The 52,641-nt window shown below is 53.4% G+C and carries 50 protein-coding genes, 5 tRNA genes, 1 pseudogene and 1 other annotated feature; of the genes and pseudogenes, 41 read left to right on the top strand and 15 right to left on the bottom strand.

Going from position 1 to position 52,641, the window contains the following annotated elements; genetic code table 11:
• Window positions 1-138, bottom strand: a 138-nt coding sequence (locus tag AYW79_RS07285) for an aspartate 1-decarboxylase (protein WP_197467711.1), incomplete at its 3' end; no start/stop codon positions are given.
• Between the two features lie 61 nt (window positions 139-199).
• Between AYW79_RS07285 and AYW79_RS07280 the strand changes: the two genes are divergently transcribed.
• Window positions 200-1,441, top strand: coding sequence for a threonine synthase (locus AYW79_RS07280; protein ID WP_067563874.1), 1,242 nt, complete (start codon window positions 200-202; stop codon window positions 1,439-1,441).
• On the opposite strand, the gene rnz is transcribed toward AYW79_RS07280, so the two are convergent.
• The 3 genes from rnz to lgt all read right to left on the bottom strand — a co-directional run bounded on the left by rnz (window position 1,427) and on the right by lgt (window position 4,538).
• Window positions 1,427-2,401: a ribonuclease Z gene (rnz, locus tag AYW79_RS07275; protein WP_067563887.1), complete on the bottom strand. Its 975-nt coding sequence runs from the start codon at window positions 2,399-2,401 to the stop codon at window positions 1,427-1,429. The two genes, AYW79_RS07280 and rnz, sit on opposite strands and share 15 nt — an antisense overlap.
• Window positions 2,402-2,446: 45 nt before the next feature.
• Window positions 2,447-3,562: a C40 family peptidase gene (locus AYW79_RS15210; RefSeq protein ID WP_082864652.1), complete on the bottom strand. Its 1,116-nt coding sequence runs from the start codon at window positions 3,560-3,562 to the stop codon at window positions 2,447-2,449.
• Window positions 3,563-3,734: 172 nt separating this feature from the next.
• Window positions 3,735-4,538 (bottom strand): prolipoprotein diacylglyceryl transferase, encoded by an 804-nt coding sequence (lgt, locus tag AYW79_RS07265; RefSeq protein ID WP_067563871.1) that lies wholly within the window; start codon window positions 4,536-4,538, stop codon window positions 3,735-3,737.
• 156 nt (window positions 4,539-4,694) lie between these two features.
• On the opposite strand from lgt, the gene AYW79_RS07260 reads away from it, so the two are divergent.
• Both AYW79_RS07260 and AYW79_RS07255 read left to right on the top strand, forming a co-directional pair.
• Window positions 4,695-5,825, top strand: coding sequence for a citrate/2-methylcitrate synthase (locus AYW79_RS07260; protein WP_067563868.1), 1,131 nt, complete (start codon window positions 4,695-4,697; stop codon window positions 5,823-5,825).
• A gap of 117 nt (window positions 5,826-5,942) precedes the next feature.
• Entirely contained in the window at window positions 5,943-6,155 is a 213-nt protein-coding gene (locus tag AYW79_RS07255) for an alpha/beta-type small acid-soluble spore protein (protein ID WP_067563865.1), read from the top strand.
• Window positions 6,156-6,336: 181 nt separating this feature from the next.
• On the opposite strand, the gene AYW79_RS07250 is transcribed toward AYW79_RS07255, so the two are convergent.
• Window positions 6,337-6,762, bottom strand: a complete 426-nt coding sequence (locus AYW79_RS07250) for a CBS domain-containing protein (RefSeq protein WP_079289886.1) — start codon at window positions 6,760-6,762, stop codon at window positions 6,337-6,339.
• A gap of 62 nt (window positions 6,763-6,824) precedes the next feature.
• On the bottom strand, window positions 6,825-7,256 hold the full coding sequence (locus AYW79_RS07245; RefSeq protein WP_067563859.1) for a hypothetical protein: 432 nt from the start codon (window positions 7,254-7,256) through the stop codon (window positions 6,825-6,827).
• Window positions 7,257-7,361: 105 nt separating this feature from the next.
• On the opposite strand from AYW79_RS07245, the gene AYW79_RS07240 reads away from it, so the two are divergent.
• Together AYW79_RS07240 and pstB are read left to right on the top strand one after the other, a co-directional pair.
• The gene (locus tag AYW79_RS07240; protein ID WP_067563856.1) at window positions 7,362-7,577 is read left to right on the top strand and encodes a hypothetical protein; all 216 of its coding nucleotides are present in this window, start codon (window positions 7,362-7,364) and stop codon (window positions 7,575-7,577) included.
• Window positions 7,578-7,735: 158 nt separating this feature from the next.
• Window positions 7,736-8,488 carry a phosphate ABC transporter ATP-binding protein PstB gene (gene pstB / locus AYW79_RS07235; RefSeq protein ID WP_067563854.1) on the top strand — a complete coding sequence of 251 codons (753 nt, stop codon included), beginning with the start codon at window positions 7,736-7,738 and terminating at the stop codon, window positions 8,486-8,488.
• 54 nt (window positions 8,489-8,542) lie between these two features.
• Here pstB and AYW79_RS07230 read toward each other — a convergent pair whose 3' ends face one another.
• A complete protein-coding gene (locus AYW79_RS07230) occupies window positions 8,543-9,790 on the bottom strand; it encodes a M23 family metallopeptidase (RefSeq protein ID WP_231877759.1) in 1,248 nt (415 codons plus the stop codon).
• 146 nt (window positions 9,791-9,936) lie between these two features.
• Here AYW79_RS07230 and AYW79_RS07225 point away from each other — a divergent pair, with 146 nt between their 5' ends.
• The gene (locus tag AYW79_RS07225) at window positions 9,937-10,605 is read left to right on the top strand and encodes a hypothetical protein (RefSeq protein WP_067563848.1); all 669 of its coding nucleotides are present in this window, start codon (window positions 9,937-9,939) and stop codon (window positions 10,603-10,605) included.
• A 48-nt stretch (window positions 10,606-10,653) separates the two neighbouring features.
• Here AYW79_RS07225 and AYW79_RS07220 read toward each other — a convergent pair whose 3' ends face one another.
• Window positions 10,654-11,517, bottom strand: coding sequence for a zinc metalloprotease HtpX (locus tag AYW79_RS07220; protein ID WP_067563845.1), 864 nt, complete (start codon window positions 11,515-11,517; stop codon window positions 10,654-10,656).
• A 137-nt stretch (window positions 11,518-11,654) separates the two neighbouring features.
• On the opposite strand from AYW79_RS07220, the gene AYW79_RS07215 reads away from it, so the two are divergent.
• Both AYW79_RS07215 and speD read left to right on the top strand, forming a co-directional pair.
• Window positions 11,655-12,374 (top strand): FAD-dependent thymidylate synthase, encoded by a 720-nt coding sequence (locus AYW79_RS07215; protein ID WP_067563843.1) that lies wholly within the window; start codon window positions 11,655-11,657, stop codon window positions 12,372-12,374.
• 336 nt (window positions 12,375-12,710) lie between these two features.
• Entirely contained in the window at window positions 12,711-13,100 is a 390-nt protein-coding gene (gene speD, locus AYW79_RS07210) for an adenosylmethionine decarboxylase (protein ID WP_067563840.1), read from the top strand.
• Between the two features lie 99 nt (window positions 13,101-13,199).
• Here the strand turns inward: speD and AYW79_RS07205 are convergent, their stop codons facing one another.
• Entirely contained in the window at window positions 13,200-13,652 is a 453-nt protein-coding gene (locus AYW79_RS07205; RefSeq protein WP_197460920.1) for a PepSY domain-containing protein, read from the bottom strand.
• A 271-nt stretch (window positions 13,653-13,923) separates the two neighbouring features.
• Here AYW79_RS07205 and AYW79_RS07200 point away from each other — a divergent pair.
• The 7 genes from AYW79_RS07200 (at window position 13,924) to AYW79_RS07175 (ending at window position 15,615) form a co-directional block, all read left to right on the top strand.
• Window positions 13,924-13,998: transfer RNA gene (locus tag AYW79_RS07200), tRNA-Ala, on the top strand.
• An 8-nt stretch (window positions 13,999-14,006) separates the two neighbouring features.
• Window positions 14,007-14,083, top strand: a tRNA-Asp gene (locus tag AYW79_RS07195).
• Window positions 14,084-14,120: 37 nt separating this feature from the next.
• Window positions 14,121-14,975 carry an MBL fold metallo-hydrolase gene (locus AYW79_RS07190; protein WP_067563836.1) on the top strand — a complete coding sequence of 285 codons (855 nt, stop codon included), beginning with the start codon at window positions 14,121-14,123 and terminating at the stop codon, window positions 14,973-14,975.
• 28 nt (window positions 14,976-15,003) lie between these two features.
• Window positions 15,004-15,079 (top strand) — tRNA-Phe (locus AYW79_RS07185).
• A 9-nt stretch (window positions 15,080-15,088) separates the two neighbouring features.
• A tRNA-Gly gene (locus tag AYW79_RS07180) sits at window positions 15,089-15,163 on the top strand.
• A 130-nt stretch (window positions 15,164-15,293) separates the two neighbouring features.
• Window positions 15,294-15,455: a hypothetical protein gene (locus AYW79_RS15510; RefSeq protein ID WP_156481779.1), complete on the top strand. Its 162-nt coding sequence runs from the start codon at window positions 15,294-15,296 to the stop codon at window positions 15,453-15,455.
• 77 nt (window positions 15,456-15,532) lie between these two features.
• Window positions 15,533-15,615: transfer RNA gene (locus AYW79_RS07175), tRNA-Leu, on the top strand.
• A gap of 129 nt (window positions 15,616-15,744) precedes the next feature.
• On the opposite strand, the gene AYW79_RS07170 is transcribed toward AYW79_RS07175, so the two are convergent.
• Window positions 15,745-16,758: an HD-GYP domain-containing protein gene (locus AYW79_RS07170; RefSeq protein WP_067563834.1), complete on the bottom strand. Its 1,014-nt coding sequence runs from the start codon at window positions 16,756-16,758 to the stop codon at window positions 15,745-15,747.
• 179 nt (window positions 16,759-16,937) lie between these two features.
• Window positions 16,938-17,837, bottom strand: a complete 900-nt coding sequence (locus AYW79_RS07165) for a DUF1028 domain-containing protein (RefSeq protein ID WP_067563885.1) — start codon at window positions 17,835-17,837, stop codon at window positions 16,938-16,940.
• Between the two features lie 110 nt (window positions 17,838-17,947).
• On the opposite strand from AYW79_RS07165, the gene AYW79_RS07160 reads away from it, so the two are divergent.
• Window positions 17,948-18,952: an NADP-dependent oxidoreductase gene (locus AYW79_RS07160; protein ID WP_067563831.1), complete on the top strand. Its 1,005-nt coding sequence runs from the start codon at window positions 17,948-17,950 to the stop codon at window positions 18,950-18,952.
• 63 nt (window positions 18,953-19,015) lie between these two features.
• Here AYW79_RS07160 and AYW79_RS07155 read toward each other — a convergent pair whose 3' ends face one another.
• Window positions 19,016-19,738 carry an alpha/beta hydrolase gene (locus AYW79_RS07155; RefSeq protein ID WP_067563827.1) on the bottom strand — a complete coding sequence of 241 codons (723 nt, stop codon included), beginning with the start codon at window positions 19,736-19,738 and terminating at the stop codon, window positions 19,016-19,018.
• Window positions 19,739-19,878: 140 nt separating this feature from the next.
• On the opposite strand from AYW79_RS07155, the gene pdhA reads away from it, so the two are divergent.
• The 13 genes from pdhA to AYW79_RS15505 all read left to right on the top strand — a co-directional run bounded on the left by pdhA (window position 19,879) and on the right by AYW79_RS15505 (window position 33,682).
• Window positions 19,879-20,910, top strand: coding sequence for a pyruvate dehydrogenase (acetyl-transferring) E1 component subunit alpha (gene pdhA / locus AYW79_RS07150; RefSeq protein ID WP_067563882.1), 1,032 nt, complete (start codon window positions 19,879-19,881; stop codon window positions 20,908-20,910).
• A 13-nt stretch (window positions 20,911-20,923) separates the two neighbouring features.
• The gene (locus AYW79_RS07145; protein WP_067563826.1) at window positions 20,924-21,904 is read left to right on the top strand and encodes an alpha-ketoacid dehydrogenase subunit beta; all 981 of its coding nucleotides are present in this window, start codon (window positions 20,924-20,926) and stop codon (window positions 21,902-21,904) included.
• 15 nt (window positions 21,905-21,919) lie between these two features.
• Window positions 21,920-23,260, top strand: a complete 1,341-nt coding sequence (locus AYW79_RS07140) for a dihydrolipoamide acetyltransferase family protein (RefSeq protein WP_067563823.1) — start codon at window positions 21,920-21,922, stop codon at window positions 23,258-23,260.
• 3 nt (window positions 23,261-23,263) lie between these two features.
• On the top strand, window positions 23,264-24,673 hold the full coding sequence (gene lpdA, locus AYW79_RS07135) for a dihydrolipoyl dehydrogenase (protein ID WP_067563821.1): 1,410 nt from the start codon (window positions 23,264-23,266) through the stop codon (window positions 24,671-24,673).
• 122 nt (window positions 24,674-24,795) lie between these two features.
• The gene (locus AYW79_RS07130) at window positions 24,796-26,232 is read left to right on the top strand and encodes an NAD-dependent malic enzyme (protein WP_067563818.1); all 1,437 of its coding nucleotides are present in this window, start codon (window positions 24,796-24,798) and stop codon (window positions 26,230-26,232) included.
• 17 nt (window positions 26,233-26,249) lie between these two features.
• Window positions 26,250-27,068 carry a dienelactone hydrolase family protein gene (locus AYW79_RS07125; protein ID WP_067563813.1) on the top strand — a complete coding sequence of 273 codons (819 nt, stop codon included), beginning with the start codon at window positions 26,250-26,252 and terminating at the stop codon, window positions 27,066-27,068.
• A 192-nt stretch (window positions 27,069-27,260) separates the two neighbouring features.
• Entirely contained in the window at window positions 27,261-28,136 is an 876-nt protein-coding gene (locus AYW79_RS07120; RefSeq protein ID WP_067563810.1) for a hypothetical protein, read from the top strand.
• A gap of 162 nt (window positions 28,137-28,298) precedes the next feature.
• Window positions 28,299-29,183, top strand: coding sequence for a putative sporulation protein YtxC (gene ytxC, locus AYW79_RS07115; protein WP_231877760.1), 885 nt, complete (start codon window positions 28,299-28,301; stop codon window positions 29,181-29,183).
• Window positions 29,184-29,507: 324 nt separating this feature from the next.
• Window positions 29,508-31,442, top strand: a complete 1,935-nt coding sequence (gene thrS, locus AYW79_RS07105; RefSeq protein ID WP_067563802.1) for a threonine--tRNA ligase — start codon at window positions 29,508-29,510, stop codon at window positions 31,440-31,442.
• A 282-nt stretch (window positions 31,443-31,724) separates the two neighbouring features.
• Window positions 31,725-32,201, top strand: a complete 477-nt coding sequence (gene infC, locus AYW79_RS07100; RefSeq protein WP_231877758.1) for a translation initiation factor IF-3 — start codon at window positions 31,725-31,727, stop codon at window positions 32,199-32,201.
• A 26-nt stretch (window positions 32,202-32,227) separates the two neighbouring features.
• On the top strand, window positions 32,228-32,425 hold the full coding sequence (rpmI, locus tag AYW79_RS07095; protein WP_067563799.1) for a 50S ribosomal protein L35: 198 nt from the start codon (window positions 32,228-32,230) through the stop codon (window positions 32,423-32,425).
• Between the two features lie 62 nt (window positions 32,426-32,487).
• Window positions 32,488-32,847: a 50S ribosomal protein L20 gene (gene rplT / locus AYW79_RS07090; RefSeq protein ID WP_067563797.1), complete on the top strand. Its 360-nt coding sequence runs from the start codon at window positions 32,488-32,490 to the stop codon at window positions 32,845-32,847.
• 187 nt (window positions 32,848-33,034) lie between these two features.
• Entirely contained in the window at window positions 33,035-33,682 is a 648-nt protein-coding gene (locus AYW79_RS15505) for a hypothetical protein (RefSeq protein ID WP_143216172.1), read from the top strand.
• 92 nt (window positions 33,683-33,774) lie between these two features.
• Here the strand turns inward: AYW79_RS15505 and AYW79_RS07080 are convergent, their stop codons facing one another.
• Window positions 33,775-34,914, bottom strand: coding sequence for a hypothetical protein (locus tag AYW79_RS07080; protein ID WP_067563791.1), 1,140 nt, complete (start codon window positions 34,912-34,914; stop codon window positions 33,775-33,777).
• 270 nt (window positions 34,915-35,184) lie between these two features.
• Here AYW79_RS07080 and AYW79_RS07075 point away from each other — a divergent pair, with 270 nt between their 5' ends.
• The 9 genes and pseudogenes from AYW79_RS07075 to AYW79_RS07035 all read left to right on the top strand — a co-directional run bounded on the left by AYW79_RS07075 (window position 35,185) and on the right by AYW79_RS07035 (window position 45,396).
• Window positions 35,185-36,390, top strand: a complete 1,206-nt coding sequence (locus AYW79_RS07075) for a helix-turn-helix domain-containing protein (RefSeq protein WP_079290967.1) — start codon at window positions 35,185-35,187, stop codon at window positions 36,388-36,390.
• Between the two features lie 222 nt (window positions 36,391-36,612).
• Window positions 36,613-37,383 (top strand): alpha/beta hydrolase, encoded by a 771-nt coding sequence (locus AYW79_RS07070; protein WP_067563786.1) that lies wholly within the window; start codon window positions 36,613-36,615, stop codon window positions 37,381-37,383.
• 93 nt (window positions 37,384-37,476) lie between these two features.
• Window positions 37,477-38,382 (top strand): annotated as a pseudogene (locus tag AYW79_RS15830) (aldo/keto reductase); the annotation flags it as partial.
• Window positions 38,362-39,720, top strand: a complete 1,359-nt coding sequence (kynU, locus tag AYW79_RS07060; protein ID WP_079291002.1) for a kynureninase — start codon at window positions 38,362-38,364, stop codon at window positions 39,718-39,720. The pseudogene AYW79_RS15830 and the gene kynU, both read left to right, overlap by 21 nt.
• Window positions 39,721-39,731: 11 nt before the next feature.
• On the top strand, window positions 39,732-40,562 hold the full coding sequence (locus tag AYW79_RS07055; RefSeq protein ID WP_067563783.1) for a TrmH family RNA methyltransferase: 831 nt from the start codon (window positions 39,732-39,734) through the stop codon (window positions 40,560-40,562).
• An 81-nt stretch (window positions 40,563-40,643) separates the two neighbouring features.
• Window positions 40,644-40,892: a binding site (T-box leader), on the top strand.
• A gap of 103 nt (window positions 40,893-40,995) precedes the next feature.
• The gene (gene pheS / locus AYW79_RS07050; protein ID WP_067563781.1) at window positions 40,996-42,036 is read left to right on the top strand and encodes a phenylalanine--tRNA ligase subunit alpha; all 1,041 of its coding nucleotides are present in this window, start codon (window positions 40,996-40,998) and stop codon (window positions 42,034-42,036) included.
• 16 nt (window positions 42,037-42,052) lie between these two features.
• Window positions 42,053-44,479 (top strand): phenylalanine--tRNA ligase subunit beta, encoded by a 2,427-nt coding sequence (gene pheT / locus AYW79_RS07045; protein WP_067563778.1) that lies wholly within the window; start codon window positions 42,053-42,055, stop codon window positions 44,477-44,479.
• Window positions 44,480-44,533: 54 nt separating this feature from the next.
• Window positions 44,534-44,824: a cell division protein ZapA gene (locus AYW79_RS07040; RefSeq protein ID WP_067563775.1), complete on the top strand. Its 291-nt coding sequence runs from the start codon at window positions 44,534-44,536 to the stop codon at window positions 44,822-44,824.
• Between the two features lie 5 nt (window positions 44,825-44,829).
• Complete coding sequence (locus tag AYW79_RS07035) at window positions 44,830-45,396, top strand: CvpA family protein (RefSeq protein WP_067563773.1); 567 nt, start codon at window positions 44,830-44,832, stop codon at window positions 45,394-45,396.
• A 72-nt stretch (window positions 45,397-45,468) separates the two neighbouring features.
• On the opposite strand, the gene AYW79_RS07030 is transcribed toward AYW79_RS07035, so the two are convergent.
• A complete protein-coding gene (locus AYW79_RS07030; protein WP_067563770.1) occupies window positions 45,469-45,810 on the bottom strand; it encodes a phage holin family protein in 342 nt (113 codons plus the stop codon).
• Window positions 45,811-45,902: 92 nt separating this feature from the next.
• Between AYW79_RS07030 and AYW79_RS07025 the strand changes: the two genes are divergently transcribed.
• The gene (locus tag AYW79_RS07025; RefSeq protein ID WP_067563767.1) at window positions 45,903-48,245 is read left to right on the top strand and encodes an endonuclease MutS2; all 2,343 of its coding nucleotides are present in this window, start codon (window positions 45,903-45,905) and stop codon (window positions 48,243-48,245) included.
• On the opposite strand, the gene AYW79_RS07020 is transcribed toward AYW79_RS07025, so the two are convergent.
• A complete protein-coding gene (locus AYW79_RS07020; protein WP_067563764.1) occupies window positions 48,185-50,614 on the bottom strand; it encodes a transglycosylase domain-containing protein in 2,430 nt (809 codons plus the stop codon). The two genes, AYW79_RS07025 and AYW79_RS07020, sit on opposite strands and share 61 nt — an antisense overlap.
• 90 nt (window positions 50,615-50,704) lie before the next feature.
• On the opposite strand from AYW79_RS07020, the gene tyrS reads away from it, so the two are divergent.
• Both tyrS and yunB read left to right on the top strand, forming a co-directional pair.
• Window positions 50,705-51,949: a tyrosine--tRNA ligase gene (tyrS, locus tag AYW79_RS07015; protein ID WP_067563761.1), complete on the top strand. Its 1,245-nt coding sequence runs from the start codon at window positions 50,705-50,707 to the stop codon at window positions 51,947-51,949.
• A 152-nt stretch (window positions 51,950-52,101) separates the two neighbouring features.
• Window positions 52,102-52,641: sporulation protein YunB (yunB, locus tag AYW79_RS07010; protein WP_067563758.1), on the top strand; the 540-nt coding region annotated here is incomplete at its 3' end.

Raw genomic sequence — 52,641 nt, 5'->3', positions numbered from 1 at the left:
GATCTGAACCATCTCATAGGGCAGGATGTCCGCCTCTTTCATGAGGAGTCGGTCGAGAGTAATGCTTCCCACGTAGTCGAGCTGCGCCTCCGTGACGACGGCGCGGTGAATCTTTCCTTTACAAATCGTTCGCAGCATGCCCATACCCTCCTCGCTTCCTCGACATACAGTGTGAAGGACTGTATGTGGAGGTGTGCGCATGTCCTACAGCGCTCTTTTAAATCTGGTGTGCTCGCGTTGCCAAAAAAAGGCGGCGTCGGGCGTGATTCAGCAAACGTGCCCCGACTGTGACGCGCCGTATCTCTGTGAATACGATCTTGAGCGCGTGCGCGCGTCCTGGGAGAAACATCCGCTCGTCGAACGCGAAAAAACACTCTGGCGCTATCACGAATTGCTCCCGCTTCAAAGCGAGGAAAACCGCGTATCGCTCTATGAGCCGATGACCGGGGTGTGGCCACTTCTTGGTTACGCAAAAAAAATAGGCTTGAGACATCTTTATGTTAAGGATGAGGGAATTCTTCCTACAGGTTCATTCAAGGCGCGCGGAGCATCTGTCGGTTTGTCGCGCGCAAGGGAACTCGGCGTACGCGCATTTGCCATGCCGACGAACGGCAACGCCGGATCCGCTTGGGCGGCATACGCTGCACGCGCGCAGATCCCGGCTCTTATTGTCCTACCGAGTGACGCCCCGCGAACGCCGCGCAAAGAGATGATCGCGTATGGCGCAGATGTGTATGTGGTTGATGGCACGATCGGCGACGCCGGAAGATTGACACAGGCGCTATGCAAAGCGACCGGAGTGTACGATGTCTCAACGTTGCGTGAGCCGTATCGATTGGAGGGAAAAAAGACGATGGGACTGGAGATTGCGGAGCAGTTTGCAGGTGGATTGCCTGATGTGATCGTGTATCCGACAGGTGGTGGAGCAGGGGTCATCGGGATTCATCGCGCACTTGCGCAACTTCAGGCGATGGGGAGAATTCAGGGGCCGCTTCCTAAAATGGTGATCGTTCAAGCGGAAGGCTGCGCGCCGCTCGTGCGCGCGTTTGAGCAGGGAGAAGATGTGTCTGTACCGGTCAATCATCCGTTTACGAGTGCGTTTGGCATGCGCGTTCCAAAAGCGCTTGGCGATTTTATGATCCTAAAAACATTGCGTGAGACAGGTGGGACGGCGATTCGCGTGAGTGAGCGACAAATCGCAGATACGCGCCGTCAACTCGCGCAGGATGACGGTTTTTTTGTCTGCCCGGAAGGGGCGGCTGCGTTCGCGGGCGTGGATGTATTGCGCGCGTCAGGCTGGCTTAAAGAAAAGGACCGCGTACTGGTCGTGAACACGGGATCTGGACTAAAGTACACAGATGACGCGCCGTTTGATGTTCCCCAGGCATCAGACGTTGGTGACTTTTCGCGCTTTATTGAGCGCGTTTCAATGAGAGACTGAGGGAACAATTCTTGGAATGACTGCGTGAAAGTGGTCATAGGCGAGATCCGTGTTCGCAAAGATTGACCTTGCCTCCTGTAACAATTGGATCGGCAGATCGGCTGGATCGTTTGCCCGCTCGTGATAGCGTGGGCTGATGTGCGTTAGGATTAATCGCTTCGCGTTTGCAGCAAGCGCCGTTTGCGCGGCGTCGCGCGCGGTAGAGTGATGGTGTTGATGAGCGTGAGCGGCGTCTCTTGCAGAAAAAGTGCTCTCGTGCACGAGAACGTCTGCATCGCGTGCGAGAGCCACCGCCTCTTTACACGGTGCGGTGTCGCCGAGAATGGCCACCCGTCGCCCAGGTGTGTTTGGCTTGCGGAAATCGTCTGGTTTTAGCGTTCGACCGTCCTCCAGTGTGACGTCAATCCCGCGTTTCAGTTCTCCGTACTGGGGTCCCGGTGCGACGCCGAGTGCGCGCAGTTTTTCTGCGTCAAGCGCACCGGGATGCTCTTTTTCACGAATGAGAAAGCCGACCGTCGGTATGCCGTGCCGAAGCGGTGCGAATGTGATCGCGATGTGATCATCTTCATACAAGTGCGTCGTGTGAAGCGTAGTCGGGTCAAACTCGACGATGTCAAAGCCGTAGCGAACATGCGTCGAGGTATGGCGAAGCGCATGTCGCAGAAATTCCTCAATTCCGGTTGGCCCGTAGACGGTGACGCGGTGATTTGCGTCACCTTGTAAAGAGCGACTGGATAAAAACCCTGGGAGTCCAAAAACGTGATCACCGTGCAGGTGGGTGATGAAGACCCGACGAATTTTCATTGGACTCAGCGGACTCTTTAACAGCTGGTGCTGCGTTGCTTCGCCACAGTCAAACAACCACGTCTCGTGAGGTTTGTCCAAACGCAGCGCCAGCGCACTGACATTTCGCTCGGTGGATGGAACGCCCGCACCGGTCCCCAAAAAATACAATTCCATCACTTGTGCAATCCCTTCGCTCATCCCTTAAGGTACTCGTCACCGTTAAAACATTCGTTTTACGGCGGTAAGGTGATTATACCAATAAGATCCCGGGCTAACGCGCAAGTAGCCGACTTTGCCGAGGCCGCCGCCTTCTTGAATCATCTGTCCATTCCCGATATAAATTCCGACATGTCCGCCGTTGTTAAAAATTAATAAATCACCTGGCTGCATATCGCCGATCGGAACAGGATCGCCTACGGATGTGGCTTGAACACGGCTCGCTGTCGACATGAGATACCCGAGCGCGTGGTGATAGACATATTCCGTGAAATTCGAACAGTCAAATCCGTACTGCCCGCGATCTTCGTTGTGCCCCCAAATGTACGGTGTGCCAAGCTTGTCCTGTGCGATGGTCAGGACGGCCTGAAACTTCTGCTCATACGTCGCGTGAAGCGGTGCGAGTGGCGTGATGTTTGGGTCGAGATGAACACCGAGTGGGAGTGTCGGCAGGGTGCTTGGCGTCGTGATTTGCGTGGGCGCTGAATAACTCGAAGGATTTGCAGTTGGGCTCCCTGTGGCACCGGTTATCGCGGAACCTGTTGCGGCCGTTCCCGTCACCGCAGTGCCTGGTACTGCACCGCGACTAGCCGCTGTCGTCGTCACGTGCGTGGGACCGTAGTGCGCCTCGACGTAGTAGGGGTGTGAAACGACATAGCCTGTCTGACCATCCGGTGTGCGAACATGGAACCATGACGCGTTCGGTCGATTGATCACCGTAAGGGTTGTGCCTGGACTGAGCAGATGCATGCGATCCTGGCCGTAAAGGCGCGGCTCTGCCCGTAAATAGACGGCGTGGGAAACCGTCAGGGTTCCTGCGCTAAAGACGGCAGCCGCCGCATTCGGAGCGAAGGCGGCGCCTTGGGCAAAGAGTGGTATAGAGAGAAGGAGTGCGGATCCTACGACGAGTTGAATCTTGCGCAGGTTGACATGGTGCGCGTGCTTCGCTGTCACATAGTTTAGAATGCCATCTGGTTCATCGCTGTCGCCGATGTCTTCCGACGTTTCGCCGAGTTCCTCTGCAAACTCTTCGGTGATGGAGCGACGAATGGGAAGCGCCGAGATGGTTAGAACACCTGTGGCAGGGTCATAGTCCTCCCGAAGAAATCGAATGTACATAAGCCCACCCCTTTTCGCGCATTCACGATGATCGCGTATCTCTAGTGTCGACAGGCGATCGCGGGAATATGAGAAAAAGGGGTGATTATTTGCAGGATATTTTTGTTACTCGCATTCGAACGAAGCGCGACGATGCACGGCAGCAAGGGGAAAACCCTTGCTGCCGTGAGGCTTAGGCAAGAGGTTCCAGTTCTAGCGCGTCTCGCTTTTTTTGCTGCTTATAGAGATACGGCATAAGGATGATGCAGATCAAGATGACAGGCGCACTGGTCCATTGTGCTGCGTCCCAGTGAAATAGAAACCGTGGACTGTCTCCGCGTAGAATCTCCAGCAAAAAGCGTTCGAGACTGTAGAGCAAGTTTTCAGTGAGGAAAATGACACCGCGCGGCCATCTGCGCTGCTTCATGATCAACAGGAGTGCAAAGATGATGACGTCACCCTGTCCCTCCCACACTTCGGCGGGCCACAGCGGTCGATTTCCATAGGTGGCTCGCGCGAGCGTACCTACAGGATAGAGCAAACCAAAGTTTCCACCTGTTGGAGAGCCGAATGCATCGCCATTCATCAGGTTGGCGTCACGGCCAATGCTTTGTCCCAAGATGATTCCTGGCGCAAACAAATCGGCGAGTTCCCAAAATGAAAGCTTGTGTCGCCGTAAATACCAAAGCGCCACTAATAAACTTCCGACGATCCCACCCTGAATCGAGAGCCCACCGTGCCAGATCGCGATGATTTGTCCAGGATGAACGCTGTAATACGCCCAGTCGAAGAAAAAAACCTGCCAGATTCGCGAGCCGATCAGTCCACCGATAAAAAGCAGGGGAGCCAGGTTCATGATGTGATCGACGAGATGCTTTTTTCCTTCGACGCGTGCGATGTATACTGTCACGCCGAGGCCGAGTAGAAACGCGAGCAAAAAGAGGGTGCTGTATGCGCGAACGGGGTAGGAACCGATAAAAAACCAATATTGGTGCATGGAGAACCTCCTTGATTGACTGTCCACATTGTACCAAATCTTTTCGGACAAGGCTTCTTCGTGGAAGAATCGCTTGATTACCATGTTGTGGATTGCTGATGCAGGAGTATAATGTAGGCGATGGGTTGCCTAACCTGAAGCGGCGGAGGGAATCGTATGTCTGAATCTCAGTTTTCAGAAGGACTCGAAGATGTCGTAGCTGCATCCAGTGAAATTTGCTTTATCGATGGGGATGAAGGCCGTCTCGTCTATCGTGGCTACGATATTCACGATTTGGTCGGTGGCGGCAGTACGTTTGAAGAAGTTATTTATTTGTTGTGGCACGGCGAACTTCCTTCAACGGAACAACTGCAATCTTTTCGTTTATCTCTTTCTACCGAACGAGCGCTCAGTCAAGGTGCGGTGGAGGTGTTGAAAACGCTCCCCAAAACGGGGAATGCGATGGAAATGTTAAGGACGCTCGTTTCTGCCTCAGGCCTTTTTGACCCGGATGACGGAGATACCTCCTATGACGCGAGTGTCCGCATGGCGGTTCGTCTCGTCTCGCAATTGCCCACCATGGTGACTGCGATTGAGCGTTACAAGACTGGGCAAGCGCAGATTGAACCGCGCAAGGATTTGAGTCTGGCGGGCAATTTTCTGTATATGCTAAATGGTGTAGAGCCAGATGAACGGGACGCGCGTGCGCTTGACATTGCGCTCATCCTTCACGCTGATCACGAATTAAATGCCAGTACGTTTTCTGCGCGCGTAACTGCGGCAACACTGTCTGACCTGTACTCTGCAGTCACGTCAGCCGTCGGTACATTAAAAGGCCCTTTACACGGTGGCGCCAATGAGCAGGTCATGCTGATGTTAAAAGAGATCGGCCATTTGGAGGACGCTGAAGCGTGGATCACAAAGGCGCTCGAAGAGAAGCGGCGGATCATGGGATTTGGCCATCGCGTATATCACACGGAGGATCCGCGCGCGACGCATCTTCGCCGCATGAGCCAGGAGATGGGTGAACGCAAAGGCAATACGACGTATTACGAGATCTCAAAAGTCGTAGAATCGGTTGTTCGTGAGAAGAAAAAACTCAACCCAAATGTCGATTTTTACTCTGCCTCCATGTATTACATGATGGGCATTCCGATTCATCTCTTCACACCTGTGTTTGCAGTCAGTCGCATTTCTGGTTGGACGGCGCACGTCTTGGAACAATACCGCCACAATCGCCTCATTCGTCCGCGTGCTGATTTTATCGGGATCAAGCGCCGCGCTTTTGTGAAGCTAGAGGATCGTTAAAAGAATGGATTGAATTGAAAAGATGCGTGGCTGTTGCGCGAAGGACAATCCACCAAAAAGTGACAGTGTAGTGAACTCGATCGCGGGTACACTATCATCACGAAGGAGGTGGTCAGCGTGGCACAAGGACAAAAGTCCAACACGCTCTTAGTGAAAGGCGCTTCTCGCGCCCTCGATCAGTTGAAGTATGAGGTTGCAGGTGAGTTGGGGATTCAAACCCCGCAAGACGGGTACTGGGGGACAATGACGACCCGCGACACAGGCGCGATTGGTGGTCATATCACCCGTAAACTCGTGGCGCTTGCAGAACAACAACTCGCTGGTCGGTAATTTTGGTCTCTTTCCGGTGACAATTGAATACGTTTGTCGAGGCCCTCACTGCGGTGAGGGCCTTTTAAAGATGGCACGGCGGGAACGATGCACCCTTCATCGATGCGGATGAATCAATAAAAACGGTACGCCCACCCAAGCGGGGGGACGTACCGCCACAATAGAATGTCGCTTCAACTACTTAGTGGATCTGTGTCTGTTCAGAGATGCCACTAAGCGCCTCGCCCGCTTCGTTGACATGAATGTCAACCACAGCCAAATCGCCTAATGCACAGACGCCACAGAGTGTGCCGTTTTCGATGACTGGCAATCGCCGGATTTGCTCTCGCGCCATCATGCGAGCGGCTTCATGCGCATCGGTTTCAGGCGTGCAGGTGACCGGATTTTTCGTCATGATGGTCGCAACCTGCGTCTCACTGCAGGACTTTCCTTGTGCGACACACTCTACAACAATGTCGCGATCTGTAATGATTCCGACAAGTTTGCTTCCCTCGACCACAGGGATGGAACCGACTTTTTCTGTGCGCATTTTTTTCGCCGCATCTTCACATGTCGCGTTTGTCGCGCATGTCACAACATGGGACGTCATTAAATCCCGTACCTTCATTCTCATTCCTCCTGCCTCGTTTTGTATTGAAACAGAAGTAGTGTACGCGTTCTGGTCACGCTCTACTCTTGGGAGTTTGTCTTTGCGTCATGTGACCGCTTGAGTACTCGTTTCCACGGAAAATGAAGCAGCGGTCCGTAGAATGCCCAGATTCCTAACACCGTGTGAAGCGCGTGATCAAGTGGGAGTGAAGCGATGGGCAGCCCAAATGGATTCCCTTTACCTGTGACGCCGATTACGATGAGCCAAGCGCCGGCGCCGACTCCATAGATTGTTTGTGTGCGTTTTACAGAATGCGCCGCGATGAGTCCGCCGAGTCCAAGAATGAGATGAATGATCGCCATCTCGCCTGTCAATGTGAGATAGGTTTTTAATCCGAGTGGCAGAAAACTCGCAAGAAAAAGGAGAAGAAAAATCCAGCCTGTCGTGCGACTGTAGATTTGTTCCGGGCCGCGCTGTAACGGCTCGTCCGTTTGAGCAGAAGGATGGTTCACGCGATCACACCTTTTTGTCCAGATGTTGATCTATATCGGTCAAGCCCTCTACATATGCATTCTGGATGGTGGGAAAACTAACAATAAATCATGGGGGTGGTTATGATGTCAAAGGGGCCTGAAGCGCCGTTTCGGAAGACTCCACTCGAAACATTTGATGAACACACTGATCCGAGTATTCTCTCGGGCGATCAGTACGCGAGTGAACACGATCCTGGCGCGACGCGCGCGATTTACGAAAAAGACGTCAAAGATTTACAGACGCAATCTATGCTGGGGCGATTTATGCACCCGGAACACGACACGTCTATGAGAGATTGATGCGAGTGAAGCAAAACGGCGCGCTGCTCCATTGCGCATAGGGCTATCCCTCTCGTAAAATGAGTGGGACAGCCTTGTCGCGTATCCATCGCTACGTTTACGATGGAGCCCCCCTTCGTCTTTTGCTCATGGGGGGTTTTCTGAATGGAGAAACATACATGGGGAAAACAGTAACTGCAGAAAATGTATCGGCGTACTTTGGATCTCATCGCGTTTTAAATGAAGTTTCGCTTACGATGCAGGCCAATCAGGCGACTGCGATTATTGGGCCTTCGGGGTGTGGCAAGTCAACCTTTGTTCGCTGCATTAATCGCATGCATGAGACGGTTCCCGGTGCAAAAATGACGGGACAACTTCGACTTGATGGGCAAGATGTTTACAAAATGGATCCGGTGACAGTTCGCCGAAATATTGGGATGGTCTTTCAAAGGCCGAATCCTTTCCCGACACTGTCTATTTTCGATAACGTGGCAGTGGGATTGCGGCTAAATGGATATGCAAAACGCTCTGTGATCACTGATCAGGTTGAAAAATCGTTGCGCATGGCGGCGCTCTGGGATGAAGTAAAGGATCGCTTGCAAAAGTCGAGCACAGGACTATCAGGCGGGCAGCAGCAGCGACTGTGTATTGCGCGAGCGCTCGCGATTGAGCCGGATGTACTACTGATGGATGAACCTGCTTCTGCGCTTGACCCGATATCTACGCTTAGAATTGAAGAATTGATTGAAGAGATTAAACAAACATATACGATCGTGATCGTGACTCACAATATGCAGCAGGCTGCGCGAGTGGCGGATACGACCGCTTTTTTCCTCTCGGGTGAGATGGTTGAGCATGGGCCTACAACGCAGATTTTTACAACACCGCGCGATCAGCGGACAGAAGATTATGTGACGGGTCGATTCGGGTAAAAGAGGTGAATGCGACATGTCCGAATAGGGATTTAAACCCTACTCGGACATGCGTCAGTGTTTGATTTTATTTTTCTTGGATTCGGGATAGATCACCACTTGCGGTTTTCGCTCCCACTGTTTGAGTAGCGGGTATGGATCAAACGCCCACTCGCGCGTTCCTGTGTCTCGATACGCCCCAAAATGGAGATGGGGTGGGAACTTCCCTGACGTGCCAGGTCTCCCATATCCGCTGCTGCCGACGTATCCGATCACTTGGCCGGGCCGAACGATCGCGCCTTGCTTGATTTGTTTTGCGTAAGAAGAAAGATGAGCGAAATAAAAGTATTGATTGTCGGCCGATCGCAAACCGATTCGCCATCCTCCCAATCGATTCCAACCGATCAGTTCGACATAGCCATAGCATGTGCTAAGGACGGGTGTCCCGTAATCTGCAAACAGGTCGGTACCCTCATGAATTCGCCTTCCTCCAAAACTTCTGCCTTCGCCCCACGTATCGCGAAATGAATAATTGTAGCGCTTGTGGAGAGGAAAACATCTGGCGGTTAGTTGTGTCGTCTGGAATTTTCTGTAGACATTGGACAGAGCGAGAATGCGTTCGACACCCGCAGGATTGTTGAGTGTATTCCACAAAACGTTCATTTGATCCTGTTCAGTTTGCCCTCCGCTGCGAAGCCAAGCGGCAATCGCTTCGACACGATCGTACGGATCGTCTTGTAGCGCCTTGTGATCATTGTCGCCATCGCGTCCGCGTCCTTCAAAGAGGGCAATTCGTTTTGGATTGTCATCATTCTGTACAGGATTAAACAGTCCTTGCCAAAATGTTGTCGGGAAGCGATAGCCAGTGACAGTGATCGGTTTGCCCTTTGGTCGCACCACATCCGGAGGAACTTTTGTCGTCGTTGCGCCATACACATCAAGCCCTGCGAGAAGATACCAAGGGATGCCGTTGCGAGCGGATGCTCTGCGATACCAGTCGGGAATGGCTTGTGTCGCCTGATCGGACATCCCATTGACTGGGATCGATGGGTGTTTTGGCACATGTGACAGCTCTGCGGTGGCGTGTGCTGACAGGGTGCTGCATACAAGTGGAAACGCAACGAGGCAACTAACGAGTCCTGGAAAGGCAGCGCGAATAAGAGGTGACGGCTGCACTTTTCTTCGTTTTATGATGCGTAGCATGATGACCACCCCGCTCTTCGAACTCATCCGTGAGGATGTTCCCGTAAAGGTTGTGCAGAGAATCGAGACGGATTCTTCCGCGATGTCCTCTAGTGTGCTCGCAAGGTGTGGAATGAACACTGCCAAATATTACGTGCCCGCCGAATGCGCGATATCGCATACCTAAAAAGGCTGTGGGAACACTACGATCGTACTTTTTAAGAACCCACGCAAATCTTCATGAGCGTCGTGGACGTACAACAACACACCCACAGGAGGCGTCGCCCTTGAATTCCATTCAACAGCAGTTGCAACACAGCCAACAACTCTGCAGTAATGCCATGAATCTTTGTCAACAGGCGTCACAGCAGCTTCAACAAATCGCGCAATCGGTTTCGTATCAGACGTCACAGACGACACAGTCGACGTTTGGGCAACCTGCGTATCAAAACTTCCAGTCCTCTGGCTCTATGGGACAAGGTTCAATGGGTCAAGTGATGCAGGCGGATCGGAGTTATGAGATGCAAGAAGGGACGCCGAGCTACAACAATTACAATACGATGTCTCGCAGCCAAGGCTATGGGTCATCGTATGGGCAAAACGCTTCTTACGGGTCGACAGGAAACGTTCAGTCGGTGATGCAGGCGGATCGCAATTATGAGACACGCGAAGGGACTCCGAGCTATAGCAATTACAACACGATGTCCCGCAGTCCCTACAATGCTTCTTCCCAAAGCGGCTACTCGTCATCGATGGGTGGCGGATCACAATCCAACGCTTCTGCTGTGCAATCTGTTTTGTCGGCGGATCAAAACATTTCGGAGCAGGGAGCGACGAACGCCATGGGGGCATCATCCTCTGGATATGGTCAGTCTTCTTACTTTGGACAGGGGCAAAATGCAGGGGGAGTATCCTCTGTGATGCAGGCGGATCGCGGTCAAAACGTTGCATTCTAAAGAAACGTAATAAAAAAGAACTGCCGAGAGTCATTTCGGCAGTTCTTTTTATGCAATTCTCATCAGACGTAGACGGCGAATGCGTTCTTCTGTGGGGGGGTGAGTGCTAAAGAGTCCGGCCAGCGTCTGACCCCGCAGCGGATTGACAATGTAAAGATGGGCAAACGCGGCTGCCGCTGTGGACGGCGCATCATAGCGTGAAGTGTTTGACGTGCCAAAGCGTGAGGTGTGCCCAAGCTTTGCCAGCGCATCAGCCAACGCGTCTGGGTCGCGTGTCAAGTGCGCTGCGCCGGCATCAGCCTTGTATTCGCGCGAACGTGAAATCGCCATTTGAATCATGGCGGCGGCAATCGGCGCGAGAATGATAACGACGAGATCGGCAATGACATTCTGATTGCGTCGATCATTCCCCATGCCAAAGTAAAGACCCCACTGCAGCATGTGCGCGAGCCACGTAACCGCGCCGGCAAGGGTTGCGGCAACGGTCGCCACAAGAATGTCGCGATGGCGAACGTGAGACATCTCGTGCGCGAGGACGCCGGTCAGTTCGCGCTCTGTCAATATGTCGAGCAACCCCTGGTTCACGACGATGGCGGCATTTTTCGGATTTCTGCCTGTCGCAAAGGCGTTTGGTTGCTGCGACGGCGCGATGAATACGCGTGGCATAGGCAGGCCTGCGCGCGTCGACAAATGACGAATCGCCGCATAGAGCGTAGGCGCCTCGCGCTCCGTGACCGGTTTTGCTCCACTCATCGCTAAGGCCACTTGATCACTGAAAAAATAGCTGAAACCATTCATGGCAACTGCGACGATGAGCGCGAGCGTTGCGCCGTTGCGCCCAAAGAGCGTGCCGATCAAAACAATAAATACAGTGAGGATGGTCATGAGCATCCACGTTTTGAGTGTGTTCATGCGAATCCCTTCCTTGTCTTATCTCTTTGTTCAGTATACCATCATCCGCGCGTGAAAATCGCCGTGGTTCTTGAGCAGGATGTGATATAGTTTGATGGAGGTTTTCACGACGTATCTTTTCGATTGAGGTGAGGATTGTGGATCATTTTTCAGTTTCGCTGGTTCGCTATACAGACCCAGACCGCCGCTCTCTCGCGCACGCGGCGGCAGTCTATTTGGGAAAACCTGATACAGATAATCGCAAGCGACCGATCAATATCATTAAAAAGGGGGATACCCTTGCGATTTTTCGGGGGGAGTCGGCCCGGTTTGAGTTTCGCACATCGAAAGTGGTCTATGACCATCTGGTGACGTATACAACACTCAACATGCGCGCGTGTGGCGGCCTCAGAGCGAACGAGGCGACCGTGTTTATCCCTCCGGCTGAGGATGACGATCCTGTTTATCGGGAACTTGGAGAGGCGCATCTGAAAGCGTACAGAAACCTCGTTCACGGCATCGACCCGCAAACCGAAGACCCGATGCAAAAGAAGCGATTGCAGGCGGCGCGCACGATCGCTCCGATGTCAGTCCAGCTTCACTATCTGCTGGATTTTAATCTGACGAGCTTGATTGAAGCGGTCTTTCCTCAACGGATTTGGTCTCCGGGCGCACAAATGGATACTCGGCAGGTCGTCGAAGCGATGTTCAAGCTCGTTCGTGAACAGGACGAAGAGCTGTGGGATACAATCTATGACTATTATGGGCCAGAGGCGCACGCGTGGAAACGGATGAGGATGAAATTGAAGCGAGAGCAGCCTGAACTTTATGAGAATTTGATGCGTGAGTATGGCGCGATGCGCTCCATGTGGGATTAAAGCGTGCTGATCGTCAGATTGCTTTAGCTTTTGAAAATTGGTGACTGCGCCAAGATCATCTGAGGAACGTTTTTGCGGATTTCGGATATGCTAGTTGTTGTAGCTGACGTCGTTGAACGATTTCTGTCTATTTTCGTTAGAGGTTGCAAATTGTTTAGCACCACCTTATACTAACACTCGTACCTCACGTCGATATCTTCAGTCTGTCTCATAGGAACCAGCATCCTCTTAAAGGGTTAGGACCTCACAGGACTAACTTTCCCCCGTGGTGGATTGCCCCGGTCCCGCCGTGCTTGGGAGGGCACGGGCAACTCTTACAAAGGGGGGCGTTTTGTTATGGATACAGCAGGACGTCATGTCATTGCAGAATTATGGGGATGTAATGCCGATATTTTAAACGACTTTCATGGAATTGAGCGAGTCATGGTCAGTGCGGCGCTCGAATCTGGGGCTGAAGTTCGCGAGGTGGCTTTTCACAAGTTCGCTCCGCAAGGTGTGAGCGGTGTGGTGATCATCTCGGAATCGCATCTGACCATTCATAGTTTTCCGGAGCATGGATACGCAAGCATTGATGTGTATACTTGCGGTGATCGCATCGATCCAAACGTAGCGTGTGACTTGATCACAAAAGCATTAGGTGCGACACGTCGCGAGTCGGTCGAATTGCCGCGAGGACTTGGTCCGATCGCGATGCCGAATCAGAAGATCGAGGTTCTTCAATCGTAGTATAAAAGACAAGAAGGTGGCCCAAACGCTTGACGCGGTGTGCCACCAATTTTGTGTTTGCGCACCTCAGGGGATTCCCCTGAGGTGCGTTTTTAACAATCAAAAGCTCTGCGCGTGGTGTTTCATGTGCATTTGTCGCATGCCGAGAATCTTACCGTTTCCCGCATCAATGATCACCATATAACGCGCATCAGGTTTTGTCAGCAGTGCGATATAGACAAGATTTTGTCTCATCACATGGAGTGTGATTTCTTGGCATTGACTGCCTTTTACCTCTTTTAATGCGGCCGCTTTGGCAGCTTCAGGCGTAATGCGCGCAAAAGGTGTAAGGACGCGGTTAAACGCATCGCGAGCAGCCTGCATGGCCTGGGAGACCGTTTCCTGAGGAACTTTCACAGAGCTATCCATCACATTGTGTTCGCGTCCAAAGTGTGTATGCCGCTCTGTCTCTGCAAAGGAAGGAAGCGCTGTTGAGACAGTCAACGCGGCGATAACGGAAAGGCTTGCCGCCATGTGTAGCATCGTTCGTTTTGTGCGGAATGTGTTCGTCATTTTCATTCGTCTTCCTTTCACTTTCGTTTGGATAGCGGTAGGCAGGGGCATTCCCACAGTTTCCCCGAGTTTGGATAAAATACTCCATCGTTCTGCAAGGAAGGCGAAAATGCTGTGATCTCCTGAGAGGCTGAGGATGTATACCACTGAACTCAGTTGTGTTTTGCGCAATGGCGTTGTATACTATCGTTTGTGTTCGTTTTGAGGATCGTAGCTCAATGGGAGAGCACACTGGGTGAATAGATTTGTCTTGGTTGGGTTACCTTTACGTGGGGAATTAGCTCAGTGGTAGAGCACTGCGCTGGCAGCGCAGGGGTCAGGGGTTCAAGTCCCCTATTCTCCACCAACAAACTTGGAGCTGTGGTGTAGTGGCCTAACATGCCTGCCTGTCACGCAGGAGATCGCGGGTTCGAATCCCGTCAGCTCCGCCATGTTCGTTTAAAAAGGGTTGTTCGGGAGCCGTCGCATATGCGCGGCTCCCTCTGTCTACCCTTTTCAGAAAGGGTGATTACCCTGATTCGCTATAAATTCATAGGACATTCCACAGTGCTCGTTGAAGTGGATGGCAAACGTTTTATTACGGACCCGATTGTTTCCAACCGCGCGTTGGTCGTGCGAAGAAAGCGCGCCGCGGGGTATACGGATGAAGATCTGTCCTCTATCGATGTCGTACTGTTGTCCCACGCTCACTGGGATCATTTGGATCGACCAACGCTCAAAAAAATCGCCCGCAAGAGTAAGGCGATTGTGATTTGTCCTCGCGGGCATTTATCTCTGCTTCACGATCTCGGGTTTGTTCACATTCACGAGTTGGGCCGTGATGAAACGATTACGCTTGACGGTTTCACATATAGCCTTACCCCTGTCAATCACAGGGGGAAACGCTGGCTCGAACGGTATCGCTCGTCTGCGGGCATCTTTGTAAACAGCGCGAGCCATCGATTTTGGTTTGCGGGAGATACCGGGTACCGCAGTGACTTTTTAAAAGGCATGCAGGGGACGTCGCCAGATGTCGCGCTGATCCCGATTGGTGCGTATGAACCGCGCGAGTGGTTTCACATGATGCATATGGATCCGGACGATGCGTTAAAAACCTTCGTGGATGTAAAAGCGACCTTCATGTTGCCGATACACTGGGGGGCTTTTAAGCTGACGCGAGAAGAGATTCATGAACCCCCGCTTGTCCTGCGCGAGCTCGCAAAACAGGCGGGGTTGGAAGAGCGAATCTTATGGTTGGAGCCAGGAGATCAGCACGTGTTTAAACAACCAATCCCGCGGTTAGGCGATGACGATCGAAGCCTCGATGAATTGACAAATTCATGAGAATGCGCTATCTTATATAGGTCTTAGCGGCTCGGTAGCTCAGTCGGTAGAGCAGAGGACTGAAAATCCTCGTGTCGGCGGTTCGATTCCGTCCCGAGCCACCATGATGTTGTGCGGAAGTGGCTCAGGGGTAGAGCATCGCCTTGCCAAGGCGAGGGTCGCGGGTTCGAATCCCGTCTTCCGCTCCATATTCGGACTTGAGGAGAATTCACCATTTGGTGAATTCTTTTTGTGTAGCAGTGGAAACGTGCAAGCTTCTCCTTGTTCTGCCGCATAGTTTGTAGAAGTGAGTGTGACAAAGACAGGACGTGGGAATCGATGGCAAAACGAACTGCGAAAGAAAGGGCTCAAATTTCGGCATACACGGCTCGCATGGTTGCTGGTGGACAATGGATGCTGATCATTGGGGCGATTATCGTTGCGATTGGGCTCACCATCAACTCTCGTATGATGAATGAAGAGGCGGCAGAAACGGACTGAGCGATAAATTTTGGTAACAGGGACGATTCTGTGATTTGACCTTAGAAAACATTCTGTGATACTTTAAATTTATACAAGCCGGGGTGGCGGAATGGCAGACGCTGCGGACTTAAAATCCGCTGGGGGAAACCCCGTACGGGTTCAAGTCCCGTCCTCGGCATTGCAGAACATCCGTGCAAGAATGCGGCTTCCTCCGTTTTGGAGAGAGCCGTTTTGGTTTGTCTTGATGAAGGGTTACCTTGCGTGCTGCCGAAATCGCTGCCGAATACATCGTAAGGGATCGGGGCGTTTAAATCACGGAAGCGATTCTTAGATGGTATTGCGTGCTCAGGTCAACGTAGTCACTTTCCATTTGCAACAAGGGGCGCACCGGATCGTGTCGATGAATCAGAAGAATTGTACCGATCCGTCCGTCCGTCAAGATGACGTCGTCCCCAACCAGTGTCTCCATCATGCGCACGAGAAACGTATTTCCGATTTCTGCGTCAAACTTCCCGAACATTCCAGACTGTAGCTCGTCAAGCACTTGATAGAGTGGCAGTTCGTCGTGGTAAATCCGTTTTGAACTCATGGCGTGAAAAACATCGGCAATGGACACAATCCGCGCAAAAAGCGAAATTTGATTTGATGCGAGGTGTAGCGGATAGCCTGTACCGTCCATGCGCTCATGGTGCTGGAGTGCAACCAGTGCTTGTCTGTGGGATGCGCCCACCGTTTCTTTGAGCATCTGGTAGCCGTAGATGGTGTGCTTTTGCATTTCCGCATACTCTTCTTGCGTAAGTCTTCCGGGCTTGTTGAGGATATCATCTGACACGCGCATTTTACCGATATCGTGAAGGGTCGCGGCGAGCGTGATGGACGCGAGATCGGAGTCGCCCACACCCATCCACGTCGCAATCAGCGTAGACAAGATACTGACAGCCACACTGTGCCGAATGGTATAGTCATCTTTTGCCTGAAGCGCCTGAAGAAGTTTGTTCAGGGTGGGGTTTGCGCTTATCTCACGTACCATGGGACAGAATCTACGCTGCACTTCGTCGAGTGGAATGCGGTTGTGATGGCGCGCGTAGCGAAAGATTTCTTGAAGTTGAATCGTTGCCTCATTAACAGTTTTTTGATAATTGAATGGATCGGGGTCGTCTCTTCTGCTCTGATAGAGCACAGGGTGCTTCATCGCTTTGCGAATATCGTCCTCATCGAGCACTTTGTCTCGTGGAAGGACGATTGACCCGTACTGGCTGATCATGTCATCTTTTAATACTTTACCGATTAGAAGCCGCAAAAAATTAGGGTCCGTTTTCATAGGGGATCACGCTTTCCGAATCAGAAGTTTTCTTGTAATTCGAGCCTCATGTATATACGTGTAGGGGATGATAAATTCTTGGCTGTCGGTAAACGGTCTAAGCTCTGAAAATCAAACGAATCTTAGATCATCTTACCATTTCATCCTACAATTTTACATCTTTTTTGCGAGAATCTGTCCTATGCATGAGATCTGTTATTTTGAGTGGCCATCTGATTTTTCATGAATTCAAGCACCTTGCGATCAATGATTGCATCTTCACACCAGCGCTCGTCAAAGTTTTCGGTGCCGATGTAGGAGAACAGCGCTTTTTTTACTGCGTCCATGTCGTGGTCTCCGGCAGGGAGGTATCCTAGGGCGCACAGTGTGACGATCACTTCCTCCAGGTGTTCTCCTGTGAGTGGGAGACGGTCTTCTTCGCGTGTCCGTTCGAAATAGAGTCTGTGCAGTGTGAGCAGGCGCGCGAGTTCGGCGATGGGCTGATCGTGATCGTCAACGCGCAGATCGATCGCGCGATCATTAAATCCGCCGTATCCACCGTTTTCTTTTACAATCAATAGCGACGCAGATTGCATGCCGCGTCGATCTCCGCCCGCCTCTTGGCCCGCCGCAAGTGCTGCGATCAATCGTTCGGAGAGTGGTCCTTTTGAGGCGCGAAACGATTCGGCGATAGCCTCGACGACGCCAGGGCCGTGAAGGGTGTTGCCTTGTGCTGCGAATCCGTGTTCAGCAATGCCACCCGCATACGGAAAACAGTCTTTTCCTGTGAATGTCGCGCTTTGCCCGCGGGCATTCACGATCCCAACCTGCCGCAATTCGCGCGCGGGGTCATCGCGCAGGAGATCCGCGAGTACGTCAGCAGGCGAGTTTCCAAGCTTTAACGCGGCGAGGCCGCGGGGGCCAAACGATGTGTTGGCAAATGACTGTGTGGCGATGGCGCCCGCATCTGCATTGGCAGATGGAACCACTGCGCCAACGGCCAAAAATTTCGATTGGACGGCAACGCCGATCTCGGCGGTCGCTTCATCGTAAGCGACGATGGAGAACGTGGAGACCAAGGGGATTTCGTTGTGTCGCATGATACGTTTCAATGTACTCACTCCTAAGATTCACTTCGTTATGACATGTAGTATAGTGGGTCACGTAAGCGATGGCTAGATCGTGAACGAAGGAGGCATTCGATACAGTCATGAATCGACAAGTGGTGCTCGCAAAACGCCCCAAAGGCTTGCCGCAAGAGGATTCATTTGCATGGCGTGAAGAGGCAATACCGACACCGAGCGAGGGCGAGGTGGTTGTGCGAACAGTCTATCTATCCGTCGACCCCTATATGCGCGGGCGGATGAATGACACCAAATCCTACGTTCCGCCGTTTGCGCTCGACGAGGTTTTGCAGGGAGGTGTTGTCGGTCGCGTCGTGGCATCACGTCACAATGCGTTTGAAGAAGGTGACATGGTTCTTGGCATGCTCGGTTGGCAAGACTATTCACGCGTGAATGGCAAACACCTGCGCAAACTTGATCCGTCACTTGCGCCGCCGAGCACGGCGCTTGGCGTCCTTGGCATGCCGGGACTCACCGCGTATTGCGGCCTTTTAAAGATTGGCGAGCCAAAAGCGGGAGAAACGGTTGTCGTCTCTGGCGCGGCGGGTGCGGTTGGCATGCTGGTTGGACAGATCGCCAAGTTAAAAGGGTGCCGCGTCGTTGGGATCGCCGGTAGTGATGAGAAAAACGAGTATCTCAAAAACGTGTGTGGGTTTGATGAAACGATCAATTATAAAACGGAATCCTCGATGCGCGACGCACTTAGGCGGGTGTGCAAGGATGGCGTTGACGTCTATTTTGACAACGTGGGCGGTTCCATTAGCGATGATGTCTTGCTGCTGATAAACAAAGGGGCGCGCATCATTCTGTGCGGACGGATCGCAGAGTACAATCTGGAGAAACCTGATCTTGGCCCGCGTCCGCAGACACTCCTGTTGATTCGCAGCGCGCTCATGAAAGGGTTCATCGTGAATGACTACGCGCATTGTCACGACGAGGCGCTGCGTGAACTGGCGACGTGGTACCGGGAAGGGCAGCTCAAAAACAGAGAGACGATCGTGCAAGGCCTCGAACACGCGGTGGACGCGTTTCTTGGATTGTTTCGCGGGGATAACATCGGTAAACAATTGGTGCAAGTCTCAGAGATCTAGGAAGATCGCGAGAGGGGATCGCTCTGGCGCGGCGCAAAAAAACTTGCTGTCCGCGCCTCCTGCTTATTTGTTTAGCCAGGTGAGTGCGTCTGGCAACTGGGATTGCCAGAATCCCCACAAATGCTGACCGGGCGCCTCGCGATACGTCACGTTTGCGCCTTGCGCCCGCAGACGCGACGCGGCGACGCGGCTGGCCTCAAGGAAGTCGTATGTTCCTGTCGGCGTCTTTACCTCAGTCTCTTGCTCCCCGACACACATCCAGTACGCTCCGGATGATAAAAGGAGCGCATTGCGATCGATTGCGCGAAGGACGTCTTCGTAAAACGCCCCTGAAAAAAGCAACATTTTGGTAAATGCTTCATCGTCGTGCGCGACAATGCGCAAAGTGGCTGCGGCACCGAGTGAGACACCTGCCATATAGCGGGATGTCTGATCGATTGCGTAGAGATTTTCGATGAAAGGAACGCATTCGTTTAGGACAAACTCACCATACGCAGCGCTACGCACCCCGTGATACGCATAGTCGTCTGTTCGATGAGCGGGGTTGACCGCCATCCCCACGATGTACATCGGCTGGAGTTGTCCGCTTGTGATCAGGCGATGCGCAATGGTTGCAATTCTCCCGTGTGTAAAAAATTCCCGTCCATCGTGGCAGTAAAGGATGGGGTGTTTTGTATCCTCTCCATCTGGTGGAATGTAAACCTTCAAATCACGCGCTTCGTTTAACGCTTGACTGGTGATGGTGTGCGAGACCACTTTCCTTGCCAATCCGTCATTTTGAGCCATTTTCCTCACGCCTTTAAAAAGATATTCGCAAGATTACCTGAACTGTATTATACTATGATCATCATCTGTTTCACACGATGGAAAATCCGAAGACGTTGGGGTGATTTCCCTTGAGTTCAGTACTTAACGCGCCAAACGACATGCTTCAGATTCTCGATGTGGATGGGCATGTCGTCAACGAAGAGCAATTGCCGAAGCTCTCGCATGAAGAACTTCGCGCCATGATGCGCAAAATGGTGTTTACTCGCATCTGGGATCAACGAGCGATTAAACTGACGCGCCAGGGGCGTCTTGGCTTTTATGCACCTGTCGCAGGTCAAGAAGCATCCATGATCGGCAGTGAGGCGGCTACATTGAAAGAAGATTTTCTGTTGCCGAGTTACCGCGATGTGCCGCAGGCTGTCTGGCACGGATGGCCGATGTATCAAGCGTTTCTTTATTCGCGCGGACATGTTCACGGCGGTCAGATGCCGGAAGGTGTCAATGTCTTGATGCCGCAAATCATTATCGGCGCGCAGATTGTACAGGCGGCAGGCGTGGCGCTCGCGTTTAAATTGCGGCGTGAAAACCGGGTGGCCATAACGTACATCGGCGACGGTGGCACATCTCAGGGCGACTTTTATGAAGGTATCAACTTTGCTGGAGCCTATCAAGCGCCAGCCGTCTTTATTATTCAAAACAATCAATTTGCAATTTCTGTGCCTGTTCATCTTCAAACAGCTGCCGAGACGCTCGCGCAAAAGGCGGCCGCCGCCGGCATTCCGAGTGAGCGCGTCGATGGCATGGACGTTTTGGCGGTTTATTCGGCGACCAAACGGGCGGTTGAGCGCGCGCGGGCGGGTGAGGGCCCGACGCTGATTGAATCGATGACGTTTCGCTTTGGCCCGCACACGATGAGTGGCGATGACCCGACGCGCTATCGGAGCAAAGAACTTGAAGAGGCGTGGCAAAAACGTGATCCACTGGTGCGTTTTCGCTCGTATCTCGAAGGGCAAAACCTTTGGAGTCAAGCGGATGAAGAAGCGGTGATTGAAGAGGCGAAGACAGCTGTGAATGAGGCGCTCGCCAAAGCGGATGCGCAGCCAAAGATGACTGTTCCGGAACTGATTGATGCGATGTTTGAACAATTGCCAGACGACTTGCGCGCACAGCGTGCTGAGTTCGTGAAGTGAGGAGGAAACTTTCGTGGCACAGATGACGATGATTCAAGCGGTCACCAGCGCGCTTGACAATGAGCTTGCGCGCGATTCAAACGTGCTTTTGTTCGGAGAGGACGTCGGTCAGAGCGGGGGCGTTTTTCGAGCGACGGACGGATTGCAAAAAAAGTACGGAGATCAACGGGTGTTTGACACACCACTCGCCGAGTCGGGTATTGCAGGATTGGCGACAGGACTCGCATTGCAAGGGTTTCGCCCGATTGCAGAAATTCAGTTTTTCGGGTTTGTCTTTGAAGCCATGGATGAAATCGCAGGGCAGGCTGCGCGCATGCGCTTTCGTTCAGGTGGACGCTACACATCGCCGATCGTCTATCGCGCGCCGTTTGGCGGCGGCGTAAAGACGCCGGAGATGCACGCTGACAGTCTTGAGGGACTTCTCATGCAAACGCCTGGCTTAAAGGTGGTTATTCCCTCCAATCCGTATGACGCAAAGGGTCTGCTCATTTCCGCGATTCGCGACAATGATCCAGTGTTTTTTTTGGAGCACATGAAGCTCTATCGCTCCATGCGCGTGGAAGTACCCGAAGAGGCGTACACATTGCCACTCGGAAAAGCGGCCGTCGTTCGTCCCGGCAAAGATCTGACGGTTATTGCCTATGGCGCGATGGTTCACACAGCGCTTAAAGCGGCGGATCAATGGTCGAAACAAAAGGGCGTCGAGGCGGAGATCATCGATTTGCGCACGATCAGTCCGATTGATATTGAAACGATTGTCGAGTCAATTAAAAAAACGCACCGTGCCGTCGTTTTGCAAGAGGCACAGCGCACGGCTGGCGCAGGGGCGGAGATTGTCGCGCAAATCAATGAGCATGCAATTTACCATCTTGAAGGACCGGTCAAACGCATTACAGCGCCTGACACGATCTATCCGTTTGCGCAAATTGAAGAAGAGTGGCTTCCCAGCACGGAGCGTGTGCTGACAGGTTTTGAAGCGGCACTCGCACTTTAAGAAGGGGGAAGCGAAGTGGCAATCTATGAATTGCGGTTTCCCGAATTGGGTGAGGGACTGCACGAAGGTCGTATTGAAAAATGGATTGTAAAACCAGGAGACGTAGTCAAAGAAGATGATCCGATCGCGGAAGTTGAGAATGACAAGTCGATGGTTGAATTGCCCAGTCCGATTGATGGGAAAGTTGTTGCGATAAACGTAGAAGCGGGCACAACGGTTGTGGTTGGTGATTTGATCCTGACGTTTGAAGTCGAGGGAGCCGCTGCAGAATCGTCTGTTCGCGAGACGGAACAAGCCGTAGCTGAACCTGTGCAAGCCTCGACGCAAGTGGCGCCTGCAGCCGACGCCACAGTACACGCTGCGGCTATTCAAGCGACTGGCGTGACCGCGCAGCAAAGTTCTTCATCGCAAGAGATTCTTGCCGCGCCGTCTGTGCGCAAGTTTGCGCGTGAGTCTGGCGTCTTTTTAGGAAACGTCATTCCAACGGGAGCAAACGGAAAGATCCTTCGCGCGGACGTGGAGCGGTTTCTTGCGGGGGGTGACCACGAAAAAGGCGAATCCGCTGAAGCAGCGCTGATCGATCCTTCGCACGCGACAGAAGCGGCGCAAATCGCGTCTGTTGCGTCTGATTCTGTGACTTCGCGACAAGGTGCGGCGCTGGAAGAACGCGTACCGCTGACGACGATTCGAAAGTTGATCGCCCAGGCGATGGTGCGCTCAAAGCATACGGCACCTCACGTGACGGTGCTCGACGAAGTGGATGTGACTGAACTCGTTCAACTGCGCGAGGAATTAAAACCTTTGGCGCAGGAACGCGGCACAAAGATCACGTATTTGCCGTTCATCGTGAAAGCGCTGGTTGCGGCGATAAGACGCTATCCCGCGCTCAATGCAACGCTCGATGAAGACCGGCAGGAACTCGTCCTGAAAAAGGAATACCACATCGGCATCGCAACCGATACGGAGCGCGGGTTACTGGTTCCAGTCGTCCGCCACGCAGATCAAAAGAACATGTGGATCATTGCGCAAGAGATCTCCGAACTAGCCGCGCGCGGTCGCGCAGGAAAGCTCGGTCCAAACGAGATGAAAGGAAGCACCATCTCGATTACAAACATCGGATCGGCGGGTGGGCTATTCTTCACACCGATCATTAACTACCCGGAAGTGGCGATTCTTGGCGTTGGCAGAATCACGGAGAAGCCAGTCATCAAACAGGGACAGATTGTTCCGGCGCATGTCATGGCGCTCTCACTCAGTTTTGACCACCGCATTATTGACGGCGTTTTGGGGCAACAGACCATGAATGAGATAAAACGATTGCTGGAAAATCCCCGTTTGCTTTTGATGGAGGTGTAAGGAATGGTTGTCGGAGAATTGACAGAGGAAGTCGACGTATTGGTTATCGGTGCGGGACCTGGCGGCTATGTGGCCGCCATTCGCGCCGCTCAGTTGGGAAAGACGGTCACTGTAGTCGACAAGGCGGATCTTGGCGGTGTATGCCTCAATCGCGGATGTATCCCCTCAAAGGCACTCATTTCTGCGGCGCACCACTACGAGGCGGCAAGCGCATCACCCTATCCGGGAATTGAAACCACGGCGAAGCTTGATTATACAAAGGTTCAGGCGTGGAAGCAGAGTGTGGTTGATAAAATGACGGGCGGCGTAAAAACGCTGCTCAAAGGTAATAAGGTCAATGTGATTCAGGGTGAAGTCTTTTTTTCAAAACCTGATGAAGCGCGTGTCATGACGGAGACAGAAGGACACAGTTATCGCTTTAATCACTGCATTATCGCGACGGGGTCGCGGCCGATCGAACTGCGCTCAATTCCCTTTTCAAAACGGGTCATCTCATCGGATGAGGCACTCTCGCTCGACCAAGTTCCGGAGAGCTTGATCGTGATTGGCGGTGGGTACATCGGCATTGAACTCGGACAAACATTCGCGAAATTTGGTGCGAACGTGACGATCCTGGAAGGCACGGATTCGATTTTGCCACTGTTTGAACCACAATTGTCACGCCTTGTTCAGCGAAACTTGAAGAAGTATAACGTAAACGTCGTGACAAAGGCGATGGCGAAAAGTGTTGAGGAAGATGAAACGGGCGTGACGCTCACGTATGCGCTTGGTGAAGAGACGCACACCGTTCGCGCCTCGTTTGTACTTGTTACCGTTGGGCGTCGCCCGAATACGGAAGAGCTCGGTCTCGACACGATCGGAGTCAAGTTGACGGATAAAGGGTTAATCGATGTAGACGAAAAATGCCGTACAAACATACCGAACATTTATGCGATCGGGGACATCGTTCCGGGTGCCGCGCTCGCGCACAAAGCTTCGTATGAAGGAAAGGTTGCGGCAGAAGTGATTGCAGGTCACGAGAGTGCCGTCGACTATCGCTGCATCCCTGCTGTCGTATTCTCTGATCCGGAGATTGCGACGGTCGGACTCAGTGAGACGGATGCGAAAGCAGAAAACAGGGATGTCTCCGTCGGCCGTTTTCCGTATGCGGCAAACGGCCGCGCCGTCGCGCTGAATGCTGACGAAGGGTTCGTCAAACTGATTGCCGATAAACAGAGTGGATTGTTACTTGGTGCGCAAGTGATTGGAACGGAGGCTTCTAACCTGATTGCGGAGCTGGCGCTCGCCATTGAACTCGGCGCGACGCTCGAAGATGTTGCGCTCACGATTCACGCGCACCCGACGCTTGGCGAGATGGTGATGGAGTCGGCAGAAGTTGCGGTCGGATCGCCGATTCACGTGGTTGTGCGCTAATTTTTTGCTAATGTCTTATAACACGGTTGATAGACTGTAACCTCGCGGTGGGAATGGCGCTACGCATGCACTCTTAGTAGGAGATTCACATGCAGGTTGTTCGGCGGGAAAGGGAGATATGCATGAGTGTTCAGCACACTGCGGGAACGAGCCTGATTTTGCGCCTGGAACTTGAGAATTCAATCGCTACATTTGGTCAATTGGCCAAAACGATTGGTGAAAATGGCGGAGATATTGTCGCGGTTGACCTGATTTCAGCGACGAAAACGACTGCGGTTCGCGACATGACGGTGCAGGCGTTTGATCGCGCGCACGGTGAACAAATTGTAAAAGAACTTCACGCACTTCCCGGAGTAAAAGTGGTCAACGTATCGGATCGTACCTTTCTCCTGCACCTCGGTGGTAAGATTGAGATTCAGGCGAAGTCGCCCGTCAAAAACCGTGACGACCTCTCGCGGGTCTACACACCGGATGTCGCGCGCGTGTGTCAGGCGATTCACGCTGACCCGCAAAAGGCGTACACGCTAACGATCAAACGCAACACCGTGGCCATCGTGACCGACGGCACGGCCGTTCTCGGACTCGGCGACATCGGCGCCGCGGCGTCTGTTCCTGTCATGGAAGGTAAGGCGATGCTCTTTAAACAGTTTGCTGACGTGGATGCGTTTCCCATTTGTCTTGACACCAAAGATACGGAAGAGATCATTCGCATCGTGCGCGCCATCGCCCCCGTTTTTGGCGGAATCAACCTTGAAGATATCGGTTCGCCGCGCTGTTTTGAGATTGAGGATCGCTTGCGCGATGAACTTGATATTCCTGTATTCCACGATGACCAGCACGGCACGGCCGTCGTCCTTTTGGCCGGGTTCTTAAACGCGATCAAAATCGTTCAGAAACCGATCGAAGCAGTGCGCGTCGTCGTGACAGGCATTGGCGCAGCGGGTGTCGCCTGCACGAAAATGCTGATTGCCGCCGGTGTGACGAACATTGTTGGCGTCGATCGAAATGGGATCATCTCGAACAAGAATGAGTATGACAATGTCGCTTGGGATTGGTATGCAAAAAATACCAACGCGGCAGGTGTGACGGGCAGTCTAGCTGACGCGATTCGCGACGCAGACGTATTTATTGGCCTTTCGGGGCCAGGTGTCTTGACGGTCGATCACTTGAAGATGATGAACCGCGACCCCATCGTGTTTGCGATGGCGAACCCGATGCCGGAAATTGAGCCGGAAGTCGCTGAGCCGTTTGTGCGCGTCATGGCGACAGGTCGCTCGGATTATCCGAATCAGATCAACAACGTGTTGTGCTTCCCAGGGATTTTTCGAGGTGCGCTCGACTGCCGGGCAGCGGAGATCAACGAACCGATGAAACTGGCGGCAGCGCGCGCGATTGCGGCGATTGTGACAGAGGATGAACTGAATGAGAATTACATCATTCCGAGCGTCTTTAACAAGCGTGTGGCAAAAGCTGTCAGTCGTGCGGTGGTTGAGGCAGCCATCGCGAGTGGGGTCGCGCGCAGGGAGCGACTCGATGGGAGCTACGCTTCACAGTCCTAACCCAGGAGGGCGCCAAGGTGCAATTGACGAGTGAATGGATCGTATACGGGGAGAATGGGAAGTACACAGGATTGCTTCAATACCCGCGACGCGCGCAGACCCCGCTGCCGACGCTTGTGATCATTCAGGAGATTTGGGGCGTTGACGCGCACATTGAGGATGTCGCGGCGCGTTTTGCTGAGGCGGGCTACGCGACGTTTGCGCCGGATCTGTACGCAGTGGAAGGAGAGCGGCCGGAGGTCTTGACGCGCGAGCGAATTGACGCGGTTAAATCCTTTTTAGACACGCTCCCGTCGACTGCGTGGCACAGCGCAGAAGAGCGTCAGAAGGCGCTTGATCGCTTGCCTTCTCCAGGTCGGGAAACCGTGCAGGAGACGTTTTCCAAACTCTTCTCTGGACTCAATTTGGAGCTCTATATGGATCAGATGCTTGAGACAACATCGTACCTGCGCAGTGACGCTTGCGCGGTGAGCAACGGTTCGGTCGGTTCTGTTGGCTTCTGCATGGGGGGTGCGCTTTCAGCGCTCTTGGCTTGCCGCGACAGCGCGTTACAGGGTGCCGCCGTCTTTTACGGTACGTCTCCGACGGCCGACAATGTCGCGCAAGGAAGCTGCCCGATCATCGGCTTTTATGGAAGCCTCGACCCGCGCATTACAGACGGTGTTAAAGCGTTTACTGCCGCGATGAGAGACGTTTCAAGACCGTTTGAATCCCATGTATACGAAGGTGCGCAGCACGCCTTTTTTAATGATACGCGCGCGAGCTATCACAGTGACGCAGCGCGCCACGCCTTTGCGACAACACTCGATTTCTTTTTGCGTAACATCGCGCAGTGACCTTCGTCTGGCACGCGCGCGTGATTGCTTCCGAATGGGGCTCCTGCTACAGCAGGGGCTCTTTTATATCTCGAATCAAACCGTAATGATTACGATTTACAACTGGGCGTGGCTGTGGTAAAGTGGAACCAGTTCTTAATCGTAATCATTTCGTTTTATCTAGCATTTGAATGAAAGATTTCAGGAGGCCCCATGATCAATCTGTGGAATCCCTCAGGTTCAATGTCACTCTTCACGATTCTATTGACGGCGCTGCTTCTTGGCATGGTTCACGGGATCACGCCTGATGAACACACGTGGCCGATTACCTTTAGCTATTCGGTTGGAAGCTACAGCACGCGGGGTGGGATGCGGGCAGGTTTCGCTTTTTCCCTCGCATTTACCGTACAGCGTGCGCTCATGTCTGAAGTGGCGTTCGTTGCGCTCAAACAAGTGACACTGCTCTTTCACGCAAACGCGTTGATCTATGTCATCGTCGGATTCGTGATGGCGCTGTCTGGCGTGTATATCCTGCGCCTTGGCCGCCACATTCACTGGCTGGGGTGGTTCGAGTCTGTGCTCACGCGCGCGCTTCGGCTCTCGCCCGCGACAGACACAGGTCTTAGCGCGCGTTCATCCGTTCGTCTCGCGCTTATGCATGGATTTATCGCAGGCTTTGGGACGGGCGCGTTTGCGGTCATCGTTTACACAGTGCTTGCGCCGCAAATGCCGTCTGCTTACGTCGGATTTCTTCCCGGATTCTTTTTTGGCATTGGCACGATGATTATGCAAATCGCGTTCGGTGGTCTCATTGGCTTTATCATCAGTCGAATGAACGTTTCGAGTGACGCCCTGCGCTTCATCGCGCGCCACGTATCCGGCCAGGTTCTGTTTTACGGCGGGCTTGTTTTTCTTCTTGTCGGCGGTTTTTCGCTGATCATCCCGACGGAATCGTGGGGTTTTACAACAGGAATTCACGTTCATAATCTCCACCAAATTGGCATCGGATTTTTCCTGGCCGTCATTCCTGTTTTTTTCATCGCGAGCATAAGCATGGTGCAGGCCATTCGACGTGTAAAAAAGGTATAGCGGACCATATCATCTAGCCATACTGTAGGTGATATGGATGACGACCCCCGCCAATTGGACCTCTCTCAAACCTTCCATGTGAACCTTGCAGTCGGGAATCGGCGATGCCGTCGCGAGGAACAAAGGGCGATCGGGGAGTTTGGAGGTTTGATCGTGCACTACATGCGCATTACGACATCGGATGACAAGCGCGATTTTCTCCTGTGGCTTCAAAAGAGGTCGTCGGATCTCGCAAGAAAAGGAATCGTGTTCTCGCTCTCTGTCGACGATCTTGAGTGCCCGAATTATGTCGATCTGCACGTGGAAGGGATTGAATCGAATGAGGCGGTATGCAGTAGGATTGCACTGCTTTTGTTTCGCTATCTGAGAGGGGTTTGGCTCTACCGTTTTATCGGGAGGACACTGTGGGAACATCACAGCTATCTCGATGACGACGAACAAAATCTCCTTCAGGTGCGAGCGTTTCGCGAGATGGCAATGAACTATCCCGCTGAACTTGCCAAAGATTCGCAAGAAGGCATGGAGAGCAGAAAGCCGCTTCTCTATTTGCAAATACGCGAACTGTTGCTCCGGCAGGGAGAAGTTCACCTGGGCGGCGTCATGACGTTTCGTTTTGCTGAGCGGATGAGTTTGATTCACGATGTGGTAAAGGATACCGTCGATTCGTTTCTCGCGAATAAAGAATATGAGGAATTTGTCAGTGTACTGCGTTTTTTTGCAGATTCTGCAAAACAGACGCCGGGTGAAATTCATCTCGTGTGCGCGCAAAACGTGATTCGCGCCTATGAGGAAAACCGTCAAGAGCTTGATTTGACGCTGATGAATGAAATTGCGTTGAAGCACAGCAGCCGGGATCTCCATCCGCATGATGTGCTGATGAGCGCACTGATCACGCGCGGACCAGAGCGGATCGTACTGCACGCGGATGCACCTGAAATTCCCTTTTTCATGACGGTAGAAAAAGTGTTTGGCGATCGCGTCAAGAAACGCACCAGTGCAGAGGTGGATCCGTTTCTAAGTGAATTTTATCCGCTGGAAAAGAGTTGACACGGCAGTATCGATGGTGTAAAGTGATGCAAATGCATACGGCGATGATCGGTGACAAGAACGATTCGGCACCTTGCAGAGAGGACGGGCGAACGCTGAAAGCCTGTCTAGGGTCTGGCGAATCGATTTACCACACTGTACGCTTCCTTCTGAACGCATACGCGATAAGAGTGGACGGAACCGCACGTTACGCGGCTGAAGGCACGCAGATATGCGTGTGAAGTTGGGTGGAACCACGGAAGCGGCAGCGCTCTCGTCCCTTGGATGATCCAAGGGCGGGGCGCTTTTTTGCATTCAGATAGGCATAGAGAAGGAGGAATAGTGATGGCGCAGTCAAATGTAGCGATTACGCTAAAAGACGGGTCTGTACGCACCTATGAAGCCGGAGTCACCGTGCAGGATATCGCCAGAGACATCAGTGCAGGCGTCGCGCGACAGACGGTGGCAGGAAAGATTGACGGGAAGTTTGTCGATCTGCGCGCGCCGATCGATCGGGATGCCAGTTTGCAATTGGTCATGTTTGATGACAAAGAAGGGCTTGAGGTGTACCGGCACACCACGGCGCACGTCATGGCGCAGGCGGTGGCGCGGCTTTATCCGGAGACGAAGTTTGCCATCGGACCAGTAATTGAAGACGGATTCTACTATGATTTTGCGGATCACGCGTTTACGACGGAACAGTTTCCTGAGATTGAGCGCGTGATGCAAGAGATCATCAAAGCGGATTATCCGATTGTACGCACGGTCATGTCGCGGGGGGAGGCGCTTGCCTATTTTGCCGAGCGAAACGACCGCTTCAAGGTTGAGCTGATCGAGGATCTGCCAGAGTCTGAGACGATCACTATGTTTACGCAAGGGGAATTTACGGATCTGTGCCGCGGACCGCACCTCCCGTCAACCGGGAAGATCAAGTCGTTCAAACTCTTGAGCATCGCGGGCGCATACTGGCGGGGGGATGCAAAGCGTGAGCAATTGACGCGGATTTATGCGACAAGCTTTCGCAAGGCGTCGGAGCTTGAGGCGCATCTCGCCCTGCTTGAGGAAATGAAAGAGCGTGATCACCGCAAGATCGGCAAAGAGCTCAAGCTGTTCACGCTCGCCAAGGAAGTTGGGCAAGGGCTCCCACTCTGGCTGCCAAACGGCGCGACGGTCAGGCGCACCATTGAGCGGTATATCGTAGATCTGGAGGAGCGGCTCGGCTACAGTCACGTCTACACGCCGGTGCTCGGCAGTGTCGAACTCTACAAAATCAGCGGGCACTGGGATCACTATCACGAGGACATGTTCCCGCCGATGGCGATGGACAATGAGGAATTGGTGCTGCGGCCGATGAACTGTCCGCACCACATGATGGTTTACAAGTCAGATATGCATTCGTATCGCGATCTTCCGCTACGCATCGGGGAGCTTGGCACGATGCATCGCTATGAGATGTCGGGGACACTCGCAGGGCTTCAGCGGGTGCGCGCGATGACGCTGAATGACGCGCACATCTTCTGCACGCTCGATCAGGTCAAAGGTGAGTTTCAGCGTGTGGTGCGCCTCATTCAACAGGTGTACAAAGATTTTGCGATCACCGATTTTTCGTATCGCCTCTCGCTGCGCGATCCTGCGAACACGGAGAAGTACGTCGCGTCAGACGCGATGTGGGAGCGCGCAGAAGGCATGCTGCGCGAGGTGCTCACGGAGATGGGCTTGCCATTTGAAGAGGCGATCGGTGAAGCGGCGTTTTATGGGCCAAAGCTCGACGTGCAGGTGAAGACGGCGCTTGGAAAAGAAGAGACGCTCTCTACGGCGCAGCTTGATTTCCATCTGCCGGAGCGTTTTGAGCTTGAGTACATCGGTGAAGACGGTCGCGCGCACCGCCCTGTCGTCATTCATCGAGGGATCGTGAGCACGATGGAGCGCATGGTCGCCTATCTGATTGAGAATTACAAAGGGGCGTTCCCACTCTGGCTGGCGCCGCTGCAAGTGCGTATCCTGCCTGTGACGACGGGGCAGGAGGCGTATGCGGCAGAGGTGGAAGAGATGCTTCGCGCGCGCGGTGTGCGGGTGGAGGTGGATCGTCGCCAGGAGAAGATCGGTTACAAGATCCGGGCGGCGCAGCTCGACAAGATCCCGTACATGCTCGTTGTGGGACAAAAAGAGCAGGATGCGAACGCGGTGTCTGTGCGGCATCGAGTAGACGGCGACCAAGGCGCGGTCGCGGCGGACGAGTTCGCGGAGCGTGTCGTGACGGAAATTGCGCGTCGCAGTTGAGCAGTTGTGATCGTCGCGCAAATCTGGTATGATCTTTGTGCAAATGCAGTTTAAGCAGAAGCCTGTCTTCTCACCCCGTGATCTCGCATGAGTGTCTATGGGTCGCTGCCTGTCCTAGTGTATGATGATGGATGGACGATAGCGAGACGTGAGTGCGCGGATGCGAATCCGCGCACTCTTTTGTGATGGCAAGGCAAAAGGAAGAAAAGACTGCGGAGGTGTTGAACGATTAGCAAAGAGGACGTACAGATCAACGAAGGCATTCGCGCGCGCGAAGTTCGCTTGATCGACGAAGCAAACGCCCAACTCGGGATTGTAAACATTCGCGAGGCGCTTCGGATCGCGATGGAGAAAAACCTCGATCTCGTCAATGTCGCTCCTACGGCGAAACCGCCGGTCTGTAGGATTATGGACTATGGCAAATTCAAGTACGAGCAGAGCAAGAAAGAGAAAGAGGCGCGTAAGAATCAAAAGGTTGTCATGATCAAGGAAATTCGCATGACGCCAAATATTGAGGATCACGATTTCGAAACAAAGGTCAAAGCAGCCACAAAGTTTCTCCAAGAGGGAGACAAAGTGAAGGCGGCGGTTCGTTTTCGCGGTCGTGAGATTACGCACCCGGGGATCGGGCAGGCTGTCCTTGAAAAGATGGTCAAAGAGTTGGAACCGTTCGGAACGCTTGAGCGCGCGCCGCGCCTTGAGGGTCGCAACATGATTATCATTTTGAATCCCCGTCACAACGCAGAAAAAACATCGTAAGCGCACGTGCGCTGTGGAGGTACACCATGCCGAAAATGAAAACTCATCGCGGAGCTGCGAAGCGTTTTAAAAAGACAGGCTCCGGGAAGATCAAGCGCAATCACGCGTTTACAAGCCATCTTTTTACAAGCAAGTCTGCAAAGCGTAAGCGTCAACTGCGCCATTCGACGACGATGTCGCCGTCTGATGTCAAACGCATCAAACAGATGATCACGTACCTATAAGACATCGAACTGCTCGCGAGCGTTTGATGAAATGAGAACCACGCACCGGGAGGATTTTACGTATGCCAAGGGTTAAAGGTGGAACGATCACGCGTCGTCGCCACAAAAAGATTTTAAAGCTCGCTAAAGGTTACTTTGGCTCGAAACACCGCTTGTTCCGCACCGCGAACCAACAAGTTATGAAGTCGCTCATGTACGCGTACCGCGACCGTCGCGTCCGCAAGCGTGATTTCCGCCGCCTTTGGATTCAGCGGATCAACGCGGCAGCTCGCCAGAACGGTCTGTCGTACAGCAAGCTGATGTTTGGACTCAAGCAAGCGGGCGTTGAAGTGAACCGCAAAATGCTGGCAGACCTTGCGGTTTCGGACGCGCATGCGTTTTCCGAACTCGCGGGTGTCGCGAAAACGAAACTGCAAGCGTAAAGACTTGCGCGCTGCTGTACTGCGTACGGCACGTTCGGTTGTTTTATACGCGTTTGGCGCGTCGCTGCGCTGATCGCGACAATACCACAGGATTTCGAGAGAGCTGCGTCCGCGAGTCGGCGCAGCTCTTTTGGTGTAATTTGCAAGTTAACTGCGATCGATCTGCTAATGTGGGGGGATTTACTAAATGATGAAACACACATCGAGTTATCGTCGTTTACTCATCGGTACATTAGGTGCATCGTTGCTGATCCTCAGTGGCTGTGGTAGTTTGTCTGGCTCTGCCCATGCCACATCAAGGAGCAAGGATACGGCTCACCAGGGAACGACCCTTCATCAAAAGAGACCAACAAATGAATGGTTTCAGACATCCTTGACATTGCCGAATGGGAAGGTTGTTACGCCAGAACATTCTGTTCGCTGGAAGGATGTATCGATTCAGCTCCTGATTACGAGTCTGCCACCTTCATACGTTAAGCATGAAAGGTATTTTTTAGTTGTGGGAAATCACTCTCAGGTTTTGAGTCACGAAAGGGTATCGTCATCCGCTGGGAAGGTAATGCTCGTGCTTAACGAGAGAACCCCACCAGCCGCGGCTGATTCTACCATTGCAACGTATGAGTACTGGGTGATTGCCTATGGAAACCGGTATACTTATGCGATCGATGCCACCATTGTCGGAAATCGAAGCCGGGCAAAGCGTGAAATCATGAGCTTCTTGCATAAATGGCGGGTGCCTATGAATGCGGTGGGAAGCACTAGCCATCCGAACGTTACACACGCCAAGGGTGCCTCTTCGCAGGCTGTGAGCGACAAGAGCTTTAGGCGTTTGTGAGTTCTTTATCGACTGCAAATGTAGGGTAGTCAATGGCATAGGAGCGAACTGCCTTGACATGGGTATGATCTTTACGCCGGAACGCGGAGTTTTCACTTGGTTAGAGTCCAATAATCTGTGTGGATGCCAGTAAGCAGTATTACGCGACCGTCTGAAATAATTGGGGTGAATGGAGCTTTTATTTGGTTGAATTTAACAAATTTTTGTGTTTTTGTATCAAATCCACCACATTGATTCGTATTTACAGATCTCCACCATACTGTGACACCATCTGTTTTCACATAGGATGGTTGACTGGAGACATTCCATACTGTGTTAATGCGTGATGAATAACATTCTACACCGGATGTTAGATCAGACCAAGCCCATATTCCGTTTTTCGCTTGCATATTGAAGGCACCTGCATTAACGCCTCTAAATATGACTTTTTTTGTAGTTCCGTTGATGGCTCCAATGGTTACATCATACGGTTCGTACGGGTTGTGGTCTACGACAGGTATGAAATGACTCCCTGGCGTCCAAATGATTCCAATTTTTCCTTTGGATATAGCAAAATCCTCCACGACGTATTGATTGATACCGCCTTTAGATGAAAATACAATGTTCTGACGCATGGTCGGCAAATTAACTCGATGAATTTGAACAAATGCGGTGTTTCCTTTTGTGCTTTGAACCGCAAAGTAGAGCTGATTTCCGGTTAGATGAAAATTAGAGAGTTGCTGATTTGTGCCATTCGCTGGGTTCCAGAGTTTAGTTGTAATTTTAGTTTTAATGTTGTAGGCGTAGACGATCTCGCCGTAATCAGGGCCTATTCCTTGAGACTGATAGATATAGCACAAAAACTGTCCGTTCGAGAGGATAAAGGCGGGTTCATATCCAATAATTGGCGAAGGTTGAGGCAACACCTTGTTGGTGCTTAGCTGAATCATGGATCCGTACCCAGCTTTGAATTTATAGCGAGAATAGGGTTTAAGAGCCGAGTTTATGCCTATAAAACCAAGAGAGGGAGTATACGCTTGAACTTGATATTTATTTGAGGAAAAGTGGATTTTTATTCCGTAACTCTCGTAGCCAAAATGGGTTGCATTGATTTCTTTAGTCGTGGCATTTGAGACGTTTGTTGCAGAGTGTGACCCTTTTGTTGGATGATTAGAATGCGCAGAGGTGGTCGATGCACAACCTGTAAGGATCGCGGGTAGTAAAAGAAGGGTAGCTATTTGTGTTTTGCGCATTGGATATACCTCCTGGTAGGTTAGGAGGCCGCGATACTCGATCTCCTCGTTTTGAACATTGAATGTATAGAATTACAAAATATAATCACCTTGGTCATTTTGTATTGCTGAGTACTCTAAGGAAACCTTATCATTTTTGTGTATCGGATACACGCATGACATAAGTTACAATTTGTGTCACGTGAGTTTTTAGGAAATCTGATTTATCGTGTTAAATTACTGTTATAAATCATTCTTTAAAATTGCCAGCTTGAGATTGGGGGTTGAAAAATGCCTTTCGGAGAAACGTTGCGGAGTATTCGATTGGAACGAAGATTAAAACAAAGTGATCTCGCCACGAATGGAGTTTCAAGGCAATTGATTAGTCTTTTTGAATCTGGAGAACGACTCCCCAGCTACGAGAACCTCGAGTATTTCGCAAGAAAATTGGATGTTTCTGTTTCCGTTTTTTTCGATAACAATATAGATGAAAAGGTAAATAAGTTGTTATTAATTCTTTTTAAACAAGGTAATTTTGCCGAAAAAGAAGGACGTTGGTCTGAAGCTCTCAAATGCTGGGATAACTTGTTAGAACTTTGCCGTTCCTATAACAACACGCATAAAGCATCGCATGCTCAATGGCATAAAGGTTTGGCACAGTGTGAACTTGGGCAATGGCACGATGCGCTTAACACATTGTTGCCCTTGCTGGTTCAGCGGGAGTTTCCGAATTCAGATGATACAATGTACCCGTTTCTACAAACATTAGCACGTTGTTATCGAGAATTAGGGCAGAATGATCATTCTATTACGTTTTTTTCACTTGCAAGCAGTTTGGTGAGTCCCTCTGATGAGCGATGGCTCCGCATGCATATCAATATCGGTAGTGGATATTTATTAATGGGAGATTTGCAACATGCCGAATGTTATTTTGAAGAATCTATTGAAGCAGCCAAACAGTGCGGTGACGGTCATTTAGAGGTATGGGCATTATTGGGATGGGTGACTACTCACCTCAATAGAGGGATGATAGATCACGTGGAAGGTCGGTTGCAGCGAATCCAGAAACTATCGGATAATCTTGGGATGAGTGAAATTAAGACAGAATTGAAACATGCCCGTGTGGTTTTGCATCGATTGGCTAAGGAGTGGAATCAAGCGCTCACATTACTTGACGAATGTCTAGCAATTAAAAAGAACAATGTTGAGGCGCTCGGTCAATTGCTTTATGAAAAAATTCTTATCGCGGCAGGTACTAAAAACCGCGTGGTAGGTGATGAAGCCCTGACGCAGATCGAAGCACTCCCAAACACAGTTTCTTCTCACGCGCGAATTTGGTTGGCCATCGCCGAATACTATTTAGCTTTCGACAATTATCATGCTGCGAGTGGAGCACTTCGCCGAGCACGAGCGGGGCAAAGTTCCCTTGCGTACGATGAAGCAAGCTCCGTCTTGGCGTTAGTTTCAAAATTCAGTCCTACGGAAGGTGCATCGTGATGAAACGTTTATGTAAAGGATGCTTGTTTATCGGTTTGTTTGCGGTTTCAATTGTTCTATTGACATATGGTTTAGCAATAAAGCCAAATTTTGAAGGACCAGTACCACCAATTCAAAAAACCGCGAACACGTTATAAAGACACCGGTTAAAAATTCGATCAATTTATGATTATTTTCGATCCTCATTAATGCAATATCAAAATAAAAAAGAGGTAATGCGCCTTGCTTCAGACATTCTCAATGAAAATGACGCCGTTTCATACGGAGAGAACCATCAGGGTTTATCTTCCGCGGGATTATTTCGACAGTGAAGCGCATTATCCAGTGCTCTATATGCACGATGGAAGGAATGTTTTTCGAGATGGGGATGCCATAGGTGGTGTTTCATTAGGATTAGAGTTGTATCTAGAGAAAACGAGTCTGGAGCTTATTGTGGTAGGGATCGATGCTGCCGCTTCTCGTGAAGAACGCATCGATGAGTATTGTCCGTGGATGAATGGCGCGTACAGTGAAAGAATCATAGGATATCGACAAACTATGGGTGGCAAGGGTAACGCCTATGTTGATTTTTTGGTCAATGAACTGAAACCGAGGATCGACGGTACCTTTCGCACGCGTGTTCATCAAACGTATCTTGCAGGGGTTTCGCTTGGAGGATTGATTTCATCATTTGCAGCATGTCAGTATCCCGAAGTTTTCCGTAGAGTGGCGGGTATCTCTTCTGGATTTTACCGGAACCAGGAAAAAATCGAAGCGCTATTGCGTGAGTCGGATCTTTCTTTGCTCGAACGGTTTTATATGGACTGTGGTACGGAAGAAGCGATGGGGGATCCGCGGATCAGTCAAGAATTTGTGAACTCGAATAAAGCGATCTACGATATCGTGAAGAGTAAAGTTTCGCATACCCATTTTCAGTTGGTAAATGGCGCGGCACACAATTATTCAGAGTTTCGGAAGAGGATTCCGGATGTATTCTCATTCTTATTTGCATAGGTGAACTTGTCGAACATGTTATGCTTACCTCGTAGATGTTCGCTCGGGTCTAGGCGCTAAAGTTGAAATCAATGTACATAGGAGATGAGCCATGTGAAATATCGAAAGCTCGGCAAGACAGGACAAAAGGTATCGGTGATAGGCATTGGCACGTGGCAGTTTGGCGGAGAGTGGGGCAAGGATTTCTCGCAGCGCGAAGTGGATGCGATGATTGGACGAGGCAAGGAACTCGGGATCAATCTCATCGATACGGCAGAGTGCTATGGGGATCACTTGTCGGAGGAACTCGTCGGCGGTGCGACATCGCGCGAGCGGGACCAGTGGGTGATTGCCACAAAGTTTGGGCACAAGTTTAGCGGACATGCCAGTCGAGTCCAACTGTGGACAGCCGATGAAATAAAAAAGCAATTGGAGGATTCTCTCAAGGCGCTGCGCACGGATTACATCGACGTGTACCAGTTTCACTCAGGGAGTGACGATTCGTTTCAACAGGATGACGTGTGGACGATGCTCGACAAACAGGTACAGGCGGGAAAGATCAGGCATTTGGGCATCTCAATTGGCAGCAACGACAATCTCCTCCAAACGGAGAACGCGAGCCGCGTCAATGCGGAGGTGATTCAAGTCGTGTACAATCGCATCGACCGCAAACCGGAGGAGCGCGTCTTTCCCTCGTGCGAGCAGCAAAATCTCGGCGTGCTTGCGCGCGTGCCTCTGGCGAGTGGCTTTTTGAGCGGCAAGTATAAGCCGGGCACCGTCTTTTCAGGGCAGGATGTGCGAGCCAATCGTGCGCAGGAGACGGTTCAGGCACAATTGAAGCAGGTTGAAGAGATCGCGCGCGCAGAGGTTCCAGAAGGTGTCGACATGGCGCAGTGGGCCTTGGCGTGGTGCCTCATGCATCCTGCGGTGACAAGCGTCATCCCCGGCTGCAAGAGTGTCGAGCAGGTGGAGTTTAACGCGAAGGCGGCTGATCTTGACATGGTTTCTTCGAGTCATCCGCGCGTGGGAGTATTAGAATGGGGTGTAAAAGGCGTGGCGGGCTTTAGGACAGACGTTAACGGCAAAGACTGGCAGGCGCTGCGCGAGCGAGCGCTCACACTTGACGCGTCGGATCCGCTGCGCAGCATGCGCGATCGCTTTTATCTTCCGCAAGGAATCTACTTGGACGGAAACTCGCTCGGGCTTCTGTCTGTCGACGCAGAACAAGCGGTGTTAGGCGTTCTTGAGACGTGGAAACACTCGGGGATTGACGGCTGGTCAAGCGAGCCGGATCCGTGGTTTTCCATGGCCGAGTCATGCGCCAAGGGAGTGGCCACGCTCATCGGAGCCAAACCGAGCGAGGTCGCAGTAACCGGCTCGACCACATCCAACCTTCACCATCTCTTGGCGACGCTTCATAAGCCGCGCGCCGGAAAACGGCGGGTTTTGATCGATGCGCTCAATTTTCCGACGGACGTGTACGCGATCAAGGCGCACGTGGCAAACCAAGGCGGCGATCCGGAGCGGGATCTCGTGTGGGTGGACTCGCGTGATGGACACCTATCGATCGACGACTTGCTCACTCAGATGCGCGACGATGTGGGACTTGCCTTTTTCTCAAGTGTACTCTATCAGTCCGGTCAGCGACTCCCTATCGCTCCGATTGCAGCCAGAGCGCGATCGCAGGGGATTCTCCTGGGAGTCGACCTCTCGCACTCGATTGGCGCGATGCCACATGCGTTGCATGATGACCAGGTGGATTTTGCGGTGTGGTGCCACTACAAGTACCTCTCGGCGGGCCCGGGCGCTGTGGCTGGACTTTTTATCCACGAGCGCCATCACGCTGTGCCCCCCGCGTTTCCAGGCTGGTGGGGATCGGATAAGACACGCCAGTTTGACATGGCGCCGTCGTTTGCGCGCGCAAAAGGCGCAGGCGCATTTCAGCAGGGCACGCCGCACATGTTGAGCCTTGCCGGTCTTGCTGGCGTGCTTCCGCTTTTTCTTGACATCGGCATCGACCGGATTCGCGAGAAATCGCTCGCGCTAACGGACCTTCTCATGGAGGGTCTTGAGCAACTTGGCGCGCTATACCCCGAACTGCAGATTGGCACGCCACGCGCAGCCGAGGCCCGCGGTGGACATGTGGCACTGCTTCACCCACACGCCGATCGCATTGCGAAGGCGCTCAAAGAACACGGTGTGACGCCTGATTTTCGGCCGCCGAACATCGTTCGTCTCGCGCCGGTCGCGCTGTACACGCAGTTTGCAGATCTTGTCACAACCCTTGAGGTACTCGATCGGATTCTGCGCGAACGCTTGTATGAGGCGCACGATGCGGGACGAAACGTGATTGCATAAGGAGAGAAGTTATGGAAAAATCACTCACATCGCTGCAAAATCCGCGCGTCAAGGGATTCGCGGCGCTAAAAGATAAGAAACAACGCGAGCGTGAACAGCTCTACCTTGTCGAGGGCGTGCGCGCTGTCGACACCTATCTTTCGTGTGGCGACATCCTGCAGACACTCATTTATGATGACGAGATACCCCTGCCAGACGTGGCGCTCGATCTCGTCTTTGCGGCGCGCAAGAAGGGGATCGAAGTGCTCCCAGTCGGAACGAATGCAATCGCAAAAATCGCTGACACAGAGCATCCACAAGGGGTCATCGGGGTGGCGCGCATGGGAGACGCGGACTGGCGCGCAATCGTCGACGAGGGCGAGGGAGATGCGACGGTTGCCGCCGCCCCGCTGCTTCTCCTTGACGGCGTAAAGGATCCGGGCAATCTGGGCGCCCTTTTGCGCAGCGCACACGCCGTTGGATGCACGCGCATTGTGACGCTTCCGGGAACCGTTGATGTGTACAGTCCAAAGGTCGTGCGCGCTGCGATGGGATCGCTTCCAAGCCTGCAGATTGCGCGCATGACGGACACGTTTGAAGAACTCGGCGCACGTTTAAACGAAGAAGGCTACCGCGTCATCGGCACGGATCTTGACGGCACTTCGCTCTACGAGGAAGATCTGACGGGAAAACTTGCGCTGTTCATCGGTTCTGAGGCGGACGGGCTCTCGTTTGACGCGAGTGACCTGTGCGAGCGGATGATCACCATTCCGATGCCTGGGAAAACAGAGTCGCTCAACGTCGCCATCGCGGCATCCGTCATTCTGTACGAATCGCTGCGCCAGCGCTTGGTGCGAAAGTAAGGCACTGTTCACGCGAAAATGTGAGCAGCGGATTCAAACCGGTACGCCTTGCGTCAAGGGAGGGGGAACGGTATAATCTTCATCAAACTGATGATCGAGAGAGTAGCTTTGCGCGAGATGTTCAGGGATGGGACGCCGAGATTGAGAGCGTTCCTCATCAATGCGAAGTGAAGTTCACTCGTGAAGTGACCGCTGAACGGTGAGGCATGTAGGCGGCTCCGCGTATGCGCGTTATGCATGAGAGCACTTCACTGACGTATTTTTTCGTGCGCACAGCTTTGAAGTGAAACTAGGGTGGTACCACGATACGACGCGACTTTCGTCCCTTGACGAAGGTTTTTTTGTTTGAATTGAGGATGATAAACGCTGGTGTGATCCGCAAGGCGATGTGTGTGACATGTGTTGTGACGCGATATGAAGGAGAGGAATGCGTGTGGAAGAGAAGATGGAGGCGTTTGAAGCGCGCGCACTTGAGTCCCTGCAAACGGTGGAAACCTTGGAGGCACTCGATGCGTGGCGCGTCATGTATCTCGGCAAAAAAGGGGAGCTTGCGAACGTTTTGCGCGGACTCTCGCAGGTGGATGCGACGCAGCGCCCGCGGATGGGCCAATTGGCAAACGATGTGCGGGATCGACTCGAACACGCGTTTGGCGAGCGACGCTCGCTAATGGAGGACGCAGAGAGAGAAAAGCGGGAGGCGGCTGAAGCGATTGATGTGACGCTTGACGCGCGTACCCGAGCGATCGGAGCGCCTCACCCTCTGCAGTTTGTCATTCAGAAAATCGAGGATATCTTTGTCGGATTCGGGTTCACCGTTGAGGAAGGCCCTGAGGTGGAGCTCGACTACTACAACTTTGAAGCGCTCAATCTCCCCAAGGATCACCCGGCGCGCGATATGCAGGATACGTTCTATTTGAGTCCGGATGTGCTCTTGCGGACGCATACGTCACCGGTTCAGGCGCGCACCCTTTTGCGGATGGAGAACAACCAACCGTTTCGCATCATCGTGCCAGGGCGTGTGTATCGGCGCGACGACGACGACGCGACGCACTCTCACGCGTTCACGCAGGTCGAAGGTCTGGTCGTAGGTGCGGGCATCCGCATGAGCGATCTCAAAGGCATGCTGCTTTCGTTTGCGCGGGAGATGTTTGGGGCGGATCAGGACGTGCGCTTGCGACCGAGCTATTTTCCGTTCACGGAGCCAAGTGCCGAGCTTGACGTTCGCTGCATTTACTGCGGCGGGAGCGGTTGTGGCACGTGCAAGCACACGGGTTGGATTGAAATCCTCGGCTGCGGGATGGTGCATCCACGCGTCCTTGAGATGGGCGGCTACGACCCGCAGGTATGCACTGGTTTTGCCTTTGGCATGGGCGTCGAGCGCGTCGCGATGCTGATGTATCAAGTGGAAGACGTTCGTCACTTCTATGTCAATGACTTGCGCTTGCTGCGGCAATTTTCAGGACTCGCACGGTAGGGAGAGGAGATGCACCATGAAAATCACGTGGAATTGGCTCAACGAGTATGTCGAACTTTTGGAGCAAACGCCGCAGCAGGTAGCCGCTGATCTGACGCGCGCCGGAATTCCGGTCGAATCCATGTGGACGTTTGCGCCTGATGTGTCCGGGGTCGTCGTGGGGCATGTGGAAGAAGTGTTGCCCCATCCAAACGCAGATCGCATGCGCATTTGTCGCGTGAATATCGGAGAAGCGAATAGGAGCCAGATCGTCTGCGGCGCGGCGAATGTGGCGGCGGGGCAGAAGGTGCCGGTCGCAACAGTTGGCGCACAGCTTCCCAGTGGGTCCATTTTGGCGGCGGATAAGCGGGGCGTGCGCTCGGAGGGAATGATCTGCTCTGCGCAAGAGCTCGGACTCGACGCGAAACTGCTGCCAAAGTCGATGAGCGAAGGCATTCTCGTGCTGCCGGATGACGCGCCGATCGGGGTTTCGATCGTGTCCTATCTCGGGCTTGATGACACGGTGATGGAACTTGAACTTACGCCGAATCGGGCAGACTGTCTCTCCCTGCGCGGTGTGGCTTATGAAGTCGCAGCGATTTACGGGAAGTCGGTTCACATGCCGCCTTTGCCCGTACATCAACCACGGACAGCGGAAGCGATCCCCTTGCACGTGGCGATCGAAACGTCGGCGTGTTCGTTTTATGCGACTCAAGTGATCGACCATGTCGCGAATCGACCGTCGCCGATTGCGGTGCAAATGCGGTTGCTCGCGGTGGGCGTGCGCCCGATTGACGCGCTCGTCGATGCGACAAACTATGTGATGCTGGAGTGGGGACAGCCGCTACATGCGTTTGACTGTGAAGCGATTCATGGAGAGACCATCGTGGTGCGTCAGGCGCGCACTGGTGAAAAACTCGTGACACTCGACGGACGCGAGCGTCAACTCGAAGCGGACATGATCGTGATCGCCGACGCTCAGCACAGCATTGGACTCGCTGGCGTGATGGGTGGCGCTAACTCAGAGATAGGGCCAGAGACGCGTCGCGTGGCGCTTGAGTCGGCGCGCTTTGACGCGCAACACATTCGACGGACGGCGCGTGATCTTAATCTGCGCTCAGAAGCGAGCGCGCGCTTTGAAAAGGGCGTGGATACAGAGGTGCTGCTCCCGGCGCTCGCGCGCGCAGTCTCACTGATTGTCGCGTGGACAGGAGGCGTTGTCGCGTCAGAGGTGATCGCGCAGGGCGATGGCGACCGCCGCCGACCCGCGCAAATTCAGGTACATCCGTCTCGCGTGTGTGACGTGCTCGGCTTTACCGTCCCCACAGAACAGATGCGCGCCATTTGTTCGCGGCTCGGGTTTGAAGTTGTCTTGGATGGCGCGGTGTTGCGGATTACACCGTCGACGCGCAGACCTGACGTGACACTCGAAGAGGATATGATCGAAGAATTTGCGCGGTTGGTTGGCTATGACCAGATCCCATCTACCTTGCCAACGATGGCGCTTGCGGCAGGTCACCTGACGGATGCGCAACAGATCCGTCGGACAGTTCGCCAAACGTTGATGGGCTTCGGAATGCAGGAGGTCTGGACGTATGCGCTGCAGAGTCCGCACGTGGGACACAAGCTGCGCTTGCCGAACGATCACCCGCTCGCGAAAACTGCACCGCTGCTCAATCCACTCTCTGACGAACGACAAGAATTGCGGACGCTCCTCCTGCCAGCGCTGCTCGATGTGGCCGGCTACAACGCAAAACGGCAGCACGGTGGATTCGCGCTCTTTGAAATCGGCGCCGTGTTTACTCCGCGCGCGCTCCCGGTGACCGAATTGCCGCGCGAGGAACGCCGGCTGATCGGTCTCTTCACAGGGCTTGCAACGGAACAAGACCCTCAGCAAGTGGCGCGCAGCTATGATTTTTACGATGCAAAAGCGCATCTTCAGGGCGTATTTGCGCGACTCGGTATCAAGGACGTCTCGTTTCACGCTGCGGCGCACCCCTATTTGCACGGCGGAATCGCGGCTGACGTCACAGTTGGCGGTGAGACGGTCGGATATATCGGCCGCGTGCACGACCTCGTGGTCAAGGCGTTTGACGCGCCGGCGTGCGTCGCGTTTGAGGTATCGTTTGACGCGTTGATCAAGCACGCAAAGCGCACGCTCGCCGTTACACCGCTGCCGCGCTTCCCGGCGGTAGAGCGCGACTTGGCGTTCGTTGTTTCACGCAGTATGCCAGCCCAGAAACTGCTTGATGCGATTCGTTCAAGGGCAGGAGAGCAACTCGTCTCGGTACGCATTTTTGACGTTTATGTAGGTGAGCGCGTCCGCGCGAGCGAGAAGAGTGTCGCGCTACGAATGGTGTTTCGCGACACAGCAAAAACGATGAGTGAAGAAGATATCGCGGGGCGCATTGATGCGATCATCGCGGAAGCGCACGCTGTCTGTGGCGCTGTTTTGCGCTCCTAGGCAGGATTTTTTCGAAGAATCGCGAATTGGGATGCAGGTGGAGGTGCCGTACGCATGGATTCAGATCCACGAAAACGTGTGCAGGTTGAAATTTTTGGCCATAGTTATCAAGTGAGGGGTTCTAACGACCCGGAACGTGTCATTCGCCTGGCAGAGCGCGTGGATCAGGCGATGAATCGCATTTTTGAGCAACATCCGCGCTTGGACAGTCACGCGCTCGCCGTGCTTGCGGCACTTAACTTCGCGGAAGAATACGATGCGTTAGAAACCGAATATGATGCACTTCTCGAAGCCCTTGAGCGTGATGCGGGAATCGTTAAAAAGGAAGAAGAATCGAAAGGATAAGATCCGTGGATATTGCAGATTATGTCATCTTGCTCGTGCTGCTCTTTAGCGCGTGGGACGGCTATCGCACGGGCATCATCGCGCAGATGGTGCGCCTTTTAGGCACCGTCATTGCGTATGTCGCGGCGTGGCAGTTTCACGCGTGGCTTGTGCCGATCGTAACACCGTGGATTAAAGGGTATGTCATTCACGGAGCGGTCTCTCTGAGAAACATTCCGCTCGTCGGAACGTTGACGGGAACTAACAATGTTCAGTCGGCGGTGACGGCGATCGCTGGCGCCATTTCGTTCGGGATCGTGTTTTACGTGTCGCTACTTTTGATTCGCTACCTCGGGCATCTGCTCAACGCCTTGTTTTCACTTCCGGTGTTGTCTCTCGTCAATCGCATGGCGGGACTGATCGCGGGAGCAAGCGTTGCCTTTGTGTTGATCGCAGTGCTCTTGAGCGTTGCAACCTACATCCCGTCTGTGCCCGTGAAACAAGAGATTCGCCACTCTGCACTCGCGCCGATGTTTGAGGGTCCTGTCATGACGCTCGAACATTTAGAGGGATTCAAGCCGCCAAAAGCATAGCGCGCCAGAACTCGGGTTGAGCCGTCGCAAAAGAAAAAGGCGCCTGCGTGATGCGGCAGGCGCAAGGCGTGATTACGAATTCACGTGACGGCGCATCGTCGTTGGAACCAAGAGATCGACGATACCAATGATCAGCGATGCGAGGAGTGCGCCAAGAAGGGTCACATGCATGCCAGGCACGATGAACTGTGCAATGTAGATGACGACCGCACCTACGAGAAATCCGACAATTCCACGCCCATAAGGCGATATGTTGCGACCAAACAATTTTTCAAATCCCCAACCGATCGCTGCAATCACGATGGCTGCGAAGATGGCCGTCCAAAATCCTGAAATATAAAACCCCCGCACGATGTCGCCGATAAATAGGAGCACAAGCGCGGATACGACAAAACGTACTATGACTCCGAGCATGAGTCATCACCTCCATGGATGTGTGCGTCTAGTGTTGCCTAAGTACGTACCGTCCTATCCATCATCATTCAACAAACTGGGAAGTGAAACGGATGAACGAGCGCGTCTTGCGACTGCTCGATTTTGCACAGATTGTCTCGGCTGTAACGGTGCGCTGTCAAACGCCTTATGGTGAAGAGCGCGCGCGTGCACTGCGCCCATTTGCGACGCTCACGGACGCGCGCACCGCCCTCGCAGATACGGAGGAAGGAAGCGCCTATTATCGTCTGAAAGGTGAAGCTGTTTTTGCGCGCACTAAGGATCTGCGAAGCGCCGTGATGCGCGCGCGCGTGGGAGGAATTCTCAGCCCCAGTGAACTGTTTCAACTCGCAGAAACGGCGCGCAGCGTGCGCCGCTTTGCGCGCATATTTATGGAGCTGAGTGAGCGCGCAGAAGTTTCGCGCTTTGCAGAGCGGTTTCAGGCGCTGGATCTTCCTAAAACGCTAGAAGACGAAATTTTCCGCTGTATTGACGAAGACGCGCGCGTGCTCGATCAAGCGAGCGCGACCCTCGCTGATTTGCGCTCGAGCATGCGCACCGTTACGCAGCGCATGAGAAGAACGATCGATGAAATGGTAAAGTCGACGAGTGTACAGAATTATTTACAAGATCAAATTGTGACGATGCGAAACGACCGTCTTTGTCTCTCGGTGCGCGCTGATGCGGCGCAACATGTGCGCGGCATCGTGCACGACCAATCGGCGTCTGGCGCCACCTATTTTATTGAACCGGAACGGGTCGCCTCACTCGGCAATGAACTGCGCCGCTATGCATTGCTCGAAGAGCGCGAGATTGAGCGCATTCTAAGCGAGCTGTCGGCGTACGCAGCGCCGAACGCGGATGTGCTCCTCGAAGCGTTCGAGGTGCTTGGTGCGTTTGATTTTGCGATTGCCAAAGCAGCCTACGCTCACGCGGAACGCGCGGTGAAGCCGGAATTAGACGAGCAACCGATCCTTCAACTCGTTCAAGCGCGCCATCCGCACCTTGATCTCGCGCGCGCCGTACCGCTTGACATTCGCCTGGGAGACTCGTTTACGCAACTGCTCATCACAGGGCCAAACACGGGCGGGAAAACGGTATCGCTAAAAACCATGGGACTCCTCACGATCATGGGGCTCTCTGGGCTCTATGTGACGGCGGCGCAAGGCACGCGGATCGGGTGGTTTGATGAGGTGTACGCAGATATCGGAGACGAGCAGAGTATCGAACAAAGCTTGTCGACGTTTTCTAGCCACATGACCAATATCATCCGCATTTTGCGTGAGGCAAGTCCGACAAGCCTGGTGCTCTTTGATGAAATCGGCGCGGGCACGGACCCGACGGAAGGCGCTTCTCTTGCGATGGCGATCCTCGATGAACTGCGCGCGCGCGGAATTCGGACGGTCGCGACCACGCACTACAGCGAATTAAAGGCATACGCGTACACTACGCCAGGAACCATCAATGCGAGTGTCTCCTTTGACGTGGAGACACTTACGCCGACGTATCGCCTGGAGCTTGGCATCCCTGGAAAGTCTTACGCGTTTGCGATCGCAGAACGCCTTGGTTTACCGCAGACACTCATTGAACAGGCCAGGGCACGGCTTACAACGACAGATGAGCGTGTCGAAGATTTGATCTCCCATCTCACGCAGCGCGTCCACGATGCGCGCGAAGATCACGAACAGGCGCATCGCGCGCGCCAAGATGTCGAACGCCTGCGCGAACAGTTGGAGGAGCGCGCGCGCATCGAGGAAGAAGAGCGGATGTCGCGCAAGAAAAAAGCGGATGAAGAGATTCGCGCGTATGTCAAACGCAGTCAGCGTGAGGCAGACGATTTGATTGCGCAGCTTCGTGAAATGGCGACTTCAGGCGCAGTCAAGGATCACGAGTTGACGGCGGTGAGGGGGAGGATGAGGGCGCTTGCACCTGATCCTACGCTTGTCATGGCGCCACGCAAACGTTCAAATGAAACGCTCGCAGAAGGCGACGAAGTACGCGTTCTCTCTCTCGCCGGACAAAAGGGTTCGCTTATGTCAGAGGTGGGGCGCGACGAGTGGCTCGTGGCTATCGGCTCAATGAAGCTGCGCGTCAATCGCAAAAATATGGAACTCTTGCGTCGCGCCGAAAAGGTTGAAGCGCCTGTCGTCATGGTGAAACGGGCGAGCGAAGGCGTGTCGCCAACGCTTGACGTGCGCGGTCAGACGGTGCAAGAAGCGATGGTGGAAGTCGATCGCTACCTTGACAAGGCGGTGCTCTCTGGCTATCACCAGGTGACCATTGTTCACGGAAAAGGGACGGGTGCGCTGCGCGAAGGCCTGCTTCTCTATTTGCGCACACATAGGCGCGTTCGCACCTATCGCCAAGGCGGTGAGGGAGAAGGCGGCAGCGGCGTGACGGTCATCGAACTCGCTTGATTGAGCGGATCGGTTGAAGCGGACGGCTCAGGCGCCTCGCCAATCTCACACAGTGGCGTTCCACCGCGCGGGTCTGCGCGCGTTGGTATGATCATCTTCCAATCGAGCGGCTCATACTTTTTGTCTAGCGCTTTGTCTTGCGGCATGACGCGGCGATCGAGAAAGATCATCCAGCGAATCTCGGCGGGTGGCGTCTCTGTGGTGGCGAGAACCCACTGATGCTGATAGGACGTCACTGCGATTTGGCGATGCATCAGGCAGACGGACGTCGGCTCAGATCCTTTGGGAAATTCATCCCACTCGTCGTCTTTCGCCGCAATACAATAGGGGGATGCGAGCGCACCTGATTTGGTGCAGACGTGCGCGCGAACGAACGCAGCGTCGGGTGACCCAGCTTTTTCGGCTTGGGTTATTCGTCCGTACGTGCGAAGCGCCTGCGCCATCTCCTTCGTGTGTGCCAGCGCGGAGAATAAGCCGAGCGGGTGTCCTGTCAGTGTTCCGCGCGGCGCGTCTGGAATGGGGTGAGGCAGATCGTACCCCATCCAAATGCTGACGGTGAGCGCGCGGTTGTAGCCGATGAACCAGGCGTCCCTGTTTTCGTCCGTGGTGCCCGTTTTACCCGCCCACGTCCCTGCCAAGGTGTGCAGCGGATAGGCTGTGCCGTAAGGACTTGCGAGTACGCTTTGCAGCATGTTTGTCATCATGTGCGTCGTCGCGCGCGAAAATACGGGGATGGCGTGCGGGTGCGCCTGATAGATGACGTGGCCATCACGATCCTCGATTCGCTCGATCAGATGGGGTGGCGTATACGACCCGTCGTGCCCAAACGCCGCGTAGGCGCTCGCCAACTCGAGTGGACTGACACCGCCGCGTATCCCGCCGATCGCAAGCCCCAGACTCATCGCGTCTTCGCGCGCAAGTCCGTGCAGTCCGAGCGCTTCTGCGTATTGATACCCGGTCGCCGGGTGAATGCCTTCGAGAATAGAGATGGCAGGGCCATTGTAGGATTGCATCAGCGCGTCGCGCACCGTCATGAGTCCGTGAAACTTGCTATCCCAATTCTTAGGGAACCAGATGTGATTTTGTGCGTTTGGGTCAGGGAAATTGCGCGGTGCGTCATCGACGATCGAGCCGGGGGTTAAGCGGTGAGCGTCAAGCGCTGGCGCGTACACGATGAGCGGTTTGAGCGAGGAACCCGGCTGGCGCAGCGCGAGCGAGTGGTCCACCTCATTTTGCGTGAAATCGCGCCCGCCGCCGATGGCCAAGACTCGGCTGTCCGCAGTACTCACCAGTGCGACTCCAGCCTCCTCGCGCAATCTGTCTTTCGCCGTCAAAAACAGGCGGTCTTGTGTCATGACGGCGTGGACGGCACGCTGCAAGCGACTGTCAATCGTCGTTACAATATGCAATCCTCTCGTTTGCAATTGCAACTCCGCTTCAAGGGGTGTCATCTGCAATGCGTTTGCGATCAAGGTAGGCGCTTCGCGACTCACCTGGGTCATCACGTAGGGGTACATACTCTCATATGGCGCGGGATGAAGGCGTTCTGGGTTGAGGTGTGCGAGGGACTGCTCTATGACAGCGTGGCGATATGCTGCATTTGAAAGCATCTGCAAATTACGCATGCGAGATAGAATGTACGCCTGACGACGAGCCAGATGCACATTGTCCGCGCGCAGCGCAAAACGCGTCGGCTGGTTTGGAATGGCCGCGAGCAGCGCCGCTTGCGCTGGAGTCAGGTCGCGCGCGTGTTTTCCAAACGCGTGGAGTGCGGCGCTCTCGACGCCGTAGACTTGAACGCCACCCATCTTTCCGAAATAGAGCGCATTCAGGTATTGTAAGAGAATGGTTGGTTTGGCCTCACGGCGTTCGAGCTCTAGTGCCAAGAGGATCTCTTGAATTTTTCGCTCAATCGTGCGCTGTTGGCGTGGGAAAATCGTCAGTTTCACCAATTGCTGTGTGATTGTCGATCCGCCGCCGACGATGGAGCGTGACTTCATGTCTTGAAACGCAGAGCGCGCAATGGCGGAAAAATCCACGCCGTGATGATGAAAAAAATCTTTGTCCTCTGCCGCGATAAACGCGCGTGGAAGCCACGCGCCCGCGTCGCGCAAGGATTTGAGCGGACGGCGATCACCGTCTGCCGCAAAACACCCGAGCCACTGTTGGTCGGCAGAATAGACGAGGGTCGACTGACTTGTCTCGTTTAACGTGTTTGGATCGAGCGTCGGTAAGGTTTTCACATAGGACGCGGTCAGAGCAAAGGCAGAACCCACGGTGACGGCGAGGGTAGATACAAGCACCATCAGGCGCGCCCGGCGCCGCTTGCGGGAAGTTTTCTTTGGTATACGCTCGCTGCGACGCTGCAAAGGTGCACCTCCTGATAGATCGCATCGCGTGCGATCTCTGGTGAATCTTTGAGGTAGTATGTGCGATAATTGGACGGTAATTCCACGCGGATGGGTGAAAGGGGCAGGAAGGTCTTGGATCTAGAGAAAGAAGCGCTGCGACAACTCGATATTCTTAGTCACGGCGCAGTGGATGTCATTCCCAAAGAAGAATTGCTCGAAAAACTAAAGCGAAGCTTGGAGACGAAGACACCGCTGCGCGTGAAACTGGGGCTTGATCCGACCGCTCCAGATATTCATATCGGGCACACGGTCGTGCTTAACAAACTGCGCCAGTTTCAGGATTTGGGCCACCATGTCCAATTGGTCATCGGGGATTTTACGGGACGCATCGGCGACCCGACAGGTAAGTCGGAGACGAGGAAACAACTCACGGAAGAGCAAGTGCAGGAGAATGCGGCGACGTATCGCGCGCAAGTTTTTAAAGTGCTCGACGAGGAGCGCACGATGCTTCACTTCAACGCGACGTGGCTGTCATCGCTTCAGTTCGCAGAGGTGTTGCGCCTCGGCGCAACGGTGACGGTGGCGCGCATGCTTGAGCGGGATGACTTTAAGAAACGCTTTAGCGAGAACGTGGCAATCAGTATTCACGAACTGTTCTATCCGCTGATGCAGGCGTATGACTCCGTGGCGCTTGAGACGGACGTGGAACTTGGCGGAACGGATCAGACGTTCAACCTTCTGATGGGCCGGACGCTTCAGAAAGAGTATGGCATGTCCCCGCAGGTCGTGATTACCATGCCGCTGATCGAGGGGCTTGACGGCGTCCAAAAAATGTCGAAGAGTCTTGGCAATTACATCGGCGTCGACGATGAGCCAAAGGACATGTACGGGAAGGCGATGTCGATCCCGGATGAGCTGATGGTAAAGTATTTGACGCTCGTGAGCGGACTGCGAAAAGATGAAGTGGAGGCGCTTGAAGCGGGACTCGTAGGCGGGACGGTTCACCCGCGCGATGCGAAAATGAAGCTGGCGCACGCGCTTGTCACACGTTTTCACGGGAGGACGGCGGCGGAACTTGCGCAAGAAGCGTTCGTGCGCGTCTTTCAGAAGCGCAGCTTGCCGGATGAGATCGAAAGCTTTGCGCTTGAGGCAGAGCGCGTTGCGCTTGTCCCGCTGCTCGTTCGGGCGGGAATGGCGCCGTCAAACTCGGAAGCGCGCCGTCTGATTGCGGGTGGTGGCGTAAAGATGGATGGTGAGACTGTAAATGACGCAGCGCTTGAGTTTGAGCCGCGCACGGGAATGGTGCTGCAGGTCGGGAAACGGCGTTTTATCAAGTTGGACGTACAGGGATAGACCAGCGCTCGTATAGACTTCGCGCAATAAATAAAGAGAGGGACTCATGCAGGGGCTTGTCAGCATAGAATGGATCATAGCGTCAGGCGGTTTTGCCGTCTTGCCACGTCGCGTTTCGCTCGCAGGAGCGCGGAAACGGTGGGTGATCTTTCATGCGATTCAAGTCGCGACGGAAAATGAACCGTGTGCGTCGCGCCACGGCCGCGAGCCTGCTCTTTCTCGTTTTTTCACTCGGTTTGTTTTATGAGAGTATCTATCTTCTCGATCGCAGTCTGCGGCCGCCCTTTATGGCGATGGCGACAGGGCTTGCCCGCCAGATGGCGACGCAGGCGATCAATGACGCGCTGACGAAGCGGATTGCGGAAGACGCGCAATACGAAAAACTGGTCATCTATGAAAAGGATAAGGCTGGACGGGTGACGAGCGCCCACTTCAACTTTGCTGAGGTTGCGCGCATCGAGAGTCTCACGACGCTCCGCGTGCAGCATGTGCTCGCAGGACTTGAAGAACGCACGATTTACGTGCCGGCACTCCAGGCCGTCGGTAGTGCGATTCTCGCCACGCTCGGGCCGTCGATCCCGATTCGCATCGTACCGCTCGGTTCGGCGCAAAGCGAAGTGGAGCCGGTTGTGCAGTCGGCCGGCATCAATCAAACGGTGCATATCCTTTATCTGCACATCATGGCGCAAGTC

The sequence above is a fragment of the Ferroacidibacillus organovorans genome, from assembly GCF_001642725.1.
Taxonomy (GTDB): domain Bacteria; phylum Bacillota; class Bacilli; order Alicyclobacillales; family SLC66; genus Ferroacidibacillus; species Ferroacidibacillus organovorans.
This window is presented reverse-complemented; position numbering and strand designations above follow the sequence as displayed.

What these genes read in the sequence shown, in the direction of transcription:
- ytxC (WP_231877760.1), top strand. Translation starts at nt 28,299, where the DNA reads ATGCGCATTACGACATCGGATGACAAGCGCGATTTTCTCCTGTGGCTT.
- AYW79_RS07040 (WP_067563775.1), top strand. Translation starts at nt 44,534, where the DNA reads ATGGATTCAGATCCACGAAAACGTGTGCAGGTTGAAATTTTTGGCCAT.
- AYW79_RS07280 (WP_067563874.1), top strand. Translation starts at nt 200, where the DNA reads ATGTCCTACAGCGCTCTTTTAAATCTGGTGTGCTCGCGTTGCCAAAAA.
- AYW79_RS07130 (WP_067563818.1), top strand. Translation starts at nt 24,796, where the DNA reads ATGAGTGTTCAGCACACTGCGGGAACGAGCCTGATTTTGCGCCTGGAA.
- rplT (WP_067563797.1), top strand. Translation starts at nt 32,488, where the DNA reads ATGCCAAGGGTTAAAGGTGGAACGATCACGCGTCGTCGCCACAAAAAG.
- pdhA (WP_067563882.1), top strand. Translation starts at nt 19,879, where the DNA reads ATGCTTCAGATTCTCGATGTGGATGGGCATGTCGTCAACGAAGAGCAA.
- AYW79_RS07250 (WP_079289886.1), bottom strand. Translation starts at nt 6,762, where the DNA reads ATGAAGGTACGGGATTTAATGACGTCCCATGTTGTGACATGCGCGACA.
- AYW79_RS07055 (WP_067563783.1), top strand. Translation starts at nt 39,732, where the DNA reads ATGGAAAAATCACTCACATCGCTGCAAAATCCGCGCGTCAAGGGATTC.
- pheT (WP_067563778.1), top strand. Translation starts at nt 42,053, where the DNA reads ATGAAAATCACGTGGAATTGGCTCAACGAGTATGTCGAACTTTTGGAG.
- AYW79_RS07075 (WP_079290967.1), top strand. Translation starts at nt 35,185, where the DNA reads ATGCCTTTCGGAGAAACGTTGCGGAGTATTCGATTGGAACGAAGATTA.
- AYW79_RS07080 (WP_067563791.1), bottom strand. Translation starts at nt 34,914, where the DNA reads ATGCGCAAAACACAAATAGCTACCCTTCTTTTACTACCCGCGATCCTT.
- AYW79_RS07165 (WP_067563885.1), bottom strand. Translation starts at nt 17,837, where the DNA reads ATGCGACACAACGAAATCCCCTTGGTCTCCACGTTCTCCATCGTCGCT.
- AYW79_RS07260 (WP_067563868.1), top strand. Translation starts at nt 4,695, where the DNA reads ATGTCTGAATCTCAGTTTTCAGAAGGACTCGAAGATGTCGTAGCTGCA.
- tyrS (WP_067563761.1), top strand. Translation starts at nt 50,705, where the DNA reads ATGGGTGAAAGGGGCAGGAAGGTCTTGGATCTAGAGAAAGAAGCGCTG.
- AYW79_RS15505 (WP_143216172.1), top strand. Translation starts at nt 33,035, where the DNA reads ATGATGAAACACACATCGAGTTATCGTCGTTTACTCATCGGTACATTA.
- AYW79_RS07030 (WP_067563770.1), bottom strand. Translation starts at nt 45,810, where the DNA reads ATGCTCGGAGTCATAGTACGTTTTGTCGTATCCGCGCTTGTGCTCCTA.
- AYW79_RS07190 (WP_067563836.1), top strand. Translation starts at nt 14,121, where the DNA reads ATGCGCGGCTCCCTCTGTCTACCCTTTTCAGAAAGGGTGATTACCCTG.
- AYW79_RS07155 (WP_067563827.1), bottom strand. Translation starts at nt 19,738, where the DNA reads ATGGCTCAAAATGACGGATTGGCAAGGAAAGTGGTCTCGCACACCATC.
- AYW79_RS07205 (WP_197460920.1), bottom strand. Translation starts at nt 13,652, where the DNA reads ATGACGAACACATTCCGCACAAAACGAACGATGCTACACATGGCGGCA.
- AYW79_RS15210 (WP_082864652.1), bottom strand. Translation starts at nt 3,562, where the DNA reads ATGTACATTCGATTTCTTCGGGAGGACTATGACCCTGCCACAGGTGTT.
- rpmI (WP_067563799.1), top strand. Translation starts at nt 32,228, where the DNA reads ATGCCGAAAATGAAAACTCATCGCGGAGCTGCGAAGCGTTTTAAAAAG.
- AYW79_RS15510 (WP_156481779.1), top strand. Translation starts at nt 15,294, where the DNA reads ATGGCAAAACGAACTGCGAAAGAAAGGGCTCAAATTTCGGCATACACG.
- thrS (WP_067563802.1), top strand. Translation starts at nt 29,508, where the DNA reads ATGGCGCAGTCAAATGTAGCGATTACGCTAAAAGACGGGTCTGTACGC.
- lgt (WP_067563871.1), bottom strand. Translation starts at nt 4,538, where the DNA reads ATGCACCAATATTGGTTTTTTATCGGTTCCTACCCCGTTCGCGCATAC.
- AYW79_RS07170 (WP_067563834.1), bottom strand. Translation starts at nt 16,758, where the DNA reads ATGAAAACGGACCCTAATTTTTTGCGGCTTCTAATCGGTAAAGTATTA.
- kynU (WP_079291002.1), top strand. Translation starts at nt 38,362, where the DNA reads ATGGTTTCTTCGAGTCATCCGCGCGTGGGAGTATTAGAATGGGGTGTA.
- pstB (WP_067563854.1), top strand. Translation starts at nt 7,736, where the DNA reads ATGGGGAAAACAGTAACTGCAGAAAATGTATCGGCGTACTTTGGATCT.
- AYW79_RS07160 (WP_067563831.1), top strand. Translation starts at nt 17,948, where the DNA reads ATGAATCGACAAGTGGTGCTCGCAAAACGCCCCAAAGGCTTGCCGCAA.
- speD (WP_067563840.1), top strand. Translation starts at nt 12,711, where the DNA reads ATGGATACAGCAGGACGTCATGTCATTGCAGAATTATGGGGATGTAAT.
- rnz (WP_067563887.1), bottom strand. Translation starts at nt 2,401, where the DNA reads ATGGAATTGTATTTTTTGGGGACCGGTGCGGGCGTTCCATCCACCGAG.
- lpdA (WP_067563821.1), top strand. Translation starts at nt 23,264, where the DNA reads ATGGTTGTCGGAGAATTGACAGAGGAAGTCGACGTATTGGTTATCGGT.
- AYW79_RS07025 (WP_067563767.1), top strand. Translation starts at nt 45,903, where the DNA reads ATGAACGAGCGCGTCTTGCGACTGCTCGATTTTGCACAGATTGTCTCG.
- AYW79_RS07240 (WP_067563856.1), top strand. Translation starts at nt 7,362, where the DNA reads ATGTCAAAGGGGCCTGAAGCGCCGTTTCGGAAGACTCCACTCGAAACA.
- AYW79_RS07220 (WP_067563845.1), bottom strand. Translation starts at nt 11,517, where the DNA reads ATGAACACACTCAAAACGTGGATGCTCATGACCATCCTCACTGTATTT.
- AYW79_RS07120 (WP_067563810.1), top strand. Translation starts at nt 27,261, where the DNA reads ATGATCAATCTGTGGAATCCCTCAGGTTCAATGTCACTCTTCACGATT.